Source organism: Micromonospora sp. WMMD723, assembly GCF_049863385.1.
GTDB lineage: Bacteria > Actinomycetota > Actinomycetes > Mycobacteriales > Micromonosporaceae > Micromonospora > Micromonospora wenchangensis.
In genome coordinates this window covers 2921445-2979115 of sequence record NZ_JBMKNR010000001.1, presented here as the reverse complement: position 1 = coordinate 2979115, position 57671 = coordinate 2921445, and the positions used below count along the sequence as shown (strand labels likewise).

Annotated in this window: 53 protein-coding genes and 1 tRNA gene (1 of these 54 only partly in view); 17 read left to right on the top strand and 37 right to left on the bottom strand. The window is 72.6% G+C overall.

Annotated features, from left to right (window positions below; genetic code table 11):
• Window positions 1-91 carry the beginning of a thioredoxin domain-containing protein gene (locus ACN261_RS13635; protein ID WP_425850354.1) on the bottom strand. The gene continues 2000 nt to the left of window position 1, outside the view, so only the first 91 of its 2091 coding nucleotides appear in the window; it begins with the start codon at window positions 89-91; its stop codon lies off the left edge, out of view.
• Window positions 92-226: 135 nt separating this feature from the next.
• Here ACN261_RS13635 and ACN261_RS13630 point away from each other — a divergent pair, with 135 nt between their 5' ends.
• Complete coding sequence (locus tag ACN261_RS13630; RefSeq protein WP_421485613.1) at window positions 227-1261, top strand: phosphatidylinositol-specific phospholipase C domain-containing protein; 1035 nt, start codon at window positions 227-229, stop codon at window positions 1259-1261.
• Between the two features lie 168 nt (window positions 1262-1429).
• On the opposite strand, the gene ACN261_RS13625 is transcribed toward ACN261_RS13630, so the two are convergent.
• From ACN261_RS13625 to mca, 3 genes are all read right to left on the bottom strand, one after another.
• Complete coding sequence (locus tag ACN261_RS13625) at window positions 1430-3904, bottom strand: putative bifunctional diguanylate cyclase/phosphodiesterase (protein WP_421487004.1); 2475 nt, start codon at window positions 3902-3904, stop codon at window positions 1430-1432.
• A gap of 242 nt (window positions 3905-4146) precedes the next feature.
• Window positions 4147-4422 carry a hypothetical protein gene (locus ACN261_RS13620; RefSeq protein WP_204928275.1) on the bottom strand — a complete coding sequence of 92 codons (276 nt, stop codon included), beginning with the start codon at window positions 4420-4422 and terminating at the stop codon, window positions 4147-4149.
• Window positions 4423-4472: 50 nt separating this feature from the next.
• On the bottom strand, window positions 4473-5354 hold the full coding sequence (gene mca, locus ACN261_RS13615; RefSeq protein ID WP_421485611.1) for a mycothiol conjugate amidase Mca: 882 nt from the start codon (window positions 5352-5354) through the stop codon (window positions 4473-4475).
• 179 nt (window positions 5355-5533) lie between these two features.
• Between mca and ACN261_RS13610 the strand changes: the two genes are divergently transcribed.
• Together ACN261_RS13610 and greA are read left to right on the top strand one after the other, a co-directional pair.
• Window positions 5534-5968, top strand: a complete 435-nt coding sequence (locus tag ACN261_RS13610; protein ID WP_421485609.1) for a DUF4307 domain-containing protein — start codon at window positions 5534-5536, stop codon at window positions 5966-5968.
• A gap of 143 nt (window positions 5969-6111) precedes the next feature.
• Window positions 6112-6612 carry a transcription elongation factor GreA gene (gene greA / locus ACN261_RS13605; RefSeq protein ID WP_204928278.1) on the top strand — a complete coding sequence of 167 codons (501 nt, stop codon included), beginning with the start codon at window positions 6112-6114 and terminating at the stop codon, window positions 6610-6612.
• 62 nt (window positions 6613-6674) lie between these two features.
• Here greA and ilvA read toward each other — a convergent pair whose 3' ends face one another.
• The 3 genes from ilvA to ACN261_RS13590 are packed head-to-tail and all read right to left on the bottom strand — an operon-like array spanning window position 6675 to window position 10485.
• On the bottom strand, window positions 6675-7895 hold the full coding sequence (gene ilvA, locus ACN261_RS13600; protein ID WP_421485608.1) for a threonine ammonia-lyase: 1221 nt from the start codon (window positions 7893-7895) through the stop codon (window positions 6675-6677).
• Window positions 7892-9328, bottom strand: a complete 1437-nt coding sequence (locus ACN261_RS13595) for an amidase (protein ID WP_204928280.1) — start codon at window positions 9326-9328, stop codon at window positions 7892-7894. The genes ilvA and ACN261_RS13595 overlap by 4 nt, the downstream gene beginning before the upstream one ends.
• Before the next feature lie 17 nt (window positions 9329-9345).
• Window positions 9346-10485 carry a cystathionine gamma-synthase gene (locus ACN261_RS13590; protein WP_425850350.1) on the bottom strand — a complete coding sequence of 380 codons (1140 nt, stop codon included), beginning with the start codon at window positions 10483-10485 and terminating at the stop codon, window positions 9346-9348.
• Window positions 10486-10597: 112 nt separating this feature from the next.
• Here ACN261_RS13590 and ACN261_RS13585 point away from each other — a divergent pair, with 112 nt between their 5' ends.
• From ACN261_RS13585 to ACN261_RS13575, 3 genes are all read left to right on the top strand, one after another.
• Window positions 10598-11011 (top strand): HIT family protein, encoded by a 414-nt coding sequence (locus ACN261_RS13585; RefSeq protein WP_425850349.1) that lies wholly within the window; start codon window positions 10598-10600, stop codon window positions 11009-11011.
• 109 nt (window positions 11012-11120) lie between these two features.
• Window positions 11121-11780, top strand: coding sequence for a peptide-methionine (S)-S-oxide reductase MsrA (gene msrA, locus ACN261_RS13580; protein WP_425850347.1), 660 nt, complete (start codon window positions 11121-11123; stop codon window positions 11778-11780).
• A 306-nt stretch (window positions 11781-12086) separates the two neighbouring features.
• Window positions 12087-12389, top strand: coding sequence for a hypothetical protein (locus tag ACN261_RS13575; protein ID WP_425850344.1), 303 nt, complete (start codon window positions 12087-12089; stop codon window positions 12387-12389).
• Window positions 12390-12647: 258 nt separating this feature from the next.
• Here ACN261_RS13575 and ACN261_RS13570 read toward each other — a convergent pair whose 3' ends face one another.
• Together ACN261_RS13570 and ACN261_RS13565 are read right to left on the bottom strand one after the other, a co-directional pair.
• Window positions 12648-14246: a reverse transcriptase domain-containing protein gene (locus ACN261_RS13570; RefSeq protein WP_425850341.1), complete on the bottom strand. Its 1599-nt coding sequence runs from the start codon at window positions 14244-14246 to the stop codon at window positions 12648-12650.
• A gap of 114 nt (window positions 14247-14360) precedes the next feature.
• The gene (locus ACN261_RS13565; RefSeq protein ID WP_425853596.1) at window positions 14361-14963 is read right to left on the bottom strand and encodes an SLATT domain-containing protein; all 603 of its coding nucleotides are present in this window, start codon (window positions 14961-14963) and stop codon (window positions 14361-14363) included.
• Window positions 14964-15507: 544 nt separating this feature from the next.
• Here ACN261_RS13565 and ACN261_RS13560 point away from each other — a divergent pair.
• Genes ACN261_RS13560 through ACN261_RS13550 form a run of 3 tightly spaced genes read left to right on the top strand, consistent with a single transcriptional unit; the run spans window position 15508 to window position 20308 of the window.
• Window positions 15508-17298, top strand: coding sequence for an N-acetylglutaminylglutamine amidotransferase (locus ACN261_RS13560; RefSeq protein WP_425850338.1), 1791 nt, complete (start codon window positions 15508-15510; stop codon window positions 17296-17298).
• A gap of 2 nt (window positions 17299-17300) precedes the next feature.
• Entirely contained in the window at window positions 17301-19136 is a 1836-nt protein-coding gene (gene ngg / locus ACN261_RS13555; RefSeq protein ID WP_425850335.1) for an N-acetylglutaminylglutamine synthetase, read from the top strand.
• Window positions 19133-20308, top strand: coding sequence for an osmoprotectant NAGGN system M42 family peptidase (locus ACN261_RS13550; RefSeq protein ID WP_204928286.1), 1176 nt, complete (start codon window positions 19133-19135; stop codon window positions 20306-20308). The genes ngg and ACN261_RS13550 overlap by 4 nt, the downstream gene beginning before the upstream one ends.
• Before the next feature lie 117 nt (window positions 20309-20425).
• Here ACN261_RS13550 and ACN261_RS13545 read toward each other — a convergent pair whose 3' ends face one another.
• A complete protein-coding gene (locus tag ACN261_RS13545) occupies window positions 20426-22144 on the bottom strand; it encodes an alpha/beta hydrolase domain-containing protein (protein ID WP_421485598.1) in 1719 nt (572 codons plus the stop codon).
• A gap of 463 nt (window positions 22145-22607) precedes the next feature.
• Here ACN261_RS13545 and ACN261_RS13540 point away from each other — a divergent pair, with 463 nt between their 5' ends.
• Entirely contained in the window at window positions 22608-23537 is a 930-nt protein-coding gene (locus ACN261_RS13540) for a ribonuclease Z (RefSeq protein ID WP_421485597.1), read from the top strand.
• Entirely contained in the window at window positions 23534-24052 is a 519-nt protein-coding gene (locus ACN261_RS13535) for a GNAT family N-acetyltransferase (RefSeq protein WP_421485595.1), read from the top strand. Before ACN261_RS13540 ends, ACN261_RS13535 begins: the two co-directional genes overlap by 4 nt.
• 3 nt (window positions 24053-24055) lie before the next feature.
• Here the strand turns inward: ACN261_RS13535 and ACN261_RS13530 are convergent, their stop codons facing one another.
• The 3 genes from ACN261_RS13530 to ACN261_RS13520 all read right to left on the bottom strand — a co-directional run bounded on the left by ACN261_RS13530 (window position 24056) and on the right by ACN261_RS13520 (window position 26908).
• Window positions 24056-24946 (bottom strand): hypothetical protein, encoded by an 891-nt coding sequence (locus ACN261_RS13530; protein ID WP_421485594.1) that lies wholly within the window; start codon window positions 24944-24946, stop codon window positions 24056-24058.
• 159 nt (window positions 24947-25105) lie between these two features.
• Entirely contained in the window at window positions 25106-26476 is a 1371-nt protein-coding gene (locus ACN261_RS13525) for a cystathionine beta-synthase (RefSeq protein WP_421485593.1), read from the bottom strand.
• 75 nt (window positions 26477-26551) lie between these two features.
• Window positions 26552-26908 carry a YkvA family protein gene (locus ACN261_RS13520; protein ID WP_357931790.1) on the bottom strand — a complete coding sequence of 119 codons (357 nt, stop codon included), beginning with the start codon at window positions 26906-26908 and terminating at the stop codon, window positions 26552-26554.
• A 182-nt stretch (window positions 26909-27090) separates the two neighbouring features.
• On the opposite strand from ACN261_RS13520, the gene ACN261_RS13515 reads away from it, so the two are divergent.
• From ACN261_RS13515 to ACN261_RS13505, 3 genes are all read left to right on the top strand, one after another.
• Window positions 27091-28140 carry an SGNH/GDSL hydrolase family protein gene (locus tag ACN261_RS13515; protein WP_421485590.1) on the top strand — a complete coding sequence of 350 codons (1050 nt, stop codon included), beginning with the start codon at window positions 27091-27093 and terminating at the stop codon, window positions 28138-28140.
• Between the two features lie 85 nt (window positions 28141-28225).
• Complete coding sequence (locus ACN261_RS13510) at window positions 28226-29029, top strand: SGNH/GDSL hydrolase family protein (RefSeq protein ID WP_204928294.1); 804 nt, start codon at window positions 28226-28228, stop codon at window positions 29027-29029.
• 133 nt (window positions 29030-29162) lie between these two features.
• The gene (locus tag ACN261_RS13505) at window positions 29163-30425 is read left to right on the top strand and encodes an acetyl-CoA C-acetyltransferase (RefSeq protein WP_421485589.1); all 1263 of its coding nucleotides are present in this window, start codon (window positions 29163-29165) and stop codon (window positions 30423-30425) included.
• A 3-nt stretch (window positions 30426-30428) separates the two neighbouring features.
• Here ACN261_RS13505 and ACN261_RS13500 read toward each other — a convergent pair whose 3' ends face one another.
• The 20 genes from ACN261_RS13500 to eno all read right to left on the bottom strand — a co-directional run bounded on the left by ACN261_RS13500 (window position 30429) and on the right by eno (window position 47312).
• Window positions 30429-30749, bottom strand: coding sequence for a hypothetical protein (locus tag ACN261_RS13500; RefSeq protein WP_425850327.1), 321 nt, complete (start codon window positions 30747-30749; stop codon window positions 30429-30431).
• Between the two features lie 103 nt (window positions 30750-30852).
• Complete coding sequence (locus ACN261_RS13495; protein ID WP_421485587.1) at window positions 30853-31674, bottom strand: Bax inhibitor-1/YccA family protein; 822 nt, start codon at window positions 31672-31674, stop codon at window positions 30853-30855.
• 106 nt (window positions 31675-31780) lie between these two features.
• Window positions 31781-31864 (bottom strand) — tRNA-Leu (locus tag ACN261_RS13490).
• 149 nt (window positions 31865-32013) lie between these two features.
• Complete coding sequence (locus ACN261_RS13485) at window positions 32014-33351, bottom strand: NAD(P)/FAD-dependent oxidoreductase (protein ID WP_420118857.1); 1338 nt, start codon at window positions 33349-33351, stop codon at window positions 32014-32016.
• A 91-nt stretch (window positions 33352-33442) separates the two neighbouring features.
• Window positions 33443-34003, bottom strand: coding sequence for a hypothetical protein (locus ACN261_RS13480; RefSeq protein WP_421487003.1), 561 nt, complete (start codon window positions 34001-34003; stop codon window positions 33443-33445).
• Between the two features lie 5 nt (window positions 34004-34008).
• Window positions 34009-35373 (bottom strand): DUF58 domain-containing protein, encoded by a 1365-nt coding sequence (locus ACN261_RS13475; RefSeq protein WP_425850325.1) that lies wholly within the window; start codon window positions 35371-35373, stop codon window positions 34009-34011.
• Between the two features lie 5 nt (window positions 35374-35378).
• Window positions 35379-36386, bottom strand: a complete 1008-nt coding sequence (locus ACN261_RS13470) for an AAA family ATPase (protein ID WP_204928298.1) — start codon at window positions 36384-36386, stop codon at window positions 35379-35381.
• Window positions 36386-36973: a hypothetical protein gene (locus ACN261_RS13465; RefSeq protein ID WP_421485584.1), complete on the bottom strand. Its 588-nt coding sequence runs from the start codon at window positions 36971-36973 to the stop codon at window positions 36386-36388. Before ACN261_RS13465 ends, ACN261_RS13470 begins: the two co-directional genes overlap by 1 nt.
• A gap of 34 nt (window positions 36974-37007) precedes the next feature.
• Entirely contained in the window at window positions 37008-37745 is a 738-nt protein-coding gene (locus ACN261_RS13460) for a DUF4129 domain-containing protein (protein ID WP_421487002.1), read from the bottom strand.
• Window positions 37746-37764: 19 nt separating this feature from the next.
• On the bottom strand, window positions 37765-38538 hold the full coding sequence (locus ACN261_RS13455; protein ID WP_425853594.1) for a uracil-DNA glycosylase: 774 nt from the start codon (window positions 38536-38538) through the stop codon (window positions 37765-37767).
• 19 nt (window positions 38539-38557) lie between these two features.
• The gene (locus tag ACN261_RS13450; protein ID WP_204928311.1) at window positions 38558-39244 is read right to left on the bottom strand and encodes a dienelactone hydrolase family protein; all 687 of its coding nucleotides are present in this window, start codon (window positions 39242-39244) and stop codon (window positions 38558-38560) included.
• A 262-nt stretch (window positions 39245-39506) separates the two neighbouring features.
• Window positions 39507-39998: an LppU/SCO3897 family protein gene (locus tag ACN261_RS13445; protein WP_421485583.1), complete on the bottom strand. Its 492-nt coding sequence runs from the start codon at window positions 39996-39998 to the stop codon at window positions 39507-39509.
• Between the two features lie 108 nt (window positions 39999-40106).
• Window positions 40107-41186, bottom strand: coding sequence for an HAAS signaling domain-containing protein (locus tag ACN261_RS13440; protein WP_425850324.1), 1080 nt, complete (start codon window positions 41184-41186; stop codon window positions 40107-40109).
• A complete protein-coding gene (locus ACN261_RS13435; protein WP_088642881.1) occupies window positions 41183-41515 on the bottom strand; it encodes a PadR family transcriptional regulator in 333 nt (110 codons plus the stop codon). The genes ACN261_RS13440 and ACN261_RS13435 overlap by 4 nt, the downstream gene beginning before the upstream one ends.
• A gap of 376 nt (window positions 41516-41891) precedes the next feature.
• Window positions 41892-42827 (bottom strand): exopolyphosphatase, encoded by a 936-nt coding sequence (locus ACN261_RS13430; protein WP_425853593.1) that lies wholly within the window; start codon window positions 42825-42827, stop codon window positions 41892-41894.
• Between the two features lie 166 nt (window positions 42828-42993).
• On the bottom strand, window positions 42994-44235 hold the full coding sequence (locus ACN261_RS13425) for a hypothetical protein (protein WP_425850321.1): 1242 nt from the start codon (window positions 44233-44235) through the stop codon (window positions 42994-42996).
• Between the two features lie 37 nt (window positions 44236-44272).
• Entirely contained in the window at window positions 44273-44779 is a 507-nt protein-coding gene (locus ACN261_RS13420) for an amino-acid N-acetyltransferase (protein WP_302740766.1), read from the bottom strand.
• 1 nt (window position 44780) lies between these two features.
• Window positions 44781-45338, bottom strand: a complete 558-nt coding sequence (locus tag ACN261_RS13415) for a DUF501 domain-containing protein (protein WP_421485579.1) — start codon at window positions 45336-45338, stop codon at window positions 44781-44783.
• 34 nt (window positions 45339-45372) lie between these two features.
• Complete coding sequence (locus ACN261_RS13410; RefSeq protein WP_421485578.1) at window positions 45373-45996, bottom strand: septum formation initiator family protein; 624 nt, start codon at window positions 45994-45996, stop codon at window positions 45373-45375.
• Window positions 45997-46028: 32 nt separating this feature from the next.
• Window positions 46029-47312 (bottom strand): phosphopyruvate hydratase, encoded by a 1284-nt coding sequence (gene eno, locus ACN261_RS13405; protein ID WP_194821928.1) that lies wholly within the window; start codon window positions 47310-47312, stop codon window positions 46029-46031.
• Between the two features lie 223 nt (window positions 47313-47535).
• Between eno and ACN261_RS13400 the strand changes: the two genes are divergently transcribed.
• Both ACN261_RS13400 and nudC read left to right on the top strand, forming a co-directional pair.
• Window positions 47536-48228, top strand: a complete 693-nt coding sequence (locus ACN261_RS13400; RefSeq protein WP_088642876.1) for a hypothetical protein — start codon at window positions 47536-47538, stop codon at window positions 48226-48228.
• Window positions 48225-49055, top strand: coding sequence for an NAD(+) diphosphatase (nudC, locus tag ACN261_RS13395; protein WP_425850319.1), 831 nt, complete (start codon window positions 48225-48227; stop codon window positions 49053-49055). The genes ACN261_RS13400 and nudC overlap by 4 nt, the downstream gene beginning before the upstream one ends.
• 16 nt (window positions 49056-49071) lie before the next feature.
• Here nudC and ACN261_RS13390 read toward each other — a convergent pair whose 3' ends face one another.
• From ACN261_RS13390 to mfd, 4 genes are all read right to left on the bottom strand, one after another.
• Window positions 49072-50691, bottom strand: a complete 1620-nt coding sequence (locus ACN261_RS13390; RefSeq protein ID WP_425850317.1) for a DUF885 domain-containing protein — start codon at window positions 50689-50691, stop codon at window positions 49072-49074.
• A gap of 136 nt (window positions 50692-50827) precedes the next feature.
• Window positions 50828-51811 (bottom strand): nucleoside triphosphate pyrophosphohydrolase, encoded by a 984-nt coding sequence (locus tag ACN261_RS13385; protein ID WP_421485568.1) that lies wholly within the window; start codon window positions 51809-51811, stop codon window positions 50828-50830.
• Between the two features lie 2 nt (window positions 51812-51813).
• The gene (locus tag ACN261_RS13380) at window positions 51814-52599 is read right to left on the bottom strand and encodes a hypothetical protein (protein ID WP_421485566.1); all 786 of its coding nucleotides are present in this window, start codon (window positions 52597-52599) and stop codon (window positions 51814-51816) included.
• A 95-nt stretch (window positions 52600-52694) separates the two neighbouring features.
• The gene (mfd, locus tag ACN261_RS13375; protein WP_421485565.1) at window positions 52695-56348 is read right to left on the bottom strand and encodes a transcription-repair coupling factor; all 3654 of its coding nucleotides are present in this window, start codon (window positions 56346-56348) and stop codon (window positions 52695-52697) included.
• Between the two features lie 151 nt (window positions 56349-56499).
• Here mfd and ACN261_RS13370 point away from each other — a divergent pair, with 151 nt between their 5' ends.
• Window positions 56500-57396 (top strand): helix-turn-helix domain-containing protein, encoded by an 897-nt coding sequence (locus ACN261_RS13370; RefSeq protein WP_421485563.1) that lies wholly within the window; start codon window positions 56500-56502, stop codon window positions 57394-57396.
• Window positions 57397-57671: the final 275 nt, after the last annotated feature.

Here is a 57671-nt window from a genome sequence, read left to right as displayed (position 1 = left end):
CGAACGCCTCGTCGCACCACGGCCACCAGTCGACCGGGTTGTCGGCGTGCTGGAGCAGATACGGCGAGGTGGCCTGGGCGAGTCGGTTCACCCGACGACCCTATCCACCGCCGGGCGCACCCGCCGGGGCAACCGTCCCGCCGGAACCGGGCCTTCCCTCGTTCACATTCATCGTCTTTGATCTGTGCGGGTGCGGTGATCGGCACCGCCCTGCGAGGAGGTACCCATGCGCGGTTCCCGTCTCCTGTCGGCACTCACGTCGGTCGCGGTGGTCGCGGCGGTGTTCAGCACCGCCGCTCCCGCCTCGGCCGCCGTGGACCCCGGCACCCGGGTCTCGGCGACCACCGTGGTCGGCACGCACAACGCGTACGAACGCGGGACGTACACCTATCTGGCGCAGGCGCTCGACGCCCGCCCCGGAATGATCGAGCTGGACGTCTGGCCGGACATCATCACCAAGCAGTGGCGGGTCAGCCACTCCAACCCGCTGGGCAACGACAACAACTGCGTCGCCGCCACCACCCCCGCGCAGCTCTACACCGGCACCCGCAACAAGAATCTGGAAAACTGCCTGGACGACATCCGGCTCTGGTTCGACGCCCACCCCGACGCCGGGCCGCTCCAGCTCAAACTGGAGCTGAAGACCGGCTTCAGCAGCCGTACCGGGCAGGGGCCGGTGCAGCTCGACGCGGTGCTCGCCGCCCGGCTGGGCAGCCGGGTGTTCCGCCCCGCCGACCTGCGCGGCGGGTACGCCACCCTGGACGCCGCCGCCCGCGCGAACGCCTGGCCGACCCGGGGGCAGCTCGCCGGGAAGGTGATCGTGGAGCTGATCCCCGGCACCGTCGAGGAGGGCAACCCGACCGACACCCTCTGGACCGACATCGAGTACGCCCAGCACCTGGCCGGCCTGTCGGCGGCCGGCACCCTCGGTCAGGCGCAGGCGTTCCCGGCGGTGCACCGGGCCCAGTCCGGCGACCCGCGCACCAGGTACGCCGACACCAGCCTGCGCCCGTGGTTCGTCCTGTTCGACGGTGACGCCAGCGCGTACGTCACCGGGGGCATCGACACCTCCTGGTACGACACCAACCACTACCTGCTGGTGATGACCGACGCGCAGAACGTCCCCCCGGCGGTCGGCAACACCGACGTCACGGCCGCCCGCGCCCGTCTCGCCCAGCTCGCCGCCGCCCACGCCAGCGTCGCGTCGGCCGACTGGGCGGCGATGCCCACCGTCGTCGGCGAGGTGGTCTCCCGGGGCTGACCGACCGCCACGCCCGCCCCGGATCGGCCGGCGTTGCTCACCATGTCGCCGATGTAGCGGTATCCCGGTGCCGGGATACCGCTACATCGGCGCCCTTGAGTCGATCACGACCGACCGACCGACCGTGCCGGCGGGCGGGGCCGCGCCGGCCTGCGGGGTGCGGCGCGGTCAGGAGACGCCGTCGGCGCGCAGCGGGAAGACGTTCGACTCGGCGGAGTCGCGCAGCGAGCCGAGCACCGCGCCGATCTTGTCGGCGGGCATCGGCTTGAAGAAGTGGTAACCCTGGGCGGCGGTGCAGCCCAACGCGACCAGCGCGGCCCGCTGCTCGGCCGTCTCCACCCCCTCGGCGACCACCCGCAACCCCAGCTCGTGGGCGAGCCCGACGGTGGCCCGGACGATCGCCGCCGCCTCCGGCGAGTCGGCCATCCGGATCACGAAGGAGCGGTCCACCTTCAGCTCGTCCACGGCGATCCGGGTCACGAACGACAGCGACGAGAAGCCGGTGCCGAAGTCGTCGACGGCCAACTGGACGCCCATCCTGCGCAGGTTCGCCAGCACCTCGTCGATCACCTCCAGCTCGCTCATCACCACCGTCTCGGTGATCTCCAGAACCAGCTTGTGCGGCGGCACCTGGTGCCGGCGCAGCGCGTCGGCGATCTCCGCCGGCAGCCGGGGGTCGAGCAGACTGCGCGCCGAGAGGTTCACCGAGATCGGCACGTCCAACCCGTCCCGGGCCCACCCGGCGGCCACCGACAGCGCCTTGTCCAGCACGTACCGGGTGAAGGTGCCGAGCTGTTCGCTGTTCTCCACCGGGCGGATGAAGTCGGCCGGGCCGAGCCAGCCCCGCCGGGGATGCTGCCAGCGGATCAGCGCCTCCACCCCGGTCGGTGCGCCGGTGGCCAGGTCGACCGCCGGTTGCAGGGCCAGCACCAGCTGGTCGTCGGCCTGCAACGCCTCCCGCAGCTCGGCCAGCAGGGCCAACTGGTCGGTGCTGGCGGCGTCCCGGGTGCTGTCGTACGCGGCGACGCTGCCGCCGCCCTCCTTCGCCTGGTACATGGCGATGTCGGCCCGGCGCAGCAGCTCGGTCAGGTCGGCGGTGCCCGCCCCGGCCACCACCACCCCCACCGAGACCTCCACCGACATCCGCACCCCGGCCACCTCGGTCGGCGCGGCCAGCCGCTCGGCGATCTCCCGGGCCTGCCGCAGCGCGTACGCCATCGGGGCGGCCCGGTCGCCGATCACCGGCACCGACGTCAGCAGCAGCGCGAACTCGTCGCCACCGAGGCGGGCGAGCAGGTCACCGGGACGGGCCAGGGTGCCCAGCCGGTTGCCGGTGAGCCGCAGCAACTGGTCACCGGCGGCGTGCCCGAGGGTGTCGTTGACCTCTTTGAACTGGTCGATGTCGAGCAGCAGCAGGGCCACCGGGTGGTCGTGGGCGAGCTGCCGCAACGCCTGGTCACCCTTGCTCAGCATGGCCGTGCGGTTGGCCAGCCCGGTCAACGCGTCGTGCACCGCGTCGTACGACGAGCGGGCGCTGACCAGCCGCAGCTCCCGGTGGGTGGCCGCGTCGTGCAGGGCGGCGGCCAGGGCGTCGGAGTACGCCGCCAGCGCGTCCCGTTCCCGGTCGTCGGGCGGCCCGGAGACGGGGAACCGGACCCGGATCTGCCCGACCTGGACGTCCCCGACGGCCAGCGGCCTGACGAGTTCGTGGGCGTCCGGGGCCGCCCCCGTGGGTGGCCCGGCCTGCCGGTCGCGGACGCGGCCCGACGAGTCACCCCGGTAGCGCCGCCACCGGCCGTCCCCCCGGACCACGTCGACGTCGACCAGGTCCGCGCCGAACAGGGCCAGCGCCCCGGTCACCGCGGCGGTGGCCACCCCCCGCTCGTCGAGCTGGTTGAGGGCGGCGGTGGCCTCCGCGAACGCACGCCAGGTGCGCTGCTCCTGGTCGGCGCGCAGCCGGTGCCGGTAGGTCTGCTGGAGCAGCCAGAGCAGCGGCGGGAGCAGCAGCAGCCAGCGCGGGTCGATCTCCAGCAACGCGACCACGACCAGCCCGACCAGCACGTTGCCGACGAACATCAGCACCTTGCCGCGCAGCGCGACGAGCAGTGCCGGGCCGACCGCCACCCCGTGCCGCAGGGCCAGGGTGGCCCCGCCCAGCCCGGCGGTGGTGAGCAGGTAGGTGACCGCACCGGCGACGAGGGCGGGTACGAGCGTCGGGGTGGGACCGGCCAGGAACGGCTCACCCAGCGCGGTGGCGACGACCACGGCGAGCGCGGTGGCCGCGGTCAGCGCGGCGGCGATCCGGACCAGCTCCACCGGGGGGCGACGGTCGGCGGCCAGCGACATCGCCGTCCAGGCCGCGCCGGTGCCGAGCAGCGCGGCGGCCGGCAGCCAGCCGGCCGGCGCCAGGTAGAGGCAGACGATCAGGGCGGCCTCGCCCCAGGTGATGCTCACCATGCCGGTGGCGGTGCGGAACCGTAGCCGGGCGAGCTGGGCCAGGGCGAACACGGCGACGACGATGCCGAACCGGGCGACGGCCGGGAGCGGGTCGTCGGCCGGCAGGGCGGTGGGCAGGCGCAGGCCGACCAGCACCGCCACCAGGGCGGTCACCGCCACGGCGAGGGTGAGGACGCGCACCCGCAGCGGAGTCTCCGGCGGCGTCGACCCGTCGTCGGACGCGCCGGCCCTGCCGGAGGTCACCGCCCGGCTCCGTCCGCGGGGCCGTCGACGGCGCGACGGACGAACGCGGCTACGACGGTCATGGCACCCCCTCCCGCGCACGGCTCAGGGACTTACGTCCCCCGGCGGAAGGCTAAGCCAATCCGGGTGGCCGCAACAGGGGGCGACGACCCGGATCGGCGTGATTCACGCTTCGGTCACCCCACTCAGGGCTGCTGGTGGCCGCTGGACGGGTTCGTACGTGATTCCTGCCCCGTCGTCCCGTCCGACGGGCCGGTGGCCGACGAATCGGTCCCGACCGGACCACCCTGGTGGGGGAACCGTTCGGGCAGCCGGCGCAGCCGGGCGTTCATGTTGCGGATGAGCAGGACGGTGGCGGTGCCGAGGAGCACGATGAGGAAGAGGCCCATCGGCCCGGCCAGGCCGCCCGTGCGGGTGTCCCCGAAGTTGTTCTCCGCGAGCACCTGGACAGCGTTCAGCATGGTGTCTTCTCCGATGTGCGGTGGAGTGTCAGCGTAGCCCCGCACCCCGGTCAGCCGGCATGGACGGCTTCGCGTACCCCGGCGAACAGGTCGGATTCCGGCAGCGGGGAGTCGACCGTCGAGCGGACGAGCTGGAAATCCTCGGTCGGCCAGGCGCGCTGCTGCAGCTCCATCGGCACGTGGAACCAGAAGCCGTCCGGGTCGACCTGGGTGGCGTGGGCGCGCAGGGCGTCGTCACGGACCGGGAAGTACTCGGCGCACTCGACCCGGGTGGTGATCCGGGTGCCCTTGTCCGGCCGCTCGTCCCACCGCTTGAGCCACTCGTCGTACGGCGAGGTGAGGCCGGCGGCCAGCATGCCCTCGTGCAGGGCGGTGATCTTGCCCTTGGAGAAGCCGATGTCGTAGTAGAGCTTCAACGGCTGCCAGGGCGTGCCCAGCTCGGGGTAGCGGTCGGGGTCGCCGGCCGCGTCGAACGCCGCCACGCTGACCTTGTGGCACATGATGTGGTCGGGGTGCGGGTAGCCGCCGTCCTCGTCGTAGGTGGTGACGACGTGCGGACGGAACTCCCGCATCAGCTTCACCAGCGGCCCGGCCGCCACCTCGACGTCCTGGAGGGCGAAGCACCCCTCGGGCAGCGGCGGCAACGGGTCGCCCTCGGGCAGGCCCGAGTCGACGAAGCCCAGCCAGGCCTGCTCGACGCCGAGGATGGCCCGCGCGGCGTCCATCTCGGCCCGCCGGATCTCGCCGATGTCGGCCCACACCTCGGGGCGGTCCAGCTTGGGGTTGAGCACACTGCCCCGCTCACCGCCGGTGCAGGTCACGACCAGCACGTCCACCCCCTCGGCGACGTACTTCGCCATGGTGGCGGCGCCCTTGCTGGACTCGTCGTCCGGGTGTGCGTGCACGGCCATGAGACGCAGCTTCTCTGCCAACGTGGGCGCTCCTCGTCTGTGCCCGTCGGCGGCCCGCTCCGGGTCGCTCGCCCGACCTGCCGTGGTGACCTGCCGGCGCGGTTGCCGACCTGCCGGGCCGTGCTCGGCCCCGGGCTGGGAAGATGGACCCTGTCATTCTTGCCGATGCCGCCGACAACAACGCCAGGAGATACCCGCCGGTGACCGAGACGCACGCCACAGTTCCCTCGGCCGCGCCGGTGTTCCCGCCCGGCCGGTACGGACGCCGACGGGAGCCCGAGCGCCGTCGTCCCCTGCTGCGCTGGGTGCTGGCGGCGGTCCTGATCGCCGGGTTGGTGCTGGCCTCGACGCAGCTCTACCAGCGCTACGGCGACCCGGAGTACAAGCCCGAGGTGATCACCTACGCCGACGTCGACGACACCGGCGTCCGGGTCGACTTCCGGGTGACGGTGCCCGCGGGTGGCGCGGCGGTGTGCCTGGTCCGGGCCCGCTCGCACGCCGGGGCCGAGGTGGGCCACGAGGAGGTCACCGTGACCGCGGCCCCCGGCCAGCGGCACGTCACCACCCGGCACCGGGTCACCACCACCGAACGCCCGTTCATCGGCGAGGTCGTCCGCTGCCGTCCGGCCGGCTGAGCGGCGACGGGACCGGGTCCCGCGTCGCGGCGGGCCGCCGTCGGCGTCGCCCGACCGGGTGATCGACGACGCCCGGGAGTGCGGGCCACTGGTAGGTTGGTAAGTCACCTGTCAGCCAGCACGCACATCCGAGGAGTACGCCTGTGTCCACCAATGACCACAAGGCGCCCGCCACCTGGCTGTCCCAGGACGCGCACGACCGCCTCCAGGCCGAGCTCGACGAGCTGATCGCCAACCGGCCGGTCATCGCCGCCGAGATCAACGCCCGGCGGGAAGAGGGCGACCTGCGGGAGAACGGCGGCTACCACGCCGCCCGCGAGGAGCAGGGCAAGGCCGAGGGCCGCATCCTCTACCTCAAGGAGCTGCTGCGCACCGCCCAGGTCGGCGAGGCGCCGACGGCCGACGTGGTGTCGCCCGGCATGGTCGTGACGATCTACTTCGACGACGACGAGGGCGACACCGAGACGTTCCTGCTCGGGTCGCGGGAGATCGCCGCCACCACCGAGCTGACGGTCTACAGCCCCGAGTCGGCGCTCGGCAAGGCCATCCTGGGCGGTCGCCCCGGTCAGGCGTGCACCTACACCGCGCCCAGCGGGGCGGACATCAAGGTGACCATCGTCAGCTTCGAGCCGTTCTCCGGCTGAGCCGCACCGCCGCCGGGTCCACCGGACCCGGCGGCGTCGTCCCCCGGTACGCCGCCTCCGCCTCACGCCTCGGCCGTGAGGACCACCTGGTAGCCGCTCGCCCGTAGGGCGCTGATCAGCGTGTCGGAGTGCTCGACGCCCCGGGTCTCCACCGACAGGGCCACCTCCACCTCGCCGAGCCGCAGGTGCGGGTTGGCCCGCTGGTGCTCCACGTCGACCACGTTCGCCCGGTGCTCGGCGATCTCGGTGAGCAGCGAGGCGAGCTGACCGGGCCGGTCCGAGCAGCGGACGGTGACCCGCAGGTAGCGGCCGGCGGCGGCGAGACCGTGCTCGATCACCCGCATCATCAGCAGCGGGTCGATGTTGCCGCCGGAGAGCACCGCCACCGTCGGGGTCCGTACCTGCACCGCCCCGGCGAGCAGCGCGGCCACCCCGACCGCCCCGGCCGGCTCGACCACCTGCTTGCCCCGTTCCAGCAGCATCAGCAGCGCCCGGGAGATGTCCTCCTCGGCGACGGTGACCATCTCGTCGACGAGCTTGCGGACATGGTTGAAGGTGATCTCCCCGGGCCGGCCGACCGCGATGCCGTCCGCGATCGTGGCGAACGCCGGTAGCCGGACGGGTTCCCCGGCGGCCAGGGAGGGCGGGAAGGCGGCGGCGCTCTCCGCCTGGACGCCGATGATCCGCACGTCGGGCCGCAGCGCCTTCGCGGCCACCGCCATCCCGGAGATCAGGCCGCCACCGCCGACCCCCGTGATGATCGTCTCGACCTCGGGACACTGTTCGAGGATCTCCAGCGCGACGGTGCCCTGCCCGGCGATCACGTCCGGATGGTCGAACGGGTGGATGAACACCGCGCCGGTCCGCTCCGCGAAGGTCTGCGCGGCCACCAGCGACTCGTCGACGGTGTTGCCGATCAGCTCGATCCGCGCGCCGTACCCCTTGGTGGCGGCCACCTTCGGCAGCGGCGCGTTCACCGGCATGAACACGGTGGCGTGGGTGCCGAGCAGGCCGGCGGCGAGCGCCACCCCCTGGGCGTGGTTGCCGGCGCTGGCCGCGACCACGCCCCGGTCCCGCTCGGCCGCCGACAACCGGGAGATCCGCACGTACGCGCCGCGCACCTTGTACGAGCCGGCGCGTTGCAGGTTCTCGCACTTGAGCCACACCGGCCCGGACAGTGCCGCGCTCAACGGCCGGGACGGCTCCAGCGGGGTGGTCCGGGTGACCCCGGCGAGCAGCTCCCGGGCGGCCCGTACGTCGGCGAGGTCGACCAGTTCCGTCATGCCCCGATCGTGCCACCAGCCCTCGGCCCGACGGCCGGGGAGGGCGTGTCGACCCGGGGATAGCCGGGGGCGTGCCGGGCCCACGGGGCCTGCATCTCGAACTGCCCGGCCACCCCGAGCAGCAGCAGCTCCGAGCCGGGCGGGCCGACCAGTTGCGCGGCGACCGGCAGGCCGTCCGGGCGGCGGCCCACCGGCACCACGATCGACGGCAGGCCGGCGACGTTCCACGGGGCGGCGAACGGGGCGTACCGGATGTTGGTCCGCATGTTCGCCAGCCAGGAACGGCCGGACCAGGAGGTGGCCTCCGGCGGCGGCCCGGCCAGCGCCGGGGTGAGCAGCAGGTCGATCCCGTGGTCGGTGAAGAAGCCGACGGAGCGGTCCCGCCAGGCGGCCCGGTCGGCCTCCCGCACGTACCCCCGGCGCTGCGCCCACTCCCCCAGCGCGACGTGCCGGCGGCTGCGTCGTTGCAGGCCACGCCGGTCGATGCCGGCGGCCCGGACGTCGGACGCGGCGGCGGCGAGCCAGGTGGCGATGCCCTGCAGGCCGAGCGCGGTCGGGTAGACCGGGTCGGCGGGCACGGTGTCGTGGCCGGCGGCGGCGAGCAGCCGGCCGGCGGCGGCCACCGCGTCCCGGTTGGGGGCGTCCGGCGCGACGCCGCGCACCGGGGAGCGCAGCGACACGCCGACCCGCAGCCGGGGCGGCGGGACGAGTTTGTCGGGGCGACGCCCGGCGAGCACCTGGAAACCGACGGCGGCGTCGGCGACGGTGGTGGTGAGCATGCCGTGCTCGGTCAGCCCGAACCAGTCCTCCGCGCCGAGCTGGCACGGGACCACGCCCCGGCCGGGCTTGAGCCCGACCAGGCCGCAGCAGGCAGCCGGGATGCGGATCGAGCCGAGCCCGTCGTTGCCGTGCGCGATCGGCACCAGCCCGGCCGCGACCGCCGCGGCGGCCCCGCCGGAGGACCCCCCGGGGGTGTACCGCAGGTCCCACGGGTTACGGGTGACGGCGGTCGCGTCGTCGGTGATCGCCCAGAGTCCCAGCTCCGGCATCCGGGTCACCCCGAGGATCACCGCGCCCGCGCCACGCAGCCGGCGCACCACCTCGTGGTCGGCCTCCGCCACCGCGGTACGCGCGGCGACCGACCCGTTCCAGGTGGGCAGGCCGGCGACCGGGGTGTTCTCCTTGACCGCCACCGGCACCCCGGCGAGCGGGAGGTTGGCCAACTCCTCCTGCTCGTCGACCTTCTCCGCCTCGGTGATCGCCTCACCGCCCCGGACCACCCGGAACGCGGACAGTGCGCCGTCGACCCGGCCGACGTGGTCCAGGTGGTCGGCGACGACCTGGGTGGCGGAGACGTCGCCCCGGCGTACCCCCCGGGCGATCTGCTTGGCGGTCGCCCCCACCCAGGTCGGCATGATGTCCTGCACGGCCACCTCTTCCCAGCCCGCGGTCAGCCCAGCGCCTGCTCCAGATCGGCGAGCAGGTCGTCGACCGTCTCGATGCCGACAGACAGTCGCACGAGATCGCCGGGAACTTCAAGCGGCGAGCCGGCAGCACTTGCGTGTGTCATCCGGCCCGGGTGCTCGATCAGCGACTCCACCCCGCCGAGCGACTCGGCGAGGACGAACAGCCGGGCCCGGTTGCAGACCTGCACGGCGTGTTCCTCGCCCCCGGCGGCCCGGAAGGAGATCATCCCGCCGAACCGGCGCATCTGCTTGGCGGCCACCTCGTGCCCGGGGTGCGCCGGCAGGCCCGGGTAGATGACCTGGGCGACCTTGGTGTGCCCGTCGAGGAAGGCGGCGATCCGTTCGGCGTTGTCGCAGTGCCGGTCCATCCGTACCCCGAGGGTCTTGATGCCGCGCAGGGTGAGCCAGGCGTCGAACGGGCCGTTGATCGCGCCCATCGCGTTCTGGTGGTAGCGCAACTCGTCGCCGAGGGTCGGATCGGCGACGATCAACGCGCCACCGACCACGTCGGAGTGCCCGCCGACGTACTTGGTGGTGGAGTGCACCACCACGTCCGCGCCGTGCGCGAGCGGCTGCTGCAGGTACGGCGAGGCGAACGTGTTGTCGACCGCCAGCAGCGCCCCGGCCTCGTGCGCGATCCCGGCCAGGGTGGCGATGTCGGCGATGCCGAGCAGCGGGTTCGTCGGCGTCTCCACCCAGACGATCTTCGTCTCGGGGCGGATCGCGGCCCGGACCGCGTCGACGTCGGAGACCTTCGCCGGGGTGTACGTCAGCCCCCACCGCTCGGCGACCCGGGCGAACAGCCGGTACGTGCCGCCGTACGCGTCGTCGGGGATCACCACGTGGTCGCCGGGCGAGCAGACCGTCCGCAGCAGGGTGTCCTCGGCGGCCAGGCCGCTGGCGAAGGCGAGCCCGACCCGGCCCCCCTCCAGCGCGGCCAGGCACTCCTGGAGGGCGTCGCGGGTGGGGTTGCCGGAGCGGCTGTACTCGTAGCCCTGCCGGGGCGCGCCGACGGCGTCCTGGGCGTACGTGCTGGTCTGGTAGATCGGGGGGATCACCGCGCCGGTGCGGGCCTCCGGGTCCTGGCCGGCGTGGATGGCGAGCGTCTCGAAGCCGTGACTCATCCCGCAGACGTTAGTCCGCCGCCCCCACCGGTCGGCCGGAACCCGTCCCGGCTCACCCGCGCCTGCGCCCCGACGCGTGGTGGGTGGGCGCGTGGGGCTTTAGGCTGCGCGGGTGAGCGGGTGTGTGTTCTGTCAGATCGTGGCCGGGGAGGTGCCGGCGTTCCGGGTGGCCGACGAGCCGGACGGGGTGGCGTTCCTGGACACCCGGCCCGTGTTCAAGGGGCACGTCCTGGTGGTGCCCCGCGCCCACCTGGTCACCCTGACCGACCTGCCGGCGGCCGACCTGCCCGGCTACTTCGGCCTGGTGCAACGCCTGGCGGCGGCCGTGGAATCCGGTCTGGGGGCCGGCGGCACGTTCGTGGCGATGAACAACCGGGTGTCCCAGTCGGTGCCGCACCTGCACACCCACGTGGTGCCGAGGACCAAGGGCGACGGCCTGCGCGGTTTCTTCTGGCCGCGCACCCGCTACGCCGACGACGCCGAGGCCGACTCCTACGCCGGGCGGGTCGCCGCCGCCCTGCGCTGAGCCCCGCCGACATTCGCCGGGCCGGGCGGGCGAGACGCGCAGCGCAGCGGGTAAGGAAGGCGGGCCCGCCGGTGTTGCATGCGGGGAGAGGTACGAGAGGAGTTCCACCGTGTTCCTTCGCCGCATGAAGGCCGAGATGATCAGCCCCGACCAGGCCCTGCCCGGCCGCCCGATCGCGATGCCGATCGGGGACCGGCACGAGGTGCTGGCGTCGTCGCTGAAGGGCCCGTTCCCGCAGGACGCCCGGGTCGCCGTGTTCGGCATGGGGTGCTTCTGGGGTGCCGAGCGGCTGTTCTGGACCCTGCCGGGGGTGCTGACCACCTCGGCCGGTTACGCGGGCGGCTACACCGCCAACCCGACGTACGAGGAGGTGTGTTCGGGGATGACCGGGCACGCCGAGGTGGTCCAGGTGGTCTACGACCCCGCCGTGATCAGCTACGAGGACCTGCTCAAGGTGTTCTGGGAGAACCACGACCCGACCCAGGGCATGCGCCAGGGCAACGACGTCGGCAGCCAGTACCGCTCGACGATCTACACCACCAGCGACGAGCAGCTGGCCACCGCGCAGGCGTCCCGGGACGCGTTCGCGCCGATCGTGGCGCGGGCCGGCAAGGGTGAGATCACCACCGAGATCGCCCCGCTGGGCGACTACTTCTTCGCCGAGGACTACCACCAGCAGTATCTCGCCCCGACGAAGAACCCGAACGGCTACTGCAACCACGGCCCGAACGGCATGACTTGTCCAGTTGGCGTGGCCAAGACCGCCTGATCCTTTCCATCCCACCCATTGCAAGGCGCCGGTCTCCCGACCGGCGCCTTCGTATCGTCGACGCCGTGCGGCCGGCTGCCTGCCAAAAAGGTGTTGTCGCCTCGGTGCCAACGGGAGATCCTACGGCCCGTGACCACCCGAAACGCCGAGATGCGCGCCGATTCTGACCGTCGGGTCGGCTCATTGCTGGCCCCTCGCGTGCTCCCCCGTCGGATATTGGAACCTGAGCAGCATGGGGCCGGATTTCGAGTGGGACTTTGGTGACTGGCACAATGCCGTGATGGTTGTGCAGTTGACCACCGACGCATGACCGGTGACGGCCATCGCCTCCAAGAGCACTTCGACGCCGCATGGGGCAGTAAGTCGCTGTTCGGGCCGAATGCCGATCCGCGCTGGACGACGATGCTGGGGCAGCCGGTGCGCAATGCTCGGTTTTCGTGGGAGCGGCTCACGATCAGGCCAAGCATGCGGCCGGACGGTCAGGCCATCGGCTCACGCGATGACGTCGATGTCCCTGCGGCACTACGACTAGACTGCGGCGGCGGTCCGGTATGGTTCAGGGCCGGCGTGCCGCAGTTCCCGAGTCCGGAAGGTGCTAATTCCCGGTGACGATTTCGTGGTCGTATTCACTACCGCGAGGATGCGCCAGATGGGCTATGCGGACCCGAAGTTCACCGAGTGAGCTAGCGAGCAATACGCCCGTCCCAGGATCGAAGAGCCCGAACGATTACCGCAACCTGGTCCCACAGGAAATACATGCCCGATGAGCCGCAGACATACACCCACTTCGTCAGCCGCACTCTGCCAACTGGCCCCTGTTAGGCTGGACACCTGACGCGAATATGCGGCTATATAGACTCGGTGCTACTAATAAATTCCACGCGGCCGTTCAGTGACCCGCGTTCCATGCAATTCGGTCGCTTTACGAACCACGCACGCCATCCGCGTAGCGCTTGGAACCTTCATGTTCAAAAGAAAAGATGTGCGCTTGGAGCGATAAGATTGACTACTAAGCATATGAACAGGAACGCCCCAAGGGATACATGATCCCGCGAAGCCAGTCTTCCGGAGAAGACGGGCTCGACGCCTCAATGCTAACCAAATTTGCCGCCGAAGCCATCTATCAAAATCGCGCCAGTTGCCCTCCTCAGTTACGACCGGATGACGAGCAACGAATCCCGTCAAATGGGTAAGCGGCACATAACCTGAACGGGAGAACCTGAGAACCTGATGTTCACTCAGGCCACCATACAAAAGACGCCGCAACTGTGAAAGCAGTGTCAGATAGTCGCGGTCCACTCCGTTAGCCAGTCGTGCCAAATTCTGCGTCTTAGCGAGCGGCTGCCTTAGAAGATTTGCATAGATGAGCCTCGAAATTCGTTGCCGAATGTCGCGCTCTGGCCGCCTTGCGAGCCCTACACTTCGCAGTGATATCTTATGACTCAAGAACTCGACTGAGTCCACATCTCGAATTTCCGACCCGCCGATTACACCTGCTGGAGATAGAATTTGCAGCCCTCGACTCTTCGACTTACTGATGCCAACTTTAGATTCATTTGACCACTCGAAGAGCATGTCCACCCCTGCTCTAACTGCCGCGTAGTCAGCACCCCAGAGCAAGATGTCGTCAGAAAACCTTGCAAATCCCACGTTAAGTCGCTCAAGAGCGCGATCTAGCGGCGACAGCGCAATTCCTGACAAAAATAGGCTAATAGAGGTCCCTTGCGGGAAACCACTTGAGCGACCAGTGTTAGGCACCCCCAGAAACGCCTCCATTACTAGCCGCTCACGCGGGGTCATACGCAGATTCAGCATCTCCATCTGCCGGAATAGGTATCGATGGTCTACCGACCCAAAATAGTCTTGTAAGTCATATTCCGCCACAAACAGGCGGGGATGATCCCGCCACTCACTTGAAATATATGCAATAGCATCAAAAACATTGATGTCCGCTCTATAGGCGTAGGACCTACCACTCAATGCGCCCAAATTCTTACCCATCAGCGACCTGTAGATGCGCCTCGAAAGAGCTTCGTCAGGTATACCAAATGACGTAATCGTTCTCGAACCGCCTTGCGGTTTCTCGACGTTAAAAACGTAGGGGGCACCCACCGAATACGTCTTGTTCTTTAAAGATTGCCCGATCCCATGAGCATAAACGTCTGCGCGGGCTCTCACGATAAAAGGATTAAAGTCTTTCCTGAACGACCACGATTTAGGTTTAGAGTATGACGTTCTCGAAATGCCCGAGTTCGCTCGGCGAGCTTCGCGCTCCATCTCATCGTAGTGCCGCTTTGCGGCACGCTCGAAGCGACGAATACGTGCCTGAGCTATACGAGTCATAGTGGTGGCGAAATCTTCCACGGTTACCCCCTTAAACAACAGGACCCGCCCAAGGCGGGTCCTGTGCGGCTGGTCGAACCCTGAAAGAGTTGCATTCGCATGCAGATCACTGGTGGCGTTCACCAATGATCAAAAGGACGGTTGCGCCGTCCAGCTCCGGGTCAAAGCCTACGCTCTCTTGAGCGATGGAGAGTATTTTAGCGGAGCAGAGCCGTAAGATCCAGGGGTTGTACAGGTTTACGGCCAAAAAGTTCTGATGGCCGGCACCACAAGTACCACGGGGGCGAGAACTGCGAGCCAAGGTATCCAAGTTAGAGTGCCAGATGCAAGAACATGCAAGCGCTCAGACCACTTCGGTTTAGGCGCTGTCGCAAATTGCGATCGAGCGCGCAAAAAGTCAGCGGTGGTGTGATTCTCACTCTCATCGAGCAAATCGTCGTACTCAGAACTCAGCTTCTCGAAGGCGTCCTTCGTGAACTGAGCAGGGTCACCTTTAGCGCTTTCCACCCGGACGGATAGGCGTTGAATCTTACGATAGTTCTGGAACATATTACGACTTCTAGCGGCATAGCCCATAGATGATGACATAAGCGAACCAGCGAAAGTCAAAATTGCGATGAATAGCCAAAGGACATCACCATGGGGCCCGTAAATGTCTCTATCCGCAATCATGCCGCTAGCTGCGATAAGACTTGAAAGCGATAGCGCCACGACAAGGCCATTTATCGCTCGCGATCTCGACTCAAGGCGTTTACACGCCTCAAGTCGAGCTTTGTATGTCCTGTAGGCTCGGTCCTCCAACTGAGCCAGACGTTGATCCCAGTTGCCAGCATTACTCATATCCTCCCCAGAGGAATCGACTATCACTAGATCAGCACGGCACACGCCCGAATCATAGAACCTAGCCAATCGCGCTGTCATTGTACGCGAAGCGCTTGAGCACTGGCCGGCCTTACCCTCAGCCTGCGTCGAAGCGCCGACTGCCCGCGCTGGCCTAACGGTGGAGCCGGTAGACAAGGAGCCACGCAGGAGAGCCATCGCAGGTAGACAGTGGGCGAGGCTGGTGCGCCGAACTGAAGGGTCACCTGTCTCCAGCCTCGTTCCGAACGGGCTGAGCTGCCCGGTCGGCGTGGCCCGTACCGCCGGCTGACCGACCCGGACACCGACCGGCCGTCGGGCGACCCGCCCGGCGGCCGATTTCCGGGCCTGCGGCGTTTGTCACATCGCGGGCCCGGGGCGAATCGGGCATCCCCCGGGCTTCGGGCAGGAACGTCGGCCCGGGCGGCACCGTCACGGTGAGTGGCGCACATACTAGCAGTCCCGTAACACGGCCGACATCGGCTCAACAGGCGAAGTGCAACAACCTCTGGCAGCATTGGCTGGCATGTGCGGACTTGCGGGAGAGTTCCGCCGTGACGGTTCCCGGGCCGACGTGTCGGCGGTGGAACGCATGGCGGCCACGATGAGTGACCGGGGGCCCGACGACAGCGGAGTGTGGTCACAGGGGGCCACCGCCCTCGGGCACCGCCGCTTGAAGATCATCGACCTCTCCGCCGCCAGCGGGCAACCGATCGTCGACCCGGCCGCCGGGCTCACCGGAGTGTTCAACGGTTGCATCTACAACTACCGCGAGCTGCGCCAGGAGTTGCAGGCCCTGGGGCACCGCTTCTTCTCCTCCGGGGACAGCGAGGTGGTGGTCAAGGCGTACGCGCAGTGGGGGCTCGACTTCGTCGACCACCTGATCGGCATGTTCGCCGTCGCGATCACCGAGCGGGACACCGGCCGCCTCGTGCTGGCCCGGGACCGGCTCGGCATCAAGCCGCTCTACCTGGCCGAGACGCCGGGCGTGGTGCGCTTCGCCAGCACCCTGCCCGCCCTGCTGGCCGGCGGCGGGGTCGACACCGCCATCGACCCGGTGGCGCTGTCGCACTACCTCAGCTTCCACAGCATCGTGCCGCCGCCGCGCACCATCCTGCGCGGTGTCACCAAGCTCCCCCCGGCCACCGTCCGGGTCTACGAGCCGGACGGCCGCACCCACGAGCGGGTCTACTGGGACCCGTCCTTCACCCGGGACGCGTCGCGCGCCGACTGGTCGGCCCGCGACTGGGAGGACGCCCTGCTCGAGTCGCTGACCACCGCCGTACGCCGCCGGATGGTCGCCGACGTGCCGGTGGGGGTGCTGCTCTCCGGCGGCCTGGACTCCAGCCTGGTGGTGGCGCTGCTGGCCGGCGAGGGACAGACCCGCTCCGGGCTGTCCACCTTCTCCATCGGTTTCGACGCCGTCGGCGGCCGGGAGGGCGACGAATTCGTCTACTCCGACCTGGTGGCGCAGACGTTCGGCACCGACCACCACCAGCTCAAGGTGGCCGCCGGTGACCTGGTGCCGCCGCTGGAGGCGGCGGTGGCCGCGATGAGCGAGCCGATGGTCAGCCACGACTGCGTCGCGTTCTACCTGCTCAGCCAGGAGGTGTCCCGACACGTCAAGGTGGTCCAGTCCGGCCAGGGCGCGGACGAGATCCTCGGCGGCTACCACTGGTACCCGCCGCTGGCCGGCATCGACCGGGAGCAGGCCCTCGACTCGTACGCGAAGGCGTTCTTCGACCGGGACGCGGCCGGGCTGGCCCGGGTGCTCAACCCGGACTGGCTGGCCGACGGCGACCCGGCGCGCGAGTTCGTCGCCGCTCACCTGGGCCGGGCCGGGGCGCAGACCGCCGTCGACGCCGGCCTGCGGATCGACACCCAGATCATGCTCACCGACGACCCGGTGAAGCGGGTCGACAACATGACCATGGCGCACGGCCTGGAGGCCCGGGTGCCGTTCCTCGACCACGAGTTCGTGGAGCTGGCGGCGAGCTGCCCGCCCGAGCTGAAGCTGGCCCAGGGTGGCAAGGGCGTGCTCAAGGAGATCGGCCGCCGGGTCCTGCCGCACGAGGTGATCGACCGCCCCAAGGGCTACTTCCCGGTGCCCGGCCTGACCCACCTGGAGGGCAAGCTCCTCGACCGGGTCCGCGACGCGCTCACCGCGCCGCAGGCCCGCCGCCGCGACCTGTTCCGTGCCGACTACGTCAATGCGCTGCTCGCCGACCCGAACGCCGAACTGACCCCGTTGAACGGAAACAAACTGTGGCAACTGGGACTCCTGGAAATGTGGCTCCAGAGCCACGGAATCGACTGACCGTGAACGAGACCCTCGCGACCGGCACGGCCCGTACCGACCGGGAGCGGGTGCTCGGCCGCCGCCGGGAACGGATCGGCCCCGGCGGTGACCCGGTCGCGCCGGCCACCGCCCCGGAGCCGCGCCGGGAACCGGCCGGGCCGTCCGACGTGGTCCTGGACTGCGGCTGGGGGCGGCTGGTCTTCGGCCAGACCTTCCACGAGCAGGTCGCGGTGGCCCACGTGCTGCGGTCCGAGGCGGCCGGTGCCCGGGACATCTGCATCTACCTGCGCGACCCGCACGTGCTGGTGTCCCGGCTGCCCGACGAGCTGTTCATCGACCCGTCGCTGACCTACCGGCTGCCGCTGGGCGAGCGCCGCCCGGCGGCCACCGGGCGGATGGAGATCCCGGGGTTGGTCGTCCGGCCGCTGCGCGACGCCGACGACGCCGACGCCGACGCGGTGAACCGGATCTACGCCCGCAACGGCATGGTCACCGCGCCGGTGGAGGTGCTCGTCGACAACGCCGGCACCGACCGGTTCCTGCACCTGGTGGCCGAGGCGAGCACCGGGGAGATCGTCGGCACCATCACCGGCGTCGACCACGTGGCGGTCTTCGGCGACCGGGAGAACGGCGCGAGCCTGTGGTGCCTGACCGTCGACTTCAACACCGCCCCGCCCGGCACCGGTCAGGCCCTGCTCACCGAGCTGGCCGACCGGCTCGACGAGCGGGGGCGCGCGTTCGTCGACCTGTCGGTGCTGGCCGAGAACTCCGGCGCGATCCGGCTCTACGAGCGGCTGGGCTTCCACCGCACCGGGACGCTCTGCGTCAAGCGGAAGAACCCGATCAACGAACGGCTGTTCCTGCCGTCCGCCCCGGTGGGCTACGACGAGCTGAACCCGTACGCGAAGATCGTCGCCGACGAGGCGATGCGGCGCGGCATCCGGGTGGAGGTCACCGACGCGCACTGGGGTGAGCTGCGGCTGACCAACGGCGGCCGGACGATCGTCACCCGGGAGTCGCTGTCCGAGCTGACCTCGGCGGTGGCGATGAGCCGCTGCGACGACAAGCGGGTCACCAGGCGCATCCTCACCGAGGCGGGCCTGTCGGTGCCGCGCGGCCGGACCGCCACCGGCGACCCCGACGACCTGGCCTTCCTCACCGACGTCGGCCCGGTGGTGGTCAAGCCGGCCCGGGGCGAGCAGGGCAACGGCATCACCGTCGGGGTACGCACCGCCGAGGCGCTGGCCGCCGCCGTCGAGCTGGCCCGCCGGTTCTGCCCGGACGTGCTGATCGAGGAGCTGCGCGCGGGCGAGGACCTGCGGGTGATCGTGATCGACCACGAGGTGGTGGCCGCCGCCGTGCGCCGACCGGCGCAGATCACCGGCGACGGGGTGCACGACGTCACCGAGCTGATCGAGCGGCAGAGCCGGCGACGGGCCGCCGCCACCGGCGGCGAGTCCCGCATCCCGATCGACGAGATGACCCGCGAGGTGGTGGCCGAGGCCGGGCACCGGATGCACGACGTGCTGCCCGAGGGTCAGGTGTTGGCGGTGCGCCGGACGGCGAACCTCCACACCGGTGGCACAATCCACGACGTGACGGCCGAACTGCACCCGGCGATCGCCACTGCCTGCGTGGCGGCGAGCCGGGCCCTGGACATTCCGGTGACCGGGCTGGACCTGCTGGTCCCCGCCCCCGACCAGCCCGAGCACGTGTTCATCGAGGCGAACGAGCGGCCGGGGCTGGCCAACCACGAGCCCCAGCCGACCGCCGAGCGCTTCGTGGACCTGCTCTTCCCGGGCACCCGGGCCCCGCAGCGCCTCTGGAGCCCGGCCGGGCCCGGAGGGGTCGCGTGAGCCTCAAGCCCCTCGACATCGATCTGGACTACCTCCGTCAGGTGCTGGTGGAGTTGCTGGACATCCCCAGCCCGTCGGGGCGTACCGACCACGTGCAGCAGTACGTGGGGGAACGCCTGTCCGCGCTGGGCATCCCGTCCACGCTGACCCGGCGGGGGGCGCTCAGCGCCTGCCTGCCCGGCCCCCGGCAGACGGGTGCCGACCGGGCGATCGTGGTGCACACCGACACCATCGGCGGGATGGTCAAGCGGCTCAAGGAGAACGGCCGGCTGGAGCTGAAGACCATCGGCACCCACTCGGCCCGGTTCGCCGAGGGCGCACACGTGCGGATCTTCACCGACGACCTGGACCGGGTGGTCACCGGGCAGGTGCTGCCGTTGAAGGCCAGTGGGCACCGCTACAACGACGACGTCGACCTGCAGGGCGTCGGTTGGGAACACGTCGAGGTCCGGGTCGACGAGCCGGTCGAGGACATCGCGGGCCTGCGGGCGCTGGGCATCGACGCGGGCGACTTCGTGGCGTTCCTGCCCAACCCGATGGTCACCCCGTCCGGGTACGTGAAGTCCCGGCACCTGGACGACAAGGCCGGGGTGGCGGCGGTGCTGACCGCGTTCAAGGCGGTGGTGGACGCCGGCATCACCCCCACCGTCACCGCCCACCTGCTGGTCACGGTGACCGAGGAGATCGGCCACGGGGCCAGCCACGGCCTGGACCCGGACGTCGCCGAGATCGTCTCGGTGGACGCGGCGGTGGTCGCGCCGGGCCAGCAGTCCCGGGAGAACGCGGCGACCCTGGCGATGGGCGACGGGGTCGGCCCGTTCGACTACCACCTGACCCGTAACCTGGCCACCATCGCCCGGGAACACGGGGTGGACCTGGTCCGCGACGTCTTCGACTACTACCGCTCGGACGTGGCGGCGGCGGTCGAGGCGGGCGCGCACGCCCGGGTGGCGCTGCTCGGTTTCGGGGTGGACGCCACCCACGGCCACGAGCGCACCCACCTCGACGGGCTGCGTCACCTGACCCAGTTGCTCTGCCTCTATCTCCAGAGCGACCTGGTCTTCCCCGAGTGGGACGCCGAGCCGGAGGGCGACCTGGCCGACTTCCCGTCGCTGGCGGTGCAGCCGGCCAGCGAGGACGGCCCCCGCGAGGGCCCGATCGGCATCGACTGACCGGCTGCTGGCCGCACTGCCGGGCACCGCGCAACGGCGGGCACGACATCACGCGTCGTGCCCGCCGCCCACCGGCCGCCCCGGCCCCTCACCGTGGCGTCGGTCCTTACGGTCGGGTCACCGGTTGCGGCGTTCCGCCGCGTCGAGCAGGGCGATCAGCGCCTCGGTCACCCGCAGCACCGCGTCCCGGGCGGCCGGGTCGCCGGTGATCCGCTGTTCCGCCCGGTCGGCCAACTGTCCCAGCAGTTCACCGGCGCGGGCCGCGTTGCCGGCGGTGCCGGCCTGCTCGGCCCGCTGGAGCCGGTCGGTCAGCCGGGCCGCCACGTACTCGGTGATCCGGCCGGCGGCGACGTACTCGGTGATCAGGTCACGCAGGTCGGAGTACCAGGCGGGGTCGCGGGTGAACGACGCGGGCAGGTAGCCGGCGTCGGCGGCGGCGAGGGTGGCCGCGACGCTCGCGTCCACGTACGCCCCGACGGTCGGGTAGCGGGCGGCGAGCTGCGCGTCGGTCAACGGCACGGAACTGCCGTCGAGGAAGCAGAAGCCGGGCCCGGTGTTGCTGCCGCTGTTGACCCGCAGCGGCACGTGGTGCTGGGCGAGCCGGATGCCGTCGAGGGCGAGCCCCAGGTCGTCGCGGGCGACGGCCGGCGGGGTCGTCGTGGTCGTCCGGATCGGCGGGGCGCTCGGCGGGGCCACCTGCTGGGCGACCCAGGCGACGGTGTGGTCGTAGACGGCGTTCTGCACCATGTGCTGCGGGACCCGCGACAGCGAGGGCAGCGTGCAGGTCTGCGGTTCGCCCGGGTAGCCACCCGGGTAGCTGCCGATGTCCCGCTTGCGCAGCGGCCCGTAGTCGGTGATCAGCTTCCAGTCGCCGTGCGACGCGCCGGCGACCTCCCAGGACCGCAGGACGGCCGAGTCGGCCTGGGCGCGGGCCGCCGCCGGCAGGATGCCGCTGGCCACGTCCCCCTCGGAGTTGATCCGGAACACCGGCGTCGCCAGGTCGGTGCGCAGCACCCCACCACCGCCGTGCAGGACGACCGCGTCGAGCACGTTCGCCGACTGCTGGACGCCGTTGTAGTAGTTGGCGAGGCGACCGGCGGACTGCGAGTGGCCGGTGGCGATCACGTACTGCGGGGCGGGCAGCTTGCCCAGCGGGTCGACGCCTGTCGGGTTGCGGACCGCCTTCACCGCCTGGCTGAAGATGTCGTACGAGAGGCTGTCGTCGGTGACGGTGCCGCCCACGGTGACGTCCAGCGGGCCGTACCGGGCGGGGCTCCACGCCTTGAGCCCGGTGGCCGAGTGCAGCCCGGCCCGCTGGGCGGAGACCCCGACCCAGGCGTAGCCCGAGCGGATCAGGTGCTCGTGCGACTGGAACCAGTCGACCTCCTGGTCCCACTGGTTGCTGACGTTGTTCCACTCGGCGATCACCACGCCGTTGAACTTCTTGGTGTTGGCGGGCCGCCTCACCACCAGCCGGGTGCCGTACGGCTGGTCGGTGGCGATGGTCGTCGCGTTCTGGGTGCCCTGCACGGCGTACCGGGTGGCGGTGCCGAAGAGGAAGAACTCCTCCTCGACGTAGCCGGCGGCGGCCAGGTTGACGTCGGTGGCGAGGAACGGGTAGCCGTGGCCGGGGTCGCCGACCGGGGTGGTCCGGGCGATCGGCCCGGCGACCACCGGGTTCGCCACGGTCGCGCCGGTGGCGGTGGACGGCCGGGTGGTGGCCGGCGGGGCGGCACCCGCCGGGGGGACCGGGCCGGCGGCGACGGCCAGCGCGCCGACCAGGCCGAGGGTCAGGGATCGTCGGGTGTTCCTGCGGGTGGTGGACGAAACGGGCACGGTTCACCTCACGGGGGAGCGACCGAGGGGACGGCTCGGGCGGACAGCGGCGGGAGGTGGCCACTGTGGGGCAGACAGTAATGCTCGCTTCAGGTGAAAGATAGGCCAGATGAGCACGAACTTTCGCGCGACCCGACAAAAGTCCATCGGGTCGGCGGGCGGGTCCCCGGCCGCAGGATCGCGCGAAAAATCACTACCGGCACCCGGGGTGCAGTGGGTAGCGTGGCGGTACACGGGAAAGGAGGTGGTCCAGACTTGTATAGCAATCGGACTCGTGAGGTGGCTGTCCGCTAGCCGCTGTCCTCGACAGTGAACGACCAAGCATGATCGTCGAGACCGTGTGGCAGCGGTGCGGCGAATCCACGACAGCCACCCGACCCCCGGGGTGCCGACCCAGTCCAGTCGGCCCGTGCGCGAGCACGGAAGCCCCGGGGGTCGCTTCGTTCCCGGGGGAGGTCCGGCCGTGTCCATGCGGGAGCTGACGGTGCTCGGCACGGCCAGCCAGACCCCCACCCGGCTGCGCAACCACAACGGTTACGTGCTGCGCTGGGACGACGAGGTGATCCTCTTCGACCCCGGCGAGGGCAGCCAGCGCCAACTCCTGCACACCGGGATCACCGCCACCGACCTCACCCGGATCTGCGTCACCCATTTCCACGGCGACCACTGCCTCGGCCTGCCCGGCACCATCCAGCGGCTCTCCCTGGACCGGGTGCCGCACCCGGTGGCGGTGCACTTCCCCGCCGGTGGCGCGGAATACTTCGCCCGGCTGCGGCACGCCAGCAGCTTCCACGAGACCGCCGAGCTGGCCGTCGAGCCGATCGCCGCCGACGGGCAGCGGATCACCCTGGGCGTCGGCACGCTGGAGGCCCGCCGGCTGCGGCACCCGATCGAGACGTACGGCTACCGGCTGGTCGAGCCGGACGGCTGCCGGATGCTGCCGGAGCGGCTGTCCGCGTACGGCATCGGTGGGCCGGCCGTCGGGGAACTGCTGCGCGTCGGGCACCTGGACGTCGGCGGACGCCGCGTCACCCGGGACGAGGTGAGCGTCGTCCGGCCGGGGCAGCGGTTCGCCTTCGTGATGGACACCGGCCTCTGCGACGGGGTGTACGCCCTCGCCGAGCACGCCGACCTGCTGGTCATCGAGTCGACGTTCCTGGAGTCGGAGGCCGCGCTCGCCGCCGAGGTCGGCCACCTGACCGCCGGCCAGGCCGCCCGGGTCGCCACCGAGTCGGGGGTACGCACGCTGGTGCTCACCCACTTCTCCCAGCGGTACGCCGACCCGCACCGCTTCCACGACGAGGCCCGTGGGCACTTCGCCGGGGAGCTGGTGATCGCCGAGGACCTGACCACCGTGCCCGTCCCGCCCCGACGGGTAGCCTCGGCCGGGTGACCGTCACGCTCCGTCCCGCCGTCGCCGACGACCTGGTGCCGGTGGGCGCCCTGCACCAGCGGTCCCGGATCGCGGCGTACTCGTCGTTCCTGCCGCCGGAGGCGCTGGCCGACCCGACGCCCGAGGCGATGGGGGCGTACTGGGTGCAGCGGTGGACGTGGGAGCGCGACGAGCACCTGATGACCGTGGCCGAGCGGGACGGCCGGCTGGTCGGGTTCAGCTACCTCGGCCCGGACGACGAGGGCGACCCGGCGACCGGGCTGCTCAACGCCATCCACCTCGACCCGGCCGAACGGGGCCGGGGCACCGGCCGGGCACTGATGGTCGACGCGCTGGACACCATGCGGGCCCGGGGCTGGCGGCGGGCGGTGCTGTGGGTGCTGGAGAGCAACGCCCCGGCCCGGCACTTCTACGAGCGCGGCGGCTGGCGGGCCACCGGCGATCGTCGGGAGGAACGGATCGGCCCCGCCCGCACCCCGCAGCTGCGCTACGCCCGGCAGCTACCGGGCTGCTGACCGTCAGGTGCCGTCCCGGTCCGCGTCGACCGAGAAGTTGATCACTGAGAGATACCCGTCGCCGTCCTCGACCACCTTCATCAGCATGGTCTCGGCGAAGATGGTGTCGTTGTCGTTGAAGGTGTCCCGCCCGGTGTGCGCGGCGTACGGCGCGGCGGCGTACACCCGGCTGTTGAGGGCCTCGTCGAACATCATCTGGGTGGTGAGCACCCGGTCGTCGCCCACGTGCACCATCGCGTGGATGTGCGTGGTGCGGCCCCGGTACCAGCCCGGCCAGACGGTGGTGAACTCGACGATCCCGTCGGCGTTGGTGACCTGGGCACCGCGCAGGTAGCGCTTGTCGTCGGTCGGCGTCAGGTCCGCCGCCGACCCCTGCGCGCCACCGCCCGGGGCCGCGTCACCACCCGGTGGGTTGCCGGTGGGCGGGTTGCCCCCCGACGCGCCACCGGGCGGGACGCCGCCGGACGCGCCGGACGACTGGGCCTCGGCCCCCGAGTAGAGGCCCGCCGCGTCACAGTGCCAGATCTCCACGACCGCGTCGGCCAGCGGCCCGCACTGCTCACTGTCCTGCACCCGGATCGCCACCCGCAGCCGGGTACCCGCCCGGTCCTCCCGGATGTCACTGCGGATCTTGTCGGCGTCGAAGTAGTACGGGCCCTGCGTGGTGCTCGCGGTCAACGTGCAGGTGTTCGCCGCGCCGAACAGCGCGGCCAGGTCGGCCGACGTGCTGGCGGTCGCCTGCGGGGACACGGTTTCCCCGGTCGACGTGGTGACCGTGCCGCCGTCCCGGCCGCAGGCGGCGAGCAGACCGGCCAGGCCGATCGAGCCGACTCCGGCGATCAACCGGCGACGGCTGACCCGTTGCCCCTCGTGGTGGTCGAGGTCGTGGCGCATGTCGTTCCTCCCGTGGGTCGGTGCCTCTCGGCTGGTCCCGACGGTAGGCAGGCTGCACGGACGCGCTCTGTGCCGCTCCTGTGCCACGGCTGTGAACTGTCGCCCCGGGCACACCTGCGGGGCCCCTCCCACCGGAAGGGGCCCCGCAGGTGTGTCGGGTCAGTGCGCGCCGAGGTGGGCGAGCAGGTCCTGCCGGGTCAGTACGCCCTTGGGCTTGCCGTCGACCAGCACCAGCGCCGCGTCGGACTTCTCCAGCATGCTCACCGCCTCGCTCACCGGCTGACCGCCACCGATCATCGGCAGCGGGTCGGCCATGTGCCGTTCGATGGTGTCGTGCAGGTGCGCCTGACCGGTGAACAGGGCGTCCAGCAGATCCCGTTCGGCGATCGAGCCGGCCACCTCCCCGGTCACCACCGGCGGCTCGGCCTTGAGCACCGGGAGCTGGGAGACGCCGTACTCGCGCATGTAGTCGATGGCGTCGCGGACCGTTTCGGTCGGGTGCACGTGCACCAGCTCGGGCAGGCCACCCGGCTTGCTCGCCAGCGCGTCGGCGACGGTCGGCTCGGTGCCGGAGTGGTCGAGGAAGCCGTACCGGGCCATCCACCGGTCGTTGAAGATCTTGGACAGGTAGCCCTTGCCGCTGTCCGGCAGCAGCACCACGACCACGTCGTCCGGGCCGGCGGCGCGGGCCACCTCCAGCGCCGCCACCACGGCCATCCCGCAGGAGCCGCCGACCAGCAGGCCCTCCTCGCGGGCCAGCCGTCGGGTCATCTCGAAGGACGCCTTGTCGGAGACCTCGACGATCTCGTCGGCGATCCCCCGGTCGTACGTCTCGGGCCAGAAGTCCTCGCCGACCCCCTCGACCAGGTACGGCCGGCCGGTGCCGCCGGAGTAGACCGACCCTTCCGGGTCCGCCCCGATCACCCTCACCCGCCCCTCGGACGCCTCCTTGAGGTAGCGCCCGATGCCGGAGATGGTGCCGCCGGTGCCGACCCCGGCCACGAAGTGGGTGAGCCCGCCCCCGGTCTGCTTCCACAGCTCCGGCCCGGTCGTCTCGTAGTGCGAGCGCGGGTTGGCCGGGTTGCTGTACTGGTCGGGCTTCCACGCGCCGGGGATCTCCCGGGCCAGCCGGTCGGAGACGTTGTAGTACGACCGGGGGTCCTCCGGGGCGACGGCGGTCGGGCAGACCACCACCTCGGCCCCGTACGCCCGCAGCACGTCCTGCTTGTCCTGGCTGACCTTGTCGGGGCAGACGAAGACGCAGTGGTAGCCCTTGAGCTGGGCGACCAGCGCCAGCCCGACCCCGGTGTTGCCGCTGGTCGGCTCGACGATCGTGCCCCCGGGCCGGAGGATCCCGGCGGCCTCGGCGTCCTCGACCATCCGCAGGGCGATCCGGTCCTTCACCGAGCCGCCCGGGTTGAGGTACTCCACCTTGGCCAGCACGGTCGCCCGGATGCCCGCGGTGACGTTGCGCAGCCGCACCAGCGGGGTGTTACCGATCAGGTCGACGACGTTGTCGTAGTACTGCACCTCGTTGTGCCCTTCGTTGCGGCGCCGGGGACGGCGGCCTGGCAGACGGTCCTTCGTCGCTCAGCGTACGTGCCCTCAGAGGGTCACATGACCGGGGATGACGGAGGCCCGGCGGGCCTCCCACTCCAGGAAGCGCTCGGTCTCCGACAGCACGCTGCCGGCCAGCCAGGTGACCATGACGGCGTCGTCCACCAGACCGAGCACGGTCAGGAACAGCTCCGGCACCAGGTCGACGGGCGACACGACGTAGACCGTCGCCGCCGTCATCATCGCCAGCCGGAGGCCGCCGTCGTACTCGCCCCGGGCGGTGGCCCGGATCATCCGGGGCAGCGCCGCCAGCCGGGTGCCCAGCGACGGACCACCCCGGGCGCCGGCCGCCAGCGACCGGGCCAGCGCCGTGAAGGCCGCGGTGCGCTTCAATGTCCTACCCATCTCATCCAGCCCCTCTCCACCGACCAGCGTGACTGGCCCGCGCAAGCCGTCGCCACCTGCGGCGGGCGACCACGGGTGGGCCCCGCCCCCGGATCAGGTACCCAGAACCGTCGCCGCCCAGCCCCGAAAACCGGCCGTCCCGACGGAGGCGGGGTGACGCTGCGGCGCGATAATGTCGCTGTATGGGGGTGGCAGGTTCCGTCGTACCGCCCGGTCCGCGCTGGCACCGCGCCCGGCAGGTGGCCCGGCTGGCGGCGATCGGCACGGGTGCCACCGCGGCGGCCGTCGCCGCGACCGGCGGCGTGCTGCTCGGGCAGGCCCGGCAGGCCCGGCGCACCATCCCGATGGCGCAGGCCCCGCCCCCGCGCTGCGACGGCGTCTACGGTGCCAAGATCCCCGGCCCACCGCTGACCATGGTGATCCTCGGCGACTCCTCCGCCGCCAGCTACGGGGTGGCGCGACGCCGCGAGACCCTGGGCTCGCTGCTGGCCACCGGGCTGTCCCGGCGGCTGCACCGGGCCGTACGGGTGCACCGCTTCGCCGTGGTCGGCGCGCTCTCCGCAGGTCTGCGCCCACAGGTCGAGGCGGCCCTGGAGTGCACGCCGGACGTCGCGGTGATCCTGGTCGGCGGCAACGACATCACCAACCGCACGCCCTACTCCGTCGCGGTCCGCCACCTGGTCGACGCGGTCCGCACGCTGCGCGCCGCCGGTTGCGAGGTGGTCGTCGGCACCTGCCCCGACCTGGGCGCGATCCGGCCGATCCAGCCCCCGTTGCGCTGGCTGGCCCGCCGGTGGAGCCGGCAGCTCGCCACCGCCCAGACGGTCGCGGTGGTCGAGGCGGGCGGGTGGACGGTCTCCCTCGGTGACCTGCTCGGCCCCCGGTTCGCCGCCGAACCGACCCGGATGTTCGCCTGGGACCGGTTCCATCCCTCCGCCGAGGGTTACGCGATGGCCGCCGCCGCGCTCCTGCCGACCGTGCTGTCGGCGCTCGGTAGCGGGGAGCGCCGGCCGATGCTGGCCCCGGGCGAGGGCGTACGGTCGCTGCCCCAGGCGGCCCACGAGGCGGCCCGCACCGCCGGCACGGAGGTCAGCGGCACGCAGGTCCGTGGCCGGGACCACGGCCCGGCCGGCCGCTGGGCGCAGCTACGGCGGCGGGCCTTCTTCGGCGTCGGCCCGGTGCCGCAACCCGGCACCGCCGCCGACTCACCCCAACTGGAGGGACTGGCATGAGCGAGCGCAGCGAGCGAACCACCGGGTGCCGGGGGTGCCCCGCCGGGCCGGTCACCGCCGCCGTGGGCGTCCGGGCGGTGACACCGTGACGGGCCGCTCGCTCGGCGGCGAGCTGGCCGTACGCCTCGGCAAGGCCGCTGCGGTCTCCCTGGTCGCCGGGACGATCGGTGGTGCGGCGGTGCTCGCCGGTCAGGCGGTGGCGGCCCGTAACCGCGACTACGCCCAGCCGGAGCTGGGGCTGGCGCTGCGGGCCACGGTCGGCCGGGTCGGTGCCCCGCTGCTGCGGCTGGTGCTGCTGGGTGACTCCTCGGCGCTCGGCGTCGGGGTGGCCCGCTTCGACGAAACGGTCGGCGGTCAGCTCGCCCACCTGTTGACCGAGGGGCCGACCGGCCGTCGGGTGCACCTGTCCAGCGTGGGGGTCTCCGGGTCCCGCTCCACCGACCTGTCCACCCAGGTGGCCCGGGCGCTGCTGGGTGACCGGCCGGACGTCGCGGTGGTGCTGATCGGGGCGAACGACGCCACGGCGATGAGCCGGCCGGCGGAGGCGGCGGCGTACCTCGCCTCGGCGGTACGCCGGCTGCGGGAGGCGCGGGTCGAGGTCGTCGTCGGCACCTGCCCGGACCTGGGCGCGGTGCGCGCGGTGGCCCCGCCGCTGCGGCAGGTGATCGGCTGGTCGGGCCGGCGGGTCGCGCGGGCGCAGACCGCCGCCGTGCTGGAGGCCGGCGGCACGGTCGTCGACCTGGGTACGGAGACCGGGCCGGTGTTCCGGGCCGACGCGGGGACGCTCTGCCACGACGGCTTCCACCCGTCCGCCGACGGGTACCGGGTCTGGGCGCACGCCCTGTTGCCGGCGGTCGTCGCCGCCGCGAACGTCGCCTCCCGGCACTGACCGGCATCGATCCCATCCCGCCGGCTGCGACGGGTCGCGGCCGGCGGGCGGGTCCGACCGGGCCGGCACGGGTGACATTTCCCGCTGGTCGGCGTCCTTCCGCGCCAAGTTACCGTCAAGTTAACGTTGGTTCATGCCGATTGAGTCGTCCCGCGACGCCGTCATCGTCGCCACCGCCCGGTCCCCCATCGGCCGTGCGTTCAAGGGTTCGCTGCGCGAGGTCCGCCCGGACGACCTCGCCGCCACCATCGTGAAGGCCGCGCTGGACAAGGTTCCCGGGCTCGACCCGACCACCATCGACGACCTCTACCTCGGGTGCGGGCTGCCCGGCGGCGAGCAGGGCTTCAACATGGCCCGGGTGGTCGCCACCCTGATGGGCCTGGACGGGCTGCCCGGGGCCACGCTGACCCGCTACTGCGCGTCGTCGTTGCAGACCACCCGGATGGCGATGCACGCGATCCGGGCCGGCGAGGGCGACGTCTTCGTCTCCGCCGGGGTCGAGATGGTGTCCCGGTACGCCCGGGGCAACTCCGACACCCTGCCGCCCGAGGCGCAGGAGCTGGTCGGCGGCGGTTGGGAGAACCCGCGCTTCGCCGAGGCGCGGCAGCGGTCGGCGGCCCGCGCGCAGGGCGACGCCGAGGTGTGGACCGACCCGCGTGAGGCCGGGCAGCTCCCCGACATCTACCTCGCCATGGGGCAGACGGCGGAGAACCTGGCCCAGGTGTACGACGTCACCCGGGAGGAGATGGACGCGTTCGGCGTCCGCAGCCAGAACCTCGCCGAGAAGGCCATCGCCGACGGCTTCTGGGCCCGGGAGATCACCCCGGTCACCACGCCGGACGGCAGCGTGGTCGACACCGACGACGGGCCGCGCGCCGGGGTCACCCCGGAGGCGGTGGCCGGGCTGAAACCGGTCTTCCGCCCGGACGGCCGGATCACCGCCGGCAACTGCTGCCCGCTCAACGACGGTGCCGCCGCCGTGGTGGTGATGAGCGCCCAGCGGGCCGACGAGCTGGGGCTGACCCCGCTGGCCCGGATCGTCTCCACAGGCGTCACCGCCCTGTCGCCGGAGATCATGGGCCTCGGCCCGGTCGAGGCGTCCCGGCAGGCGCTGCGCCGGGCCGGGATGACCGTCGACGACGTCGACCTGGTCGAGATCAACGAGGCGTTCGCCGCCCAGGTGATCCCGTCGTACCGGCAGCTCGGCATCCCGCAGGACAAGGTCAACGTGATGGGCGGGGCGATCGCCGTCGGCCACCCGTTCGGGATGACCGGCGCCCGGATCACCGGCACCCTGCTCAACGCCCTGCAGTGGCACGACGCGACGATCGGCCTGGAGACCATGTGCGTCGGTGGCGGTCAGGGCATGGCGATGGTGCTCGAACGGCTGAGCTGAGCCCTACAGCGCGCTGCGGGTCGCCGCCACCAGGGCGGCGGCCCCGGCCAGCACCGCCTCCGGCGGACCGGCCGCGACCAGGTCCGCCGCGACCAGCCGGAGCTGGTCGGGCAGCGCCATCGGATGCGCCAGCCGGGGTACGTCCCGCCGCGGCCCGCCCTCCGCGTCGGCAGCCAGGTCGGCGATCTCCTGCACCAGCTTGTGCACCAGGTCGGCCCGGGACACGTTGCCGCCCGCGGCGACCGCCGCCCAGCGTGGCTGCTGCCAGTGCCCCACCTGACGGACCAGCGACGTCACCGCCCGGTCCAACTCCGCTGCGCTCATCGTCGGCGAGTCTACGCACCACCTGCCGGCCCCGGGCCGGCCGCGCAGACGACGACGCCCGCCACCGCAGGGTCGCGGTGGCGGGCGTCGGGTGCGAAAACCGTCAGTCGTCGCCCTGGAAGTAGCTGATCAGGCGCAGCATCTCCAGGTAGAGCCAGACCAGGCTGACCACGATGCCGAACGCGGCGGTCCAGGAGTAGCGGGCCGGCAGCCCCATCCGGACGCCGTCCTCGACCTCCTTGAAGCTGAGCACGAAGCTCAGCGAGGCGACCACGATGCAGACCAGGCTGAACCCGATGGCCAGCGGGCTGCCGTCGCGCAGGCCGGTGTTCACGCCGAACAGCGCGAGCACCAGGTTGATCAGCATGACGGCGAACAGGCCGGCCATCACGGCGATCATGCCCTTGACGAACTTGGGGGTGGCCCGGATGACACGCGCCTTGTAGAGCATGGTCATCACGAAGAAGACGCCGAAGGTGGCGACCACGGCCTGGAGCACGATGCCGTCGTAGGCCGTCTCGTAGACCTTGCTGACCAGGCCGACGAACGCGCCCTCGACGATCGCGTACGCGACGACCAGGGCCGGGTTGGCGACCCGGGAGAACGAGATGATCAGGCCGAGGACCAGGCCGACCATCGCGGCGCCGATCCAGGCGACGCCGAGCACCGAATCCGGCACCACGATCCAGGCGGCGGCGGCGGAGACGCCGAGGATGGCCAGGAGCGCGACGGTCTTGACGACGACGTCGTCGACGGTCATCGTGCCGGACACCGTCGGGGCGACCGGGGAGCCCGGCTGGCCCGGGTACTGCTGCGGAATGCCGGGCTGTCCGTAACCGTACGGCCCGGGCTGGGCGTACCCGGCGGAACGCTCCCGCTCGGCCGCCTGGCCGAGCCGGGCGAGCACCGGGTTCGAGGTCTTCACTGTCAGGCCTCCCTCAGGGGGTCAGTCGCACGCAAACGTGCCCTTCCAGGGTAAACGCCGGGGCACGACCGCCGCCGGTCGGGAGGCTGTGGGAAAGCTGAGAGTGTGGTGCCCGGGGCGGGTCTCGAACCCGCACGCCTTGCGGCAGCCGCTTTTAAGGCGGCCGTGTCTGCCGTTCCACCACCCGGGCGGGGCGCGTCACGTCGATGCGCGACGGTGCAGTCTCACGGTAGCCGTTCCGCGTCGCCCCGGCGTACCCCGTCCACGCGTGCCGGACGGCGAACGCCGGTCGCCCCCACCCGGGAGCGGGTGGGGGCGACCGGCGGGTCGGTGCGGCGGTCAGGCCGCCCTGCTGGTGATCGGGATCGGCTGCGACGCCTCGGCGAACTCCTCGCGCGGGTCGTGCAGCTGACCGAGCGCGACCACCTCACGCTTGAGGAAGAACGCCAGCGACCAGTCCACCACGACCCGGACCTTGCGGTTGAACGACGGGATCCGGCTCATGTGGTACGTCCGGTGCATGAACCAGGCCGGCCAGCCCGTCATCTTGATGCCGTACACCTGGGCGACGCCCTTGTGCAGGCCGAGGCTGGCCACGCTGCCGGCGTGCTTGTGCTTGTAGTCGACCGGCTCCCGGCCCCGCACCACCAGCGCGATGTTGTCGGCCATCCGGGCGGCCTGCCGCACCGCGTGCTGGGCGCTCGGCGAGCAGTAGTTGCCCGGTTCCTTGGTGAGGTCCGGGACGGCCGCGCAGTCACCGGCGCTCCACGCCCCCTCCACCACCCGGTCGCCGTCGACGACCTGGAGGGTGGGCAGGCAGGTGACCCGACGCCGCTCGTCGCGGGGGAAGTCGGTGCGGTCCAGCATCGGCGACGGCTTCACCCCGGCCGTCCAGACGATGGTGTCGGAGCGGAAGCTGTCGCCGTCGGAGAGCTTCACCACACCGTCGACGCAGGACTCCAGCCGGGTGTCCAGCCGGATGTCCATGTTCCGCTTGAGCAACTGCTGCACCGTGTACGCGCCCATGTCCCGGTCGACCTCGGGCAGCACCCGCTGGGTCGCCTCGACCAGCACCCAGCGCATGTCGTCGGGCTCCAGCTCGGGGTAGTAGCGCAGCGCGTCCCGGGCCATGTCCTCCATCTCGGCCAACGCCTCGATGCCGGCGTAGCCGCCGCCGACGAAGGTGAAGGTCAACGCGGAGCGACGGACCTCGGGGTCCGGCGTGGCGGCGGCCACGTCGAGCCGGTCCAGCACATGGTTGCGCAGGTAGATGGCCTCGCCGATGGTCTTGAACCCGATCCCGTGCTCGTGCAGGCCGGGGATCGGCAGGGTGCGGGACACCGATCCGGGGGCGACGACCACGTGGTCGTAGGGGATCTCCCGGGTCGGGCCGGAGATCGGCTGCACCACGGCGGTCTTGCGACTGTGGTCGATCCGGGTCACCGCGCCCGCGACGACCTTGCACTTGCGCAACTCCCGCCGCAGCGGCACCACGGAGTGCCGGGGCGAGATGTTGCCGGCCGCCGCCTCGGGCAGGAACGGCTGGTACGTCATGTGCGGCTGCGGGTCGACCACGACGACCTCGGCCTCACGGGAGCTCAGCTTCTTGGACAGGCGCAGAGCGGCGTACAGGCCCACGTGCCCGGCACCCACGACAAGGATCCGCTTCGGATTCACGTATCCATCTTTCCCCGGGCGGCTGCGGTAATACCCCTCGAGACCCCCATCTGTGACGGAGCACAACACCTGTGAGCTGCGCAACGTCGCGCTATCTGCGGCGCAGCAGCCAGCCCAGCAACCCGGTCAGACCCACCGCCACCAGCAGTCCCACCACTGTGGCGGTCTGGAAACCGTCATCCGGGCCGAGTTGCCCCGAGCGGGTCAGCAGCACCCCGATCACCGCCGACGCCAGCACCACCGCGCCGGCCCGGGTGAGCCAGCGCAGCACGACGTCCGGGTCGATCGCCCCGTCGTAGGGCAGCACGGCCAGCAGGGCGCAGAGCGTGTGCCCGAGGTAGAGCAGGGTCGCCACCGCCAACAACCGCCACAACGTGATCGGCCGGTCGTAACCGGCCGAGGCGAACACCCAACCGCCGACCGTGACCAGCGCGGCGAAGGTCGGCCAGATCCGGCGCGGGGCCACCGCCGGCAGCACCGCCACCACCGTCAGCGCGAGCAGCGACCGGGCCTGGAACAGCTCCACCGGGTACGCCAGCAGCAGCCCGGCCAGCACCACCAGGAAGGTGAGCCCGCGCACCAGCAACGGCAGCAGGGCTACCCGGCGTACCGCCGTGCGCGCCGCCCGGACCCGTTCCCGGACCGCGTCCACCGGGCTCACCGGCCACCCACCCGGGGTGCGGTCGCCAGCCGGGCGACGTCCCGCAGCACCTGGTCCAGGCTGCCCGCCCCCGCCCAGCCCACCACCGGCACGCCGTGCTCCCGCAGTTGCGTGATCATCGTGTCCCGGTCCAGCCGCCACAGCCGGTACGCCACCGGCGCCCAGCCCTGCTCACCGGGCGGGGCGAGGTCGGTCGGCAGGGTGTCCACCGCCACCACGAACCGGCCGCCCCGGGCCAGCCGGGCCAGCATCTGCGCGGACCGCTCGTCGAGCAGCGGGGTGAGCACCACCACCAGCGCGTCGGCGGAGAGCACCTGCGGGCCGAAGACCTGGTCGTACGGCTCGTGCGGGGAGGACTCGGCGTGCACGTCGAGCAGCCACTCCAGGACGGTCAGGTACTGCCGCCGGCCGGTGGCGGGGCGCAGCCGACGGGCCGCCGGACCGTACTCCAGCAGGGCCACCCGGTCACCCCGGTGCAGGTAGTGCTCGGCGATCGCGGCGGCGGCCCGGACGGTGGTGTCCAACACGGACGCCGCCCCGGCCACCCCGCCGGAACGCCCCGCCTCGGCCAGCACGTCGAGCAGGACGACCACCTCGGCGTCCCGGTCGGACAGGGTCGACGCCACGTGCAGTTGCCGGGTCCGCAGCGACACCCGCCAGTCGATGCGGCGCAGCCGGTCCCCCGGCCCGAAGACACGTACCCCGGCCAGTTCGCCGCCCTCCCCCGGCCGCCGCGAGTGGTGCGCGCCGACCAGCCCGGCGGCCCGGGGCATCGCCTCCACCGCCTCGAACGGTTCGGTCTTCGGGTACACCCGCATCCGCACCGGCTCGGTGAGCACCGCCCGGGAGACCAGCAGCCCGTCGGCGGCGGCGGCACGGGCGCCCGCCGGCCCGATCGGGTGCCGCCCCCAGCGCAGCGCGGTGCCGGTCAACTCCAGGTCGACGGCGGTGCCGCTGGACAGCGCGGTGACGAACGGCCGGTCGGCCCCACCGGCGCGGCTGACGTCCAACCCGATCCCGCCGAAGCCGGCCCGGCGAACCGACAGCCACGGCGAGATCCGGGTCCGGACCACCACCACGTCGTACGGCACCGTGTCCGGGTTGCCCACCACCACCGCGCCGGCCAGATCGCCCCCCTCGACCAGCTGGGCGTCCCCGGCGGTGATCTCCAACTGCGGGGCGGCGGTGGGCCGGCGGCGCAGCGCGTACGCGGTGCCGAGCGCGAACGGGGTGGCCAGCACGACCAGGTCGACCCGGCCGAGCAGCACCGCGGCGATCAGCAGCAGGCCGGTGAGCAGCACCGCACGGCCGAGCGCCCAGGTGGGCGACCAGCCGGCGGCCGGCTCCTGACGGTCAGGCACGACGATCAGCGCCCGGCCCGGCCGGCCGCGTAGCTGGGCAGCGCGCCGCTGGCCGGCGCCGGGGTCTGCTCCAGCACCTCACCGACCACGAACGACGGGTCGACCCGGCGCAGCCACATCTCCGGGCGCAGCGTGATCCGGTGCGCCAGCGCGGGGGCCGCCACCTCCTTGACGTCCTCCGGCACCACGTAGTCGCGGCCGGCGAAGACGGCCCGGACCCGGGCCAGCAGCAGCAGCGCCAGCGAACCCCGGGGGGACGCCCCGACCAGCACCGACGGGTGTTCCCGGGTGGCCGCGGTGAGGTCCACGATGTACTTGCCGACGGAGTCCTCCACCACGACGTCCTCCAGCGCGGCCTGCATGGCCCGCAGGGTGCCGGCGTCGACCACCGGCTCGATCTGCGCCTCCTCGCGGCGGCGGTCCATCCGGCGGCGCAGCACCTCCCACTCCTCGTCACGCTGCGGGTAGCCGAACGACACCCGCAGCAGGAACCGGTCGAGCTGCGCCTCGGGCAGCGGGTACGTCCCCTCGTACTCGATCGGGTTGGCGGTGGCCAGGACGTGGAACGGCTCGTCGAGCCGGTAGGTGACACCCTCGACGGAGACCTGCTTCTCCTGCATCGCCTCCAGCAGCGCCGACTGGGTCTTCGGCGGGGTCCGGTTGATCTCGTCGGCGAGCAGCAGGTTGGTGAAGAGCGGGCCGGCGCGGAAGGAGAAGTCGCCGCTGCGCTGGTCGTAGAGGAACGAGCCGGTGACGTCGGCGGGCAACAGGTCGGGGGTGAACTGGAGCCGGCGGAAGTCCAGCCCGAGGGCCTGGGCGAAGGAGCGCGCGGTCAGCGTCTTGCCCAACCCCGGCAGGTCCTCCAGCAGCACGTGCCCGCCGGCCAGGATGCCGGCGAGCACCAGTTCCAGGGCCTCCCGCTTGCCGACCACGACCGTGCCGACCGCGTCCAGCACCGCCCGGGCCAGGTGGCCGACCTCCGTGGCGGGAATGCTGCGGTCCACGTCGTTCATCAGATCTTCTCCAGTTCGGCGACGATCGCCGCGAGGTCGCGCGGCGACGGGGGACGGCGGGAGGGGGTGTCGAGGAAACTCCACAGCGGCTCCCCGAGCAGGGCCCGGGCCCGGGGCGGGTCGGACTCCCGGGTCAGGCCGTGGCGTTGGCGCAGCCGCTCGTCGGCCAGCTCGCCGAGGCGGGGCAGAATACGTTCGGTGAACCGTTCCGCGTTGTCCGAGGACCAGTCCAGCGGGCGTTCCCAGCCGTTGATGGCGGCCCGCAGCGCGTCCCGGGCCGCCCAGTTGTAGGTGCCCGGCTCCTCACCGGCGGGGGCGCGGGCACCGCCCCGGGGCGGGGGCGGCGGGGCCAGCGCGGCGGTGACCCGGCGGACCGCGAGCACCGCCAGCACCCCGGCCACCACGATCCCGAGCGACAGTTGCAGGCCGACCGCGCGCAGCCCGACCACGACCACGGCGGTCACCCCGGCGGCGGTCAGCAGCAGCCGGAACGCCTGCCGGGCGCGTCCACCCCGGACCCGGCCCGCACGGGCCGGCGGCTCCTCCTCGAAGGAGAACAGGTCGTCGAGGCCGGTCGACTCGCTCACCGTGCCACCCCACCGGGTGCGCCGTGGCGGGCGGTCACGCCGGCACCTGCGGGTCGGCCAGGGCGGTGAGTTCACCGCGCAGCCGGCGCAGCGCCCCCCGGGCCTGGTCCCGCATCCGGGCGTCGACGGCCCGGGTGGCGTAGCGGGCCTCGCGGTAGACGTGGGCGAAGCCGTCCAGCACGTCGGCGCTGGCGATGGCGGGCACGCCGGCCGCCGGGTCGCCGCGCAGCAGCCGGGTCACCAGGTCGGTCGGGGTGTCCCCGGTGAGCCTCGGCACGCCGGCCTCGGTGGCGGCCTCCTCCAGCCGTACCCAGCAGGCGATGACGGCGGTACGCGGGTCGGTGTCGGCGTCGTCCAACTCCTCCAGACCGGCGTCGAGCGCGGCCACCACCTCCCGCGCGGTGCCCTCGGCGGTCCGTCGGGCCCGCGCCACCGGGACCGCCCGGGTGGTCCGCCGCAGCGCGCCGCGCAGCAGGGTGAAGGCCAGGTAGCCCAGGGCGGCCAGGATCGCCGTGGCGAGCAGCCCGATCGCCGCCGTGGCGATCCACTGCGGGACGCTCGGTCGGGTCTGCGCGGCCTCGGTACGCGGCTCGACCGGGATCGACCGGGCCGGCTCGGCGGAGGGGTAGTCCGGTACGTAGGGGATGTTGTCGGCGGCCGGCGGGATGCGGCTGGCCCCGATCGACGAGTGCCCGGCGGCAAGCGCGGCGGCCAGCAGCAGCAGCGTCACCAGGGCGACGGGCCACCACCTGCGCAGTACGCCGAGGTCCATCGCCACCGTCCCACGCTGCTCAGTCCACCCCCGCGAGCTGCTTCGCCCGGGCGAACACATCGTCCAGCATCTGTGTGGTCAACCGCCCGGTGAAGGTGTTCTGCTGGCTGACGTGGTAGCAACCGAGCAGATCGGGAACGGCCGACCCGGACCAGTGTGCCCCATGGCCGAAGACCGGTCGCGGGCTGGGCGGCCGGACGCCGTACACCTGGCGTAGCACCGGCCACCACGCCGCCCAGGCGAACGCGCCGAGCGCGACGACCACCCGCAGGGTGGGTCGGATCAGCGCCACCTCCCGGTGCACCCACGGGGCGCAGGTGTCCCGCTCGGCCGGGGTGGGCTTGTTGTCCGGCGGGGCGCAGCGCACGGCGGCGAAGATCCGGACCCCGGTGAGGGCGAGGCCGTCGTCGGCGGCGACGCTTGTCGGCTGGTTGGCCAGCCCGGCCCGGTGCAGGGCGGCGAAGAGCACGTCGCCGGAGCGGTCGCCGGTGAAGACCCGGCCGGTCCGGTTGCCGCCGTGCGCGGCCGGGGCCAGGCCGAGGATGCCGATCCGGGGTTCGGACACCGGACCGGGCGGGGTGGCCGGCGGGCCCGCGCCGCCGCGCCCGGTGCGGTTGTCCGGGGCGCCGAAGCCGGGCACCGGGCGGCCCCAGTAGTCCTGGTCGCGGAACGCGGCCCGCTTGGTCCGGGCGACCTCCTCCCGCCAGTCGACCAGGCGCGGGCAGGCGAAACAGTCGCTGACCGCCGCGTCGAGGTCGGCCAGGCCGGTCGCCCGCGCGGCGCGGGCGACCACCTCGGCGGGGGTACGGGACTCAGCCAAGCTTGGCCCGGAAGAGTTCGAGGGTACGGGCCCAGGCGGTGGCGGCGGCCCGCTGGTCGAAGTTCTCCGGCCGGTCCTCGTTGAAGAACGCGTGCGCGGTGCCCGGGTAGTCGTACGTCTGGCAGGTGCCCCCGGCGTTCTCGACGGCCCGGCGCACGGTCTGTACGCCGTCGGCGGCGGACAGGCCGTCGGCCTCGGAGCAGTGCACGACGGCCGCCTTGCCCGCGTAGTCGGTCCACTCGGCGGGCATCCCGTCCCACGGCAGCCGGGGGTAGAAGGCGGCGGTGGCGACGATCCGCTCGGCCCGGGTGGCCGCCCACAACGCCAGGCTGGCCCCGGCGCAGAAGCCGGCGCACCCCACCTTGCCGGTCACCTCGGCCCGGCCGGCGAGGTATTCCGCCGCCACGGCGATGTCGGCCGCCGCCTCGTCCATCTGGACGCTGTTGAGCATCTGCCGGGGCTCGCTCGGCTTGCTGGCGGGCTGACCGTGCCGGAAGTCGGGGGCCAGCGCGACGAAGCCGGCGTCGGCGAACCGGTCCACCACCGAACGGATGTGCGGGACGAGGCCCCACCAGTCCTGGATGACGATGACCGCCGGGCTGGCCGTGCCGCTGGACGGTATCGCGAGATACCCCTCGCCGGTCCCCGCGTCGCGGCGGTAACGCACCATCTCGCCCATCGGCCCGTCCTCCTGTCGGTCAGTCATCGTTGGCTGGTCGCAGGGCGTTCCTACGTGTCGGTAGCCTGCCACGCCGTACGCGTGCCGGGAAGATGCCGGAACAGTGGCATATACCTCCCGTTCACCGAAGGGTGGCGTGCAACACGCCGACGGCGGCGCGGGATTCCCGCGCCGCCGTCGGCGGATCGTCGTACCGGCCCGGTCAGGCCCTGCCGGCCGGCCCGGTCAGGCCCTGCCGGCCGGCCCGGTCAGGCCCTGCCGGTCACGCCTTCTTGGTGAGGCAGAGCAGGTAGCCCTTGCCGCCCGGGGCGATGTTGTAGAAGACGTAGCCGTCCTCACCCTCCTTGATGTACTGCTCGCACGCCTTGCCGGTCTTGGCCTGCGCCTCGGTCTGCTCCTCCACCCGGCCGACCACGTTGTAGACGGCCTCGGTCGAGGTGCACGTCACCACCTTGGCGTCGCTCACCGACTTCTCCTGCGTGCCGGTCACCTCCGGCAGCTCGGCGATGCAGTCGCCGGCCTTCGCCTCGGCCGTCTCGTCGGGGTTGAGGAAGTTGCCGATGGCATTGGCGACGCCGAACTTCAGCGCCGCGATCACCAGGAAGGCGACGATCGCGCCGATGATGCCGAGCGCCTTCTTCGCGCCGCCACCCTTGCGCTCCTCCGGCTGCGCGGCGGAGGCCGGGGTCACCGGTTCGGGCTGGCCCACCTGCTCTGCCTGCGGCGCGGGGGACGATGCGACCTGCTCTGACACTGAATTTCCTTCCGAGGGGTGAATGAGCAGACGACAACGTAGCGACGAAGATCAGCGCGTGCTGCCCCGTCCCCATCGTCCGTTCAGCTATTTCCCAGGAACGACAGGTCAGCTGGTGGCGGTGGGCAGGGGCACCCCCGCCGGCCCGGACACCGAGGGCGACGCGACCGGCACGGATCCGGTGGGCACCGGGGTGCCCGGCGCGGTGGCCGTCGGTACCGGGGTGCCCGGCGCGGTGGCCGTCGGCACCGGGTTGCCCGGCGCGGTCGGCGACGGCGACCCGCCGGGGCCCACGCCGGACCCGGGCGGGAGCGGGGCGACGGCCGGCGGTCGCGGCCGGAACGGCGCCTGCTGCGGGCAGTACGGGTAGCCGCGCTGCACCGGGTTGACGTCGGGCAGGGCGGGATCGTCGCAGGCCGGCCAGCCCAGCCGGATCGGGGTGCCGTTCTGGTCGAAGAGCCGGGCGTTCTCCACCAGCCGCCCCTCGCTGTCGTAGACGTAGACGTCCTGCACCTCGTTGTACGGGTTGTCCACCGAGGTCGACTCGTAGCCGTAGTCGTAACCGGAGCGGGCATGGTCGTCCACGTCCGCCACCGCGCCGATCGCGAACAGCGCCAGCACCACCGAGCTGGCGTGCAACGCCCAGCGCCGCCAGGACCGCAGCTCGGGGGTGCGTCGACCCAAACAGACGGAGCCGTAGAGCAGGCCGGCGAACATCAGCAGGCCGACGAACTCGTTACCGTCGAGCCGGGGCAGCAGGCCGAGCGGCCCGTCGGTGCTGAGCGCGGTGAGCAGCATCGCGGCCAGGTAGGCGCGGGCCACCCACCACGCCGGACGCAACAGTCGCAGGAACTCCCCCGCCGTGGCGTGCCCGAACACGGGGCCGAACCGACTGTCGAGCCGGTCGACCCGGGCCCGGGCCCGCCCCAGCGCGGCGGCGATCCGCCGCTCCAGCGCCCGACGGCCGGCCGCCGGGTCACCCGCCCCGGCGGCTGCGCGCAGCTCCGCCGCGTACGCCTCGGGGGTGCCGAGCCGGTCGACCAGGGAACCGTCGGCCTCCGCGGCGACCTCGACGAGGTGTTCCGGGAGGTCCTCGGTCAACTCCTCGCGGGCCTGCGGTGGCAGGTCGGCGAGCGCCGCCCGCACCCGCTCGACGTAGTCCGTGATTTCCTGCCCAGTGACGGTCATGCCGCCATCCCCCGATCGTCGAGCAGCTGGTCCATCGTCGTGGCGAACGCGCGCCAGGTCTTGCCGGAGCGGGTGAGCTGGTCACGGCCGGCGGCGTTGAGCGCGTAGTACTTACGGTGCGGGCCGGCCTCGCTCGGCACGACGTAGGTGGTGAGCAGGCCGGCGGCGAAGAGCCGGCGCAGGGTGCCGTAGACCGAGGCGTCGCCGACCTCTTCCAGCCCGGCCTCGCGCAGCCGGCGCAGGATGTCGTAGCCGTAGCCGTCGGAATCCCGCAACACGGCCAATACGGCCAGGTCGAGCACACCCTTGAGTAGTTGTGTGGTGTCCACGCATCACACACTACTGCGCACTGCGCACTACCGTCAACAACGCGATACCAGGCTCGAACCCCCGCCCCTCAATGCCGCCCCCGGCCCCCGGCCACGCCTCGCCCCCCGGCCCCGGCACGCCTCGCCCCCCTGCCCCGGCCCGGCGGCCCAGGCCCGCCTCGCCCCCTGGCCCCGGCCCCGGCCCGGTGATCAAGAGATTCGAGTCATCCCCGCCCGGATTCTCGACGCCAACCTCTTGATCACCACGCCATGGCCCCGTGACCAAGAGGTTGGCGTCATCCCCGACGGGGTTCTTGACGCAAACCTCTTGATCACGGGGCTCGATGTCGAGCGGGCGAGGACGGAGAGAGGGCGGAGGGAGGGTGTTGGTCAGCCGTCAGACGGGTTGCTGGCTCCAGGCGATGCCGTCGAGGATGTCGTGTTCGGAGGCGACCACCGAGGACATCCCGGCCCGCTCCATGATCACCTTGAGCACCAGCGCGCCCGCTCCGATCACGTCCGCCCGGCCCGGGTGCATCACCGGGATCGCCAACCGCTGCGCTGCGGTCCGGCCCAGCAGGTCGGCGGTCACCCCGGCCACCCGCTCGTACGGCACCCGGGCGTGGTGGATGCGCTGCGGGTCGTACTCCTGGAGGTCCTGGGCGATGGCGACGACGGTGGTGACCGAACCGGCGAGCCCGACCAGCGTGGCGGCCTCCCGGCCGGGGACGGCGGCGAGCGCCCGGTCGACGGCGGCGGCGATGTCGGCCTGCGCGGCGGCGACCTCGTCGGCGGTCGGCGGGTCGCCGTGCAGGTGCCGTTCGGTCATCCGGACACAGCCGATGTCGACCGAGATCGCCGCCTGCACCCCGGAGTCGCGGGTGCCCACCACGAACTCGGTCGAGCCGCCCCCGATGTCGACCACCAGGTACGGCGGCTCCGCGTCGGCGGGCAGCCCCCGCACCGCGCCGGTGAACGACAGCCGTGCCTCCTCGTCGCCGCTGACCACCTCGGGCGCGACCCCGAGGGTCTGCTCCACCATGGCCCGGAAGTCGGCCGCGTTGCTGGCGTCCCGGGACGCCGAGGTGGCGCACATCCGGACCCGGTCGACGCCCAACTTGTCGATCTCGGCGGCGTACCCGGCCAGTGCCACCCGGGTCCGCTCGATCGCCTCCGGGGCCAGCCGGCCGGTCCGGTCGACGCCCTGACCGAGCCGGACGATCTCCATCCGGCGGGCCAGGTCGACCAGTGGGGCCTGCGGCCCGGCCGACGGGTCGGGCAGGTCGGCGACCAGCAGGCGGATGGAGTTGGTCCCGCAGTCGATGGCGGCCACACGCGTCGTCACGGCAGCAACCCTACGGCAGCCGCCGACCGCCCACCCCGGCACCGACCGCGCACGCGCACCCCCGACCGGGCGCTGTGGCACCGACCGGGCACGGTGGCACCGACCGGGCACGCGCAGCCGCCGACCGCCCACGGCCGACACCGACCGGCGGCGGTCACCGACGCCGGGACAGTCGTCGCAGCAGCAGCCACGGCACCCAGGCCAGCACGGCGAGCAGCACCAGCAGCGCCAGCAGCGGCGCCCGCCACCACGGGTCCACCGTCGCCGGTGGTGGGTCGGCGGGCGCGGAGACCCACGGGCGGGCGGTCTTCGACCAGGCCAGGAAGGCGTCGCCGATCGGGAGCAGACCGAAGGCGTACCGGCGGGTGTGCGGGGTGTCCAGCGGAAAACCGACCAGTTCGCCGTAGTTGGCCAGCGCCCCGGCCAGCGCGTCGTCGCCCTGCACCTGGGCCGCGCCGAGGGTCACCACGGTGGCGGAGAAGCTCACCCCGAGCGGCAGCGGCCCCGAGTCGACGTCCCCCGGGCCGTCCAGACCGCGCGGATACTCCCGCACGGCCGGGCCGAGCCCGAGCGGCGACACCACGAACCCGGTGCGGAAGCGCAGATACTGCTCGCGGGCGAAGGTCGGGTCGATCTCCGGCAGGAACCGCTGGATGACGCTCTGCGAGGTGCCCCGGGCCACCTCGGCCGGCGCGCCGGTGCCCGGGTCGACCCGGTGCGGCAGCAGACCGGTACGCGGGTCGAGCCGCTGGCGTACCCCGTCCAGCCAGCGTGCCGTGGTCCGGTCGAACCGGGGCGGCAGCAGATGGTCGTGCAGCCGCAGCGAGGCCACCGCCACCGTCGAGTCGACCGGCCACGCCTGCCCCGGATAGGCGGCGAGGTACGGCGTGGCCGAGGCGTCGAACGCGGCGGCCAGCGTGGTCGACGCCTCGGTGAACCGGCGCACCTCGGCCGGGTCCCGCTCCGACGCCGGTTGCAGGGCGAGCACCCCGCCGCGCAGCCAGTTGGTCCAGCCGGCGTGGAAGACGCCGTACGCCGGGGTGAGGTCGGCGCTGAACGGGGCCGTGCCGGCCGGGGACTCCAGCCGGGCCAGCGCCCACCGGGCCTCCCGTAGCGCCTCGTCGCGTCCCTGCGGTGGTTGCCGCAGGCCGGTCTCCACCCGGGCCAGCCCGTACAGCGCGTGGGCGAAGAACCAGCCCTCCGGGAACATCGCCTGGGCGTCCTCGCCGGCACCGTCGTCCAGTTCGGCCCGCAGGTAGTCCAGTTGCCGGTCCACCCCGGGCGGCTGGCGGTCGACGCCACCGGTCGCCGGGGCGATCAGCCGGGCCACCCCGACCAGCGCGAACAGGGTCACCAGGGCGGCGGGCAGGGCAACCAACCGGCGCAGGATCGTCACCGGCCCAGGGTGCCGGGCCGGGTCAAGACAGCCGGGGCTAGAGGCGCAGCAGCATCCGGGTGTTGCCCAGGGTGTTCGGCTTGACCCGTTCCAGGTCGAGGAACTCGGCGACGCCCTCGTCGTAGGAGCGCAGCAGCTGCTCGTAGACGGGCTGCGGCACCGGGGCGCCGTCGATCTCGGTGAACCCGAACGCGCCGAAGAACGCCGTCTCGAAGGTGAGCACGAAGATCCGGGCGATGCCCAACTCCCGGGCGGCGTCGATCAGCTCGGTGACGATCCGGTGGCCGAGCCGCCGCCCCCGACAGGCCGGGTCGACGGCCACGGTACGGATCTCGGCGAGGTCCTCCCACATCACGTGCAGCGCCCCGCAGCCGACCACCCGCCCGTCGCCGGTGACCGCGACCCGGAACTCCTGCACGTCCTCGTAGAGGGTGACGGTGGCCTTGCTGAGCAGCCGCCGGTCGTCGGTGTAGGTGTCGACCAGCCGGCGGATGCCGCGTACGTCGCCGGTGCGGGCCCGGCGTACCACGATCTCGTCGGTCATCTCACCCGGCCGCCGGCACGTCCACGCAGGGCCCGGCCGCCCACCACTTCTCCACCAGGGCGAGTGTCTCGTCGCCGAACGGGTTGACCCCGGGGCCGGCACCGAGCGCGTGGCCCAGGTGCACGTGCAGGCACTTCACCCGGCCGGGCATCCCCCCGGCGGAGATGCCGGCGATCTCCGGCACCTCGCCGATCGCGGCCCGGCGGGCCAGGTAGTCCTCGTGCGCGGCCCGGTACCGGTCGGCCAGCTCCGGGTCCTCGGCGAGCCGCTCGGCCATCTCCTTCATCAGCCCGGCCGACTCCAGCCGGCTGCACGCCGCCGTCGCCTTGGGGCAGGTCAGGTAGAACAGCGTCGGGAACGGGGTGCCGTCGGCGAGCCGGGGGGTGGTCTCCACCACGTCGGGCAGGCCGCACGGGCAGCGGTGGGCCACCGCCCGGGTGCCGCGGGGCGGGCGTCCGAGCTGCGCGGCCACCGCGGCCAGGTCGGCCTCGGTGGCCGGCTGGTGCTCCGGCGGGGGTACGGAGTCCGCCGCCGGCTCCTGCGGTGGTACGACAGTCACGGTGCCCATCTCTCGTTCGGTACGCGGGTGCTGCTCACTGGTCGGCGGCTTCGCCGTTCGCCGCCCGGACGCTCGACCACAGGGTGTCGTACCAGGGGGCGGGGGCCTTCGGCGCGGCCGGCGGCCGACCGCCGTTGGCGTCGCGGGCCGCGCCGTCGGCGTCGTTGAGCACGATCACCGGGGTCTCGCCCGGGGCCACCATGTAGAACCGTTCCCGCGCCTTGATCTTGATGTATTCGGGGTCCTGCCACTTCGCCGCCTGGGCGGACAGCTCGGCGATCTCCTCGCGCTGGGCGGCCTGGCTGGCCTCCATCCGCTCGATGTCGACCTGCTGGTCGAGGTAGACCCGGACCGGATAGGTGTAGGCCAGGGCGAGCGCGAGCAGCACCGCGAACAGGACGGTGGCCCGGCCGGTGAACCGTCGGGGGTGGGGTGCGGCGAGCCGGCGGATGGTGCCGCCGGCCGCCGTCCGGCGCGCCGCCGCCGGGCGGTTGGCCGACCGGACACCGTCGACGCCGCGCGAGCGGGCCGCGGTGGTCCGCGCCTCGGCGCGGACCCCGCCGTCGCGCAGCGGCGTGCGGGCGCCCCGGGCCCCGCCCGGCCGACCGGTCGGCCGGCGGGCCGGGCGTTGGCCACCCGGTGTGCGGCGCTGCTGCATCGTCACACCCCTCCCCCCGAGGTTCGCCCGGGTCAGGCCGAACGGTAACGCGGGAACGCGCCGACGCCGGCGTACCGCGCCGCGTCGCCCAGCTCCTCCTCGATCCGCAGGAGCTGGTTGTACTTGGCGACCCGGTCGGAGCGGGCCGGGGCACCGGTCTTGATCTGGCCGCAGCCGGTGGCGACGGCCAGGTCGGCGATGGTGGTGTCCTCGGTCTCGCCGGAGCGGTGGCTCATCATGCACTTGAAGCCGGCCCGGTGGGCCAGGTCCACGGCGTCCAGCGTCTCGGTCAGCGAGCCGATCTGGTTGACCTTGACGAGCACCGCGTTGGCGGCCTTCTCGGTGATGCCCCGGGCGATGCGCTGCGGGTTGGTGACGAACAGGTCGTCGCCGACGATCTGGATCCGGTCGCCGACGGCGGCGGTCAGGGTGGCCCAGCCGCTCCAGTCGTCCTCGGCCAGCGGGTCCTCGATGGAGACGATCGGGTAGTCGCCGATGAGCTTGGTGTAGTAGTTGCTCATCTCCTCGGCGCTCTTGGCCGCGCTCTCGAACGTGTAGGTGCCGTTGTCGAAGAACTCGGTGGCGGCCACGTCGAGGGCGAAGACGATGTCGGTGCCCAGCCGGTAGCCGGCCTTCTCGACCGCCTCGGCGATCAGGTCCAGCGCGGCGGCGTTGCTGGGCAGGTTGGGGGCGAAGCCGCCCTCGTCGCCCAGGCCGGTGGAGAGGTCCTTCTTCTTGAGCACCGACTTCAGCGCGTGGTAGACCTCGGCCCCGGAGCGCAGCGCCTCGCGGAAGCTGGACGCCCCGATCGGCGCGATCATGAACTCCTGCACGTCGACGTTCGAGTCGGCGTGCGCCCCACCGTTGAGGATGTTCATCATCGGCACCGGCAGCAGGTGGGCGTTCGGGCCGCCGAGGTAGCGGAACAGGCTCAGCTCGGCGCTGCCGGCCGCGGCCTTGGCCACCGCCAGCGAGACCCCGAGGATCGCGTTCGCGCCCAGCTCGCCCTTGTTGTCGGAGCCGTCGAGGTCGAGCATCTTCTGGTCGATCAGCCGCTGCTCGCTGGCCTCGTAGCCGATGAGCTGGTCGACGATCTTGTCCTCGATGTTGGCGACCGCGTTCTCGACGCCCTTGCCCAGGTAGCGGCCCTTGTCACCGTCGCGCAGTTCGACCGCTTCGAAGGCGCCGGTGGAGGCGCCGGAGGGTACGGCGGCGCGGGCGATCGTGCCGTCGTCCAGCCCTACCTCGACCTCGACCGTGGGGTTGCCCCGCGAGTCGAGAATCTCCCGGGCGACGATTCCCTCGATGGTTGCCACTGAGTCGCTCCTCGTTCGTGTGTGCGAATCCGGTTCGGGCCGCGACGGTGCGGCTGAGGCAGGTGTGTTGAACGCAGCGTATCGGGCGACACCCGACGCCACGGCGTCCGGGGACACGTAGCCCACCCCTAATCGGTACGCCGGGACGGACATTCCCGGATTCTCGCCCCTGAACCGGCAACCGGTTTGCGCCGGGTGGACCCGATCGACCACGCTGGTCGCCATGCCCGCCGTCTCGACCACCCTCCGCGTGCTCGCCGTGTCGGTCATCGCGTCGCTCACCGTCACCGGCTGTCAGACCCTCGACGACGCCGGACGCACCCTCGGCCGCGCCGATCTGATCAACGATCTCGCCACCCGGCTCGACGAGTCGCTGGTGCGGACCTGGACGGCCGAGTACCGGCTCGCCGGTGGCCGGAACTTCACGATCGCCCAGACGAAGGAGCCGGCCCGCTCCGCGTACACCTGGACCGCCGGCAAGATCACCGTCTCCGAGCAGGCCATCACCAGGTGCGGGACCACCGCCGGGCGGACCACCTGCACGGTCGAGCCGCCGGTGCTGATGTCCGGCAAGGCCGCCGTGCCGCTGTTCACCGAGGCCCGCAAGGCCGGCCTGGTCACCCCGCCGGCGGTGATCGGCCTGCTCACCGAGGCCGCCCTCGACCCGGCGGCCCAGGTCAAGCAGACCGACACCACGATCACCGGGCACCACGCCACCTGCGTCGAGGTCCGCCGGGCCGCCGGGAACTTCGACACCTGCGTCACCAGCGAGGGTGTGCTCGGCAGCTTCACCGGGGTGCTCGACGGCCAGCCCGTCGAGTTGACCCTGGACCGCTACACCGACTCGGTGACACCGACAGCGTTCGACCTGCCCGCCGGCGCCGGGGTGACCGACCGCCGACCGGCGACGTCGTGACGGCCCCCCCGCCCGCAGACCCCACCCCCGCCGTCGACCCGGCGCCCGCGCCCGACGACCTGGGCCTGCTGGTGGCCGGCCACCGGCTCCTCACCACCCCCGACGGGGGCCTGCCCCGGGTCGGCGAACTGCCGGCCGGGACCGGCTGGGTGCCGGTGGGCACGCTCGACGGGGTGCCGGCCTGGGCGGCGGCACCGGACGGGGCGACCCGACCGGCCGGGCGCTGGCGCAGCTGGCGGGCGCTCGCCGCCGAGCTGCCCGAACCGCTCGCCACGCTCGCCGGGAGGGCGGTGGCCGTGGTCACCTTCCGGCGTACCCACCGCTGGTGCGGGGCCTGCCGGGCGGAACTGGCCGACGTGCCAGGCGAGACGGCCCGCCGCTGCCCCGCCTGCGACCTGTACGTGCCGCTGCGGCTCTCCCCGGCGGTGCTGGCGGCGATCACCCGCCCCGGCCCGGCCGGCGGCCCCACCGAGCTGCTGCTGGTGCGGCACGCGTCCGGCCCGACCGGGCTGTGGGCGCTGGTCGCCGGCTTCGTCGAGGCCGGCGAGTCGTTGGAGACGGCGGTCCGCCGCGAGGTCACCGAGGAGGTCGGGCTGGCCCTCGGCAGCGTCGACTACTTCGGCAGCCAGCCCTGGGCGATCTCCGGGCCGGGGGTGCTGCTCGCCGGCTTCACCGCCACCGCCGCCGACCCCACCGCCGAGCCGGAGGTGGACGGGCGGGAGCTGGTGCGGGCCCGCTGGTTCCCGGTGGACGCGCTGCCGGCCGAGCTGCCCCCGGCGTACTCGATCTCCCGCTGGCTGGTCGACGCGGTCGCCGCCCGCGGTTGAGCCGGCCCCGGCCGGCTCAGACGCCGAGCAGGGTGCGCAGGTGGCGTGGCGGCGGACAGTCGTGGGCAAGCATCGCGTCGTGCCACCGGCGCAGCGGCACCCCGGCCGGGCGGGCAGCGGCGATGTCGGCCATCTCGCTGTAGCCGACGAAGTACGTGGAGAGCTGGGTCGAGGTGAGCAGCGCCCGCCGCCACTTGCCGGCCGCCTCGCCCTCCTCCTGGAAGCCGCGTTCGGTCATCAGCGCCAACGCGTCCGCCTCGGTCATCTGGTCACAGTGGACGAGCTGGTCGAGCAGGGCGTTGATGGTCATCCGGAGCTGCATCTTGAGCTGCTGGAGGCGGACCGGCAGGCCGCCGAAGCCGAGGCCGGCCATCAGCTCCTCGGTGTAGACCGCCCAGCCCTCGATGAACACCCCCGACTCGGTCAGCGCCCGGACCCGGGTGGGGCCGGCGTACCGGCGGGCGTGGGCGAGCTGGAGGAAGTGCCCCGGCATCGCCTCGTGCACGGTCAGGTTGCGGATCATGTGGTCGTTGTACTCGCGGTAGAACGAGTCGACCCGGTGTGCGGGCCAGTCCGCCGGGGTGGGCGCGATGCAGTAGAAGGTGGGCAGGTCGGCCGGCTCCAGCGGGCCGGGCGAGTCGCAGTAGGCCACCGCGACACCCCGGGCGAACTCCGGCATCTCCTGGATCACGCACGGGTCGTCGACCAGGCTGACCAGGTCGTGCGCCCGGACGAAGTCGACGGCCTCGTCGAGGGTGACCGAGGCGAGGTCCACGATGGAGTGGTCGTCGGGGTGCTCGGCGGCGAGCAGGTCCAGCGCCCGGCGTACCGTCTCGTCGTCGGCCGGGCCACCGACCAGCTCGACGGCGGCGGCGCGGATCTCGGCGGTGACCCGGTTCAGGTTGGCCCAGGCGCGGCGCTGCACCTCGGCCGCGCCCAACTCGGTGTCGAGGGTGTGCCAGAGCCGGGCCTCCCAGCGGCGGCGGCCCAGCCGGGGGTCGCGGCCCGGCCCGGTGTCGGCGGCCAGCCCGGCGCGCAGCCAGCCGACGAACTCGTCGAGCGCGGCGATCGCCGCCGTCGCCGCCGGCTCCACCGTGCCGGCCAGCGCCGGGGCCCGGGCGAGCAGCAGCGGCACCTCGTCGCGGATCAGCGCGGCGCTGCCGGCGAACTGCCCGACCGCCGTCTCGGCGTGCACCCGGGGCATGTCCCGCAGCGTCGCCCGCGCGGTCGCCAACGCGTCGGGTACGGCGCTCAGCCGCCCCACCAGGTGCGCCAGCCGCTGCTCCACCGGCGCGTACGGGCGGGCGAGCAGCGCGTGCAGCAGCGGGCCGGGGTTGTGCACCAGCGGGTCCCACTCGAAGGCCCGGATCTCGCTGCGCTCGAACAGTTCCCGGTCGACCAGGGCGGCGAGCAGCGCGTGGTCGACCTGCTCCTCGACGTCGAGGGAGTCCGCGTCGACCTCGGCGAGCGCGTCGGCGGCCTCCCGCAGCATCGCCTGGTCGGCGGCGACCGCCGGGGCGGACAGGTCGGGCAGCCGGTCGTCGTAGCGGTGGTCCCCGGCCGACGTGGCGAACCCGGGTCGGCTCTCCAGCACGGCCTCGACGATCCGCTCCGCCAGCGGCACGAATTCACCCATCCCCCGACCCTACCCACTCCCCACCGCCCCGCCCCGGCCCCGCCGATCACGAGGTTCGCGCCACCGGGCACCCGCCCGGCCTCGTGGTCACGGGTTCGCGTCACGGGAGCGCACGGGGTTGACGCGAACCTCCTGGTCAACCCGACGAAGTGGGGGGTTCGGTGGTGCGGAGGGTGGCGGTGTGGGCCAGGGTGGCGCGGCGCAGGGCCGCCTCGGGGTCCAGGCCGGTGTGGCGGGCCTCGGCGACCAGGGCCAGCAGGGTGGCACCGAGGCGGGACTCCGGGTCGGGCTGGGCGTCGGGGGACGGCAGCGGCACGGTCAGCCCGGCCCGACCGGCGCGGTCCAGCACCTTGGCCGCCAGGGCCAGGGCGGGCTGGCTCAGCGCGATGCCGTCGAGCACCGACGCCCGGGCCTTCTCGGCCTGTTTGATCCGCTCCCAGTTCGCCTCGATCTCGGCCAGCGAACCCGCCTGCGCACCGGAGAAGACGTGCGGGTTGCGGCGGACCATCTTGTCGACCAGGGTGCCGGCCACGTCGTCGACGCTCCACCGCTCGTCCTCGGGCAGGTTCTCCGCGAGGCGGGCGTGCAGCAGCACCTGGAGCAGCACGTCGCCCAGTTCCTCGCGCAGCGCGTCGGTGTCGCCGTCGCTGATCGCGTCGTACGCCTCGTAGCACTCCTCGATCAGGAAGCCGGCGAGGCTGCGGTGGGTCTGGGCCCGCTTCCACGGGTCGCCGCCCGGCGAGGCGAGCCGGTCCATCACCTCGACCGCGTCGAGCAGCCGGGCCCCCGGCGGGTCCCACGAGCCGTACATCAGCTCCAGCTCGGCCAGCCCCGGCTCGCGGGCCAGCCGCAGGCCCACCTCCCGGGCCAGGGTCTCGTCGCCGGTCGGGCCGGCCAGCCAGACCGCCGTGCCGTGCGCCGCCGCCGCGTCGAGCAGCGCGTCGCCGGCCCCGCCGGAGACGACGGTGACCTCGACGCCGGCCGCGCGTACCGCCGTGACCTGGGCACCCTCCGCGCCGGTCAGCACCGGTGCGGAGCGCAGCGTGTCCCAGGCGGCGGCGGTCAGCAGACCGGCCGGCAACCGGGGCGACGTGACCAGCAGGACGATCCGGTCGGACATGCTCAGGAGGCCGCCGGCCCCTGCTCCGGGGTCGGGCTGGCGACCGGCTCGGGCGTCGACACGTCGGTCACCGGGCCGCTCGCGTCGATGTACGGCAGCGCGTAGAAGACCAGCTCCTGGCCCTTGTTGACCCAGGCGGGGACGCCGAGCGGCCGGTACCGGGGGTTGACCTCGACGTCGACCTTGTCGGCCTGCTCGCCCAGCGCGGCGCTCAACGCCGAGGAGGTGCGCACGAAACCGCCGTCGCCGAAGAGCTGCCGCACCTGCGCCACCGACAGCCCCTTGTCGATGCCGCCGGTCTTCTCGATCGCGTGGTAGACCGCCATCACCGACTCGTCGCTCAGGTCGGCCGGCGGCAACTGCTGGCTGAGCACGACGAACAGGTCGGCCCACTCGCCCCACAGCTTCGCGAACTCCGCCTGCGGCGGCATCTGGAGCTGCTGGGCCAGCTGGTCCGGGGTGATCTGGTCGGGGACCTGGAGGTTCTTCTCGGCCGCGACCCGCTTGCCCAGGTCGATGCTGACCAGCAGGTTCACCACGTCCTGCCGGGTCAGCCCGGCCCGCAACTGCTCCGGGCCGGGGGTCTGGCCGGACTGGGCCGCGCTCTGCCGCACCGCCTCGGCGTACCTCGTCTGCGCGTCGTTGTAGATCGCGTCCACCCGGGCCACCGAGTAGCGACTGTCGCCGATGTATGCGGCCACATCAGGAGACGCCTTGCCGCAGGCGGTGAGGGAGAGGACACCCAGGGCCGCGACGCTGGCGGCGGCGATGAGACGGCGTGCACGCATGACGGTCACTCTCTCATGCCTGCCTGTGTACGGTGACGCCGCCCACCGTGCGCCGTCGCCCGCCCGACGCCCCGCGCCGGGCGGGCGACGGCCCCTCATCCCCGCGCCCCCGCCAACGCGGCCGGTTCGCCGAGGACGTCGGAGAGGAGCTGGGCGCACCACTGAAGCAGCGCCTGGTCGCGCAGCGGCTCGCCGCCGACCCGGCGGGTGCTCGGCCGGGGCACGCTGACCTGGTCGGTGGCGGACTTGTAGACCGAGTCCGGGTGGTAGCGCTTGAGCCGCAACTGCTTCGAGTCGGGCAGCGGCAGCGGCCCGAACCGCAGGTGCCTGCCCTGCATGCTCACGTCGGTCAGGCCGTACCGGCGGGCCAGCAGCCGGAACCGGGCCACCGCGACCAGGTTCTGCACCGGGGCGGGCGGCTCGCCGTACCGGTCGGTCATCTCGGCCACCACCTCGTGCAGCCGCGCGTCGTCACGCGCCTCGGCGAGCTTGCGGTACATCTCCAGCCGCAGCCGCTCCACCCCGACGTAGTCGTGCGGCAGGTGCGCGTCGATCGGGAGATCGATCTTGACGTCCGTCTCCTCCTCGGTGCTCTCCCCCTTGAACGCCGACACCGCCTCGCCGACCATCCGGACGTACAGGTCGAACCCGACGCCCTCGATGTGCCCGGACTGCTCGCCGCCGAGCAGGTTTCCGGCACCCCGGATCTCCAGGTCCTTCATCGCCACGTACATGCCCGCGCCCAGCTCGGTGTGCTGGGCGATGGTGGCCAGCCGCTCGTGCGCGTGCTCGGTGAGCGGCTTCTCCGGCGGATAGAGGAAGTACGCGTACGCCCGCTCCCGGCCCCGGCCCACCCGGCCCCGGATCTGGTGCAGCTGGGCCAGGCCGAGCAGGTCGGCCCGCTCCACGATCAGGGTGTTGGCGTTCGGGATGTCGATGCCGGACTCGACGATCGTGGTGCAGACCAGGACGTCGAACTCCTTCTCCCAGAAGCCGACCATCACCTTCTCCAGGGCCTCCTCGCCCATCTGTCCGTGGGCCACCGCGACCCGTGCCTCGGGCACCAGCTCGCGCAGCTTCCGCGCCGTCCGGTCGATCGACTCCACCCGGTTGTGCAGGTAGAACACCTGCCCGTCGCGGAGCAGCTCCCGGTGGATCGACGCGGCCACCTGCCGGTCGTCGTACGCCCCGACGAAGGTCAGCACCGGGTGCCGCTCCTCCGGCGGGGTGGCGATGGTCGACATCTCGCGGATGCCGGTGATCGCCATCTCCAGCGTCCTCGGGATCGGGGTGGCCGACATGCTCAGCACGTCGACCGAGGCGCGCAGCGTCTTGAGGTGCTCCTTGTGCTCGACGCCGAACCGCTGCTCCTCGTCGATGATCACCATGCCGAGGGACTTGAACCGGGTGGCCGTCTGGAGCAGCCGGTGGGTGCCGATGACGATGTCGACGGTGCCGTCGGCGACCATCTCCAGCGTCCGCTCGCTCTCCTTGGCGGTCTGGAAGCGGGAGAGCTGCCGGATGGTCACCGGGAACTGGTTCATCCGCTCGGCGAACGTGTTGTAGTGCTGCTGCACCAGCAGCGTCGTCGGCACCAGCACCGCCACCTGCTTGCCGTCCTGCACCGCCTTGAAGGCCGCCCGGACGGCGATCTCGGTCTTGCCGTACCCGACGTCGCCGCAGATCAGCCGGTCCATCGGCACGGTCTGCTCCATGTCCCGCTTGACCTCCTCGATGGCGGCCAACTGGTCGGGCGTCTCCTGCCACGGGAAGGCGTCCTCCAGCTCCCGCTGCCACGGGGAGTCCGGGGCGAACGCGTGCCCCTTGGACGCCTTGCGGGCGGCGTAGAGCTGGATGAGCTGGGCGGCGATCTCCCGGACCGCCTTGCGGGCGCGGGCCTTGGACTTCTGCCAGTCCGAGCCGCCCATCTTGTGCAGGGTGGGCTGCTCGCCGCCGACGTAGCGGGAGAGCTGGTCGAGCTGGTCGGTGGGGACGAACAGCCGGTCGCCGGGCTGGCCGCGCTTGCTGGCCGCGTACTCGATGACCAGGTATTCCCGGGACGCGCCGTTGACGGTGCGCTGCACCAGCTCGACGTACCGGCCGATGCCGTGCTGCTCGTGCACGACGAAGTCGCCGGCCTTCAGCTCCAGCGGGTCGATGGTGTTGCGTCGCCGGCTCGGCATCCTGCGCATGTCCCGGGTGGTGGTGCCCCGGCCGCCGGTGACGTCGTTGCCGGTGAGCAGCACGAACCTCGACGCCTCGTCGACGAAGCCGGCGGTCAGGCGGCCGCAGGAGACCAGCACCTCGCCGGGGGCGGGCGCGGCCGGCACCTGTTCGGTGAGCCGGGCGCCCAGCCCGGCGTCGCGGAGCACCTCGACGGCCCGCTGGGCGGGACCGTGCCCCTCGAAGACCAGCGCCACCGACCAGCCCTCACCGGTCCAGCGCCTGAGGTCGTCGACCACCCGGTCGGTCTCACCGTGGTAGAGCGGGGCCGGCTGGGCGGCCAGGCTCACCGCGATCGCGTCGTCGGGGGTCACGTCCGCCCCGGTCGGCGCGTCCTCCCAGGGCTGCCGGGCCGGTGCCGCGGCGTCCGCCTCGACCAGTCCGAACGGGGCGAGGGTCCACCAGGGCTGGCGCAGGGCGCGGGCGGCGGCGCGTACCTCGGCCAGGGACCTGAAGGCGGCGGCGCCCAGGTCGACCGGGGCCTGGCCACCGACGGCGGCCGCGGCCCAGCTCGCCTGGAGGAACTCCTCCGAGGTACGCACCAGGTCGTGCGCCCGGGTGCGGATCCGCTCCGGGTCGCAGAGCAGCACGTGGGTGCCGGCCGGCATGGTGTCGACCAGCAGTTCCAGGCTCTCGCTGCCGATCAGCGCCGGGGCCAGCGACTCCATCCCCTCGACCGGGATGCCCTCGGCCAGCTTGTCGAGGATCTCGGCCAGCTCCGGGTGCTCCCCGGCGAGCGCGGCGGCCCGCCGACGCACCGCCGGGGTCAGCAGCAGCTCCCGGCACGGCGGGGCCCACAGCTGCGGTACGCCCTCGATGGTGCGCTGGTCGGCGACGGCGAAGGTGCGGATCTCCTCCACCTCGTCGCCCCAGAACTCGACCCGGGACGGGTGCTCGTCGGTGGGCGGGAAGACGTCCAGGATGCCGCCGCGTACCGCGAACTCGCCGCGCTTGGTGACCAGGTCGACCCGGGCGTACGCCAGGTCGGTGAGCCGGCGGGCGACCTCCTCCAGGTCGGCCTCCTCACCGGCGGAAAGCTGCACCGGCTCCAGGTCGCCGAGGCCCTTGAGCTGCGGTTGCAGCAGCGAGCGCACCGGTGCCACCACCACCCGCAACGGGCCGGCGTCGGCGTCGGCGCGGACGGTGTGCGGGCCCGGGGCGTCCGGGTGGGCGAGGCGACGCAGCACGGCCAGCCGCCGGCCGACGGTGTCGGAACGGGGCGAGAGCCGCTCGTGCGGCAGCGTCTCCCAGGACGGGAAGACCGCGACCTGCCCGGCCGGGAGCAGGCTGCCCAGCGCGGCGGCCAGGTCGTCGGCCTCCCGGCTGGTGGCGGTCACGGCGAGCACCGGCCGGCCGGCCCCACCGGCCGCCGGGTCGGCGGCGACGGCGGCCACGGCGAACGGGCGCAGCGCGGTCGGGGCGGTCAGGTCCAGCCCGTCGACCTGGGCGGCACCGGAGCGCGCCAGGTCACGCGCCCGGGCCAGCCCCGGGTCGGCCAGGGCGGCGGAGAAGAGTCCGGTGAGCATCAGTGATCACTTCCAGGAAAGCCGCCGGTCGGCCCGGGGCGCACGAAGATGCCCCCACGCCCGGCCGGGCCGGGGGGTGCATGGCCGCCAGCCTATCTCGCGAGGGAGACAATCGAGCCCGCAGCGGCGGTGCCGGAACGGGGGAGGACCAATGCCACAGCAGTGGGGCGCGGACCCACGCCAACAGACCGCCCAGGGACGATGGCGGGGGCTGGGCCTGCCCGACGGGATGACCTTCTACGAGGTGCGCTGCCTGATCGACGAGCCGGGCTGGGTCGGCCCGGTACCCAACCTCGGCTACCGGGTCTACCTGGGGCGCTCCGGCGGCTACCTGCGCCGGGTCAACGGTGGGGTCGCGTTCGCCGACGCGACGTCGGTGCTGCTCACCCGACCCGGCGACGAGATGAGCGTGGCTCACCCGCTCGGCTGCGGCGACGTCTACTCGTGCCTGGAGATCCGCCCCGAGGTGCTCGAGGAACGCCCGGACGCCCGCGACTGGTTCACCCGGCGCAGCTGGGACGGTCAGCTCGACGCCGCGCTGGACCTGGAGCACCGGATGCTGGTGGCCCGCAGCCGGCGCGGTCTGGACGGCTTCGAGCTGACCGAGCACACCCACCAGTTCCTGGCCACCCTGCTCAGCGGCAGCCCCCTGGGCCGGGGCGCCCCGGGCGCGGACCTGGACCGTGCGGTGGGGCGGCGACCGGCCACCCTGGCCGCCCACCGACGCCTCGCCGACCAGGCCCGCCAGGTGCTCGCCGCGTCGGGTTTCACGCTGGGGCTCACCGAGGTCGCCCGGCTGGTCGGCTGCTCACCGCACCACCTGAGCCGGGTGTTCCAGCGGGTCACCGGGCGCAGCATCACCGCCTACCGCAACGAACTACGGGTCCGGGCGGTGCTGGACCTGCTGGGCCGCTCCGATCCACCCCGGCTGGGCACGATCGCCGCCGAGTACGGCTTCGCCGACCAGGCGCACCTGAGCCGGGTGGTCCGGGAGCGGGTCGGCCACCCGCCCGCCCGCCTGCGTCGACTGCTCGCACCCACCGACTGACGCCCCCGGCGGCCGGCCCCCGGGTCGCGGGGCGCTCGTCGTGGCGGGGCCGCCGGTCGAACCGAACCGCGCACGAATCTTCAAGATTTCGACCCGCGTGCCGACCGAGGATGGAACAGCCAGCCCGGTCGGTCGACGTTGCGCCGGCCGAGGGAGACGCGGACCTGTTCGGGGAGGCCCGCGTACCCCCCAGTCGGGCTGACCGGGGATGCCGTCCGGCACCCGGTGGAGGTGCCGTACCCCGGTGCGGCACCTCCACGCCCGGCCGCGTTCCG

What these genes read in the sequence shown, in the direction of transcription:
- ACN261_RS13630 (WP_421485613.1), top strand. Translation starts at nt 227, where the DNA reads ATGCGCGGTTCCCGTCTCCTGTCGGCACTCACGTCGGTCGCGGTGGTC.
- ACN261_RS13620 (WP_204928275.1), bottom strand. Translation starts at nt 4,422, where the DNA reads ATGCTGAACGCTGTCCAGGTGCTCGCGGAGAACAACTTCGGGGACACC.
- ilvA (WP_421485608.1), bottom strand. Translation starts at nt 7,895, where the DNA reads ATGACGGAACTGGTCGACCTCGCCGACGTACGGGCCGCCCGGGAGCTG.
- ACN261_RS13590 (WP_425850350.1), bottom strand. Translation starts at nt 10,485, where the DNA reads ATGAGTCACGGCTTCGAGACGCTCGCCATCCACGCCGGCCAGGACCCG.
- ACN261_RS13575 (WP_425850344.1), top strand. Translation starts at nt 12,087, where the DNA reads ATGACCGGTGACGGCCATCGCCTCCAAGAGCACTTCGACGCCGCATGG.
- ACN261_RS13565 (WP_425853596.1), bottom strand. Translation starts at nt 14,963, where the DNA reads ATGAGTAATGCTGGCAACTGGGATCAACGTCTGGCTCAGTTGGAGGAC.
- ACN261_RS13560 (WP_425850338.1), top strand. Translation starts at nt 15,508, where the DNA reads ATGTGCGGACTTGCGGGAGAGTTCCGCCGTGACGGTTCCCGGGCCGAC.
- ACN261_RS13530 (WP_421485594.1), bottom strand. Translation starts at nt 24,946, where the DNA reads ATGCGCCACGACCTCGACCACCACGAGGGGCAACGGGTCAGCCGTCGC.
- ACN261_RS13520 (WP_357931790.1), bottom strand. Translation starts at nt 26,908, where the DNA reads ATGGGTAGGACATTGAAGCGCACCGCGGCCTTCACGGCGCTGGCCCGG.
- ACN261_RS13515 (WP_421485590.1), top strand. Translation starts at nt 27,091, where the DNA reads ATGGGGGTGGCAGGTTCCGTCGTACCGCCCGGTCCGCGCTGGCACCGC.
- ACN261_RS13505 (WP_421485589.1), top strand. Translation starts at nt 29,163, where the DNA reads ATGCCGATTGAGTCGTCCCGCGACGCCGTCATCGTCGCCACCGCCCGG.
- ACN261_RS13500 (WP_425850327.1), bottom strand. Translation starts at nt 30,749, where the DNA reads ATGAGCGCAGCGGAGTTGGACCGGGCGGTGACGTCGCTGGTCCGTCAG.
- ACN261_RS13470 (WP_204928298.1), bottom strand. Translation starts at nt 36,386, where the DNA reads ATGAACGACGTGGACCGCAGCATTCCCGCCACGGAGGTCGGCCACCTG.
- ACN261_RS13460 (WP_421487002.1), bottom strand. Translation starts at nt 37,745, where the DNA reads ATGGACCTCGGCGTACTGCGCAGGTGGTGGCCCGTCGCCCTGGTGACG.
- ACN261_RS13450 (WP_204928311.1), bottom strand. Translation starts at nt 39,244, where the DNA reads ATGGGCGAGATGGTGCGTTACCGCCGCGACGCGGGGACCGGCGAGGGG.
- ACN261_RS13440 (WP_425850324.1), bottom strand. Translation starts at nt 41,186, where the DNA reads ATGACCGTCACTGGGCAGGAAATCACGGACTACGTCGAGCGGGTGCGG.
- ACN261_RS13420 (WP_302740766.1), bottom strand. Translation starts at nt 44,779, where the DNA reads ATGACCGACGAGATCGTGGTACGCCGGGCCCGCACCGGCGACGTACGC.
- ACN261_RS13410 (WP_421485578.1), bottom strand. Translation starts at nt 45,996, where the DNA reads ATGCAGCAGCGCCGCACACCGGGTGGCCAACGCCCGGCCCGCCGGCCG.
- ACN261_RS13400 (WP_088642876.1), top strand. Translation starts at nt 47,536, where the DNA reads ATGCCCGCCGTCTCGACCACCCTCCGCGTGCTCGCCGTGTCGGTCATC.
- ACN261_RS13390 (WP_425850317.1), bottom strand. Translation starts at nt 50,691, where the DNA reads ATGGGTGAATTCGTGCCGCTGGCGGAGCGGATCGTCGAGGCCGTGCTG.
- ACN261_RS13385 (WP_421485568.1), bottom strand. Translation starts at nt 51,811, where the DNA reads ATGTCCGACCGGATCGTCCTGCTGGTCACGTCGCCCCGGTTGCCGGCC.
- ACN261_RS13380 (WP_421485566.1), bottom strand. Translation starts at nt 52,599, where the DNA reads ATGCGTGCACGCCGTCTCATCGCCGCCGCCAGCGTCGCGGCCCTGGGT.
- mfd (WP_421485565.1), bottom strand. Translation starts at nt 56,348, where the DNA reads ATGCTCACCGGACTCTTCTCCGCCGCCCTGGCCGACCCGGGGCTGGCC.
- ACN261_RS13370 (WP_421485563.1), top strand. Translation starts at nt 56,500, where the DNA reads ATGCCACAGCAGTGGGGCGCGGACCCACGCCAACAGACCGCCCAGGGA.